The organism is Cupriavidus pauculus, from assembly GCF_002858765.1.
Classification (GTDB): domain Bacteria; phylum Pseudomonadota; class Gammaproteobacteria; order Burkholderiales; family Burkholderiaceae; genus Cupriavidus; species Cupriavidus pauculus_B.
Genome location: NZ_PJRP01000018.1, coordinates 18,513 through 76,183, shown reverse-complemented (window position 1 = coordinate 76,183; position 57,671 = coordinate 18,513). Strand labels below are relative to the sequence as shown.

The 57,671-nt window shown below is 65.1% G+C and carries 44 protein-coding genes and 1 tRNA gene (1 of these 45 only partly in view); 22 read left to right on the top strand and 23 right to left on the bottom strand.

The genetic code is table 11. The features are described 5' to 3' along the window. The 8 genes from lpdA to ugpB all read right to left on the bottom strand — a co-directional run. Positions 1-1,010: the 5' portion of a dihydrolipoyl dehydrogenase gene (lpdA, locus tag CYJ10_RS27640; RefSeq protein WP_101684633.1), read on the bottom strand. It extends 415 nt beyond the left edge of the window; only the first 1,010 of its 1,425 coding nucleotides appear in the window; it begins with the start codon at positions 1,008-1,010; its stop codon lies off the left edge, out of view. Between the two features lie 149 nt (positions 1,011-1,159). Further along, entirely contained in the window at positions 1,160-2,419 is a 1,260-nt protein-coding gene (gene odhB / locus CYJ10_RS27635; protein WP_101684632.1) for a 2-oxoglutarate dehydrogenase complex dihydrolipoyllysine-residue succinyltransferase, read from the bottom strand. Between the two features lie 96 nt (positions 2,420-2,515). Beyond that, a complete protein-coding gene (locus tag CYJ10_RS27630) occupies positions 2,516-5,368 on the bottom strand; it encodes a 2-oxoglutarate dehydrogenase E1 component (protein WP_101684631.1) in 2,853 nt (950 codons plus the stop codon). A gap of 287 nt (positions 5,369-5,655) precedes the next feature. Then, positions 5,656-6,423, bottom strand: a complete 768-nt coding sequence (gene ugpQ, locus CYJ10_RS27625) for a glycerophosphodiester phosphodiesterase (protein ID WP_257993566.1) — start codon at positions 6,421-6,423, stop codon at positions 5,656-5,658. Then, complete coding sequence (locus CYJ10_RS27620; protein WP_101684630.1) at positions 6,420-7,538, bottom strand: sn-glycerol-3-phosphate import ATP-binding protein UgpC; 1,119 nt, start codon at positions 7,536-7,538, stop codon at positions 6,420-6,422. The genes ugpQ and CYJ10_RS27620 overlap by 4 nt, the downstream gene beginning before the upstream one ends. Positions 7,539-7,547: 9 nt before the next feature. Further along, positions 7,548-8,396, bottom strand: coding sequence for a sn-glycerol-3-phosphate ABC transporter permease UgpE (gene ugpE / locus CYJ10_RS27615; RefSeq protein ID WP_101684629.1), 849 nt, complete (start codon positions 8,394-8,396; stop codon positions 7,548-7,550). Between the two features lie 14 nt (positions 8,397-8,410). After that, complete coding sequence (gene ugpA / locus CYJ10_RS27610; protein ID WP_101684628.1) at positions 8,411-9,292, bottom strand: sn-glycerol-3-phosphate ABC transporter permease UgpA; 882 nt, start codon at positions 9,290-9,292, stop codon at positions 8,411-8,413. Positions 9,293-9,404: 112 nt separating this feature from the next. Further along, a complete protein-coding gene (ugpB, locus tag CYJ10_RS27605; protein ID WP_101684627.1) occupies positions 9,405-10,715 on the bottom strand; it encodes a sn-glycerol-3-phosphate ABC transporter substrate-binding protein UgpB in 1,311 nt (436 codons plus the stop codon). A 205-nt stretch (positions 10,716-10,920) separates the two neighbouring features. On the opposite strand from ugpB, the gene CYJ10_RS27600 reads away from it, so the two are divergent. The 3 genes from CYJ10_RS27600 to CYJ10_RS27590 all read left to right on the top strand — a co-directional run bounded on the left by CYJ10_RS27600 (position 10,921) and on the right by CYJ10_RS27590 (position 13,931). Then, the gene (locus CYJ10_RS27600; RefSeq protein ID WP_101684626.1) at positions 10,921-11,727 is read left to right on the top strand and encodes an HAD-IIB family hydrolase; all 807 of its coding nucleotides are present in this window, start codon (positions 10,921-10,923) and stop codon (positions 11,725-11,727) included. A 124-nt stretch (positions 11,728-11,851) separates the two neighbouring features. Further along, positions 11,852-13,552, top strand: coding sequence for a M30 family zinc metallopeptidase (locus CYJ10_RS27595; RefSeq protein ID WP_101684625.1), 1,701 nt, complete (start codon positions 11,852-11,854; stop codon positions 13,550-13,552). Positions 13,553-13,598: 46 nt separating this feature from the next. Continuing rightward, positions 13,599-13,931: a hypothetical protein gene (locus CYJ10_RS27590; protein WP_257993565.1), complete on the top strand. Its 333-nt coding sequence runs from the start codon at positions 13,599-13,601 to the stop codon at positions 13,929-13,931. 73 nt (positions 13,932-14,004) lie between these two features. On the opposite strand, the gene ntrC is transcribed toward CYJ10_RS27590, so the two are convergent. The 4 genes from ntrC to CYJ10_RS27570 form a co-directional block, all read right to left on the bottom strand. Next, positions 14,005-15,567 (bottom strand): nitrogen regulation protein NR(I), encoded by a 1,563-nt coding sequence (gene ntrC / locus CYJ10_RS27585; protein WP_101684623.1) that lies wholly within the window; start codon positions 15,565-15,567, stop codon positions 14,005-14,007. A gap of 88 nt (positions 15,568-15,655) precedes the next feature. Beyond that, complete coding sequence (gene glnL / locus CYJ10_RS27580) at positions 15,656-16,828, bottom strand: nitrogen regulation protein NR(II) (RefSeq protein WP_101684622.1); 1,173 nt, start codon at positions 16,826-16,828, stop codon at positions 15,656-15,658. Positions 16,829-16,833: 5 nt separating this feature from the next. Then, on the bottom strand, positions 16,834-17,409 hold the full coding sequence (locus tag CYJ10_RS27575; protein WP_374703317.1) for a DUF4124 domain-containing protein: 576 nt from the start codon (positions 17,407-17,409) through the stop codon (positions 16,834-16,836). A 130-nt stretch (positions 17,410-17,539) separates the two neighbouring features. Further along, positions 17,540-18,955 (bottom strand): 3-hydroxylaminophenol mutase, encoded by a 1,416-nt coding sequence (locus tag CYJ10_RS27570; RefSeq protein WP_101684621.1) that lies wholly within the window; start codon positions 18,953-18,955, stop codon positions 17,540-17,542. 531 nt (positions 18,956-19,486) lie between these two features. On the opposite strand from CYJ10_RS27570, the gene CYJ10_RS27565 reads away from it, so the two are divergent. After that, positions 19,487-19,951, top strand: coding sequence for a rhodanese-like domain-containing protein (locus CYJ10_RS27565; protein ID WP_101684620.1), 465 nt, complete (start codon positions 19,487-19,489; stop codon positions 19,949-19,951). A 96-nt stretch (positions 19,952-20,047) separates the two neighbouring features. Here CYJ10_RS27565 and CYJ10_RS27560 read toward each other — a convergent pair whose 3' ends face one another. The 6 genes from CYJ10_RS27560 to hrpA form a co-directional block, all read right to left on the bottom strand. Continuing rightward, a complete protein-coding gene (locus CYJ10_RS27560; protein WP_101684619.1) occupies positions 20,048-20,848 on the bottom strand; it encodes a competence/damage-inducible protein A in 801 nt (266 codons plus the stop codon). Between the two features lie 36 nt (positions 20,849-20,884). Further along, on the bottom strand, positions 20,885-21,757 hold the full coding sequence (locus CYJ10_RS27555) for an EI24 domain-containing protein (RefSeq protein ID WP_101684618.1): 873 nt from the start codon (positions 21,755-21,757) through the stop codon (positions 20,885-20,887). A 69-nt stretch (positions 21,758-21,826) separates the two neighbouring features. After that, positions 21,827-22,822, bottom strand: coding sequence for a sterol desaturase family protein (locus CYJ10_RS27550; RefSeq protein WP_101684617.1), 996 nt, complete (start codon positions 22,820-22,822; stop codon positions 21,827-21,829). Further along, entirely contained in the window at positions 22,822-23,679 is an 858-nt protein-coding gene (locus CYJ10_RS27545) for a polysaccharide deacetylase family protein (RefSeq protein ID WP_101684616.1), read from the bottom strand. Before CYJ10_RS27545 ends, CYJ10_RS27550 begins: the two co-directional genes overlap by 1 nt. A 21-nt stretch (positions 23,680-23,700) precedes the next feature. After that, entirely contained in the window at positions 23,701-24,687 is a 987-nt protein-coding gene (locus CYJ10_RS27540) for a YVTN family beta-propeller repeat protein (RefSeq protein ID WP_066733734.1), read from the bottom strand. A gap of 151 nt (positions 24,688-24,838) precedes the next feature. Next, complete coding sequence (gene hrpA / locus CYJ10_RS27535; protein WP_101684615.1) at positions 24,839-29,152, bottom strand: ATP-dependent RNA helicase HrpA; 4,314 nt, start codon at positions 29,150-29,152, stop codon at positions 24,839-24,841. A 104-nt stretch (positions 29,153-29,256) separates the two neighbouring features. On the opposite strand from hrpA, the gene argA reads away from it, so the two are divergent. From argA to CYJ10_RS27475, 12 genes are all read left to right on the top strand, one after another. Beyond that, positions 29,257-30,636 carry an amino-acid N-acetyltransferase gene (argA, locus tag CYJ10_RS27530; RefSeq protein WP_374703316.1) on the top strand — a complete coding sequence of 460 codons (1,380 nt, stop codon included), beginning with the start codon at positions 29,257-29,259 and terminating at the stop codon, positions 30,634-30,636. 109 nt (positions 30,637-30,745) lie between these two features. After that, positions 30,746-31,021 (top strand): oxidative damage protection protein, encoded by a 276-nt coding sequence (locus CYJ10_RS27525; RefSeq protein ID WP_066733742.1) that lies wholly within the window; start codon positions 30,746-30,748, stop codon positions 31,019-31,021. 220 nt (positions 31,022-31,241) lie between these two features. Further along, a complete protein-coding gene (locus tag CYJ10_RS27520) occupies positions 31,242-33,860 on the top strand; it encodes a hypothetical protein (RefSeq protein ID WP_101684613.1) in 2,619 nt (872 codons plus the stop codon). Between the two features lie 292 nt (positions 33,861-34,152). Next, positions 34,153-35,463: an MFS transporter gene (locus CYJ10_RS27515; RefSeq protein WP_101684612.1), complete on the top strand. Its 1,311-nt coding sequence runs from the start codon at positions 34,153-34,155 to the stop codon at positions 35,461-35,463. 36 nt (positions 35,464-35,499) lie between these two features. Further along, positions 35,500-36,885, top strand: coding sequence for a NarK family nitrate/nitrite MFS transporter (locus tag CYJ10_RS27510; RefSeq protein WP_101684611.1), 1,386 nt, complete (start codon positions 35,500-35,502; stop codon positions 36,883-36,885). Positions 36,886-36,925: 40 nt separating this feature from the next. Then, entirely contained in the window at positions 36,926-40,687 is a 3,762-nt protein-coding gene (locus CYJ10_RS27505) for a nitrate reductase subunit alpha (RefSeq protein WP_101684610.1), read from the top strand. Continuing rightward, positions 40,684-42,234 carry a nitrate reductase subunit beta gene (narH, locus tag CYJ10_RS27500; protein WP_101684609.1) on the top strand — a complete coding sequence of 517 codons (1,551 nt, stop codon included), beginning with the start codon at positions 40,684-40,686 and terminating at the stop codon, positions 42,232-42,234. Before CYJ10_RS27505 ends, narH begins: the two co-directional genes overlap by 4 nt. An 18-nt stretch (positions 42,235-42,252) precedes the next feature. Continuing rightward, on the top strand, positions 42,253-42,939 hold the full coding sequence (gene narJ, locus CYJ10_RS27495) for a nitrate reductase molybdenum cofactor assembly chaperone (RefSeq protein WP_101684608.1): 687 nt from the start codon (positions 42,253-42,255) through the stop codon (positions 42,937-42,939). A 15-nt stretch (positions 42,940-42,954) separates the two neighbouring features. Next, the gene (gene narI, locus CYJ10_RS27490; RefSeq protein ID WP_101684607.1) at positions 42,955-43,638 is read left to right on the top strand and encodes a respiratory nitrate reductase subunit gamma; all 684 of its coding nucleotides are present in this window, start codon (positions 42,955-42,957) and stop codon (positions 43,636-43,638) included. Positions 43,639-43,647: 9 nt separating this feature from the next. Continuing rightward, entirely contained in the window at positions 43,648-44,361 is a 714-nt protein-coding gene (locus CYJ10_RS27485) for a carbonic anhydrase (RefSeq protein WP_101684606.1), read from the top strand. A 10-nt stretch (positions 44,362-44,371) separates the two neighbouring features. After that, complete coding sequence (locus CYJ10_RS27480) at positions 44,372-44,758, top strand: putative zinc-binding protein (RefSeq protein WP_101684605.1); 387 nt, start codon at positions 44,372-44,374, stop codon at positions 44,756-44,758. Continuing rightward, positions 44,755-45,939, top strand: a complete 1,185-nt coding sequence (locus tag CYJ10_RS27475; RefSeq protein WP_101684604.1) for an NAD(P)H-dependent flavin oxidoreductase — start codon at positions 44,755-44,757, stop codon at positions 45,937-45,939. Before CYJ10_RS27480 ends, CYJ10_RS27475 begins: the two co-directional genes overlap by 4 nt. A gap of 36 nt (positions 45,940-45,975) precedes the next feature. Here the strand turns inward: CYJ10_RS27475 and CYJ10_RS27470 are convergent, their stop codons facing one another. After that, entirely contained in the window at positions 45,976-47,301 is a 1,326-nt protein-coding gene (locus tag CYJ10_RS27470) for a hypothetical protein (protein WP_101684685.1), read from the bottom strand. A 206-nt stretch (positions 47,302-47,507) separates the two neighbouring features. On the opposite strand from CYJ10_RS27470, the gene CYJ10_RS27465 reads away from it, so the two are divergent. After that, a complete protein-coding gene (locus tag CYJ10_RS27465; protein WP_101684603.1) occupies positions 47,508-49,610 on the top strand; it encodes a type IV pili methyl-accepting chemotaxis transducer N-terminal domain-containing protein in 2,103 nt (700 codons plus the stop codon). Between the two features lie 12 nt (positions 49,611-49,622). Then, on the top strand, positions 49,623-50,288 hold the full coding sequence (locus CYJ10_RS27460) for a response regulator (protein ID WP_101684602.1): 666 nt from the start codon (positions 49,623-49,625) through the stop codon (positions 50,286-50,288). Between the two features lie 30 nt (positions 50,289-50,318). Here CYJ10_RS27460 and rpiA read toward each other — a convergent pair whose 3' ends face one another. Beyond that, positions 50,319-51,005, bottom strand: coding sequence for a ribose-5-phosphate isomerase RpiA (rpiA, locus tag CYJ10_RS27455; protein WP_101684684.1), 687 nt, complete (start codon positions 51,003-51,005; stop codon positions 50,319-50,321). Positions 51,006-51,189: 184 nt separating this feature from the next. Here rpiA and tal point away from each other — a divergent pair, with 184 nt between their 5' ends. After that, the gene (gene tal / locus CYJ10_RS27450; protein ID WP_101684601.1) at positions 51,190-52,146 is read left to right on the top strand and encodes a transaldolase; all 957 of its coding nucleotides are present in this window, start codon (positions 51,190-51,192) and stop codon (positions 52,144-52,146) included. Between the two features lie 121 nt (positions 52,147-52,267). Here tal and CYJ10_RS27445 read toward each other — a convergent pair whose 3' ends face one another. The 3 genes from CYJ10_RS27445 to rnr are packed head-to-tail and all read right to left on the bottom strand — an operon-like array spanning position 52,268 to position 56,418. Then, a complete protein-coding gene (locus CYJ10_RS27445; RefSeq protein WP_101684600.1) occupies positions 52,268-53,011 on the bottom strand; it encodes an SIR2 family NAD-dependent protein deacylase in 744 nt (247 codons plus the stop codon). 2 nt (positions 53,012-53,013) lie between these two features. Further along, positions 53,014-53,751: a 23S rRNA (guanosine(2251)-2'-O)-methyltransferase RlmB gene (gene rlmB / locus CYJ10_RS27440; protein WP_101684683.1), complete on the bottom strand. Its 738-nt coding sequence runs from the start codon at positions 53,749-53,751 to the stop codon at positions 53,014-53,016. A gap of 45 nt (positions 53,752-53,796) precedes the next feature. Further along, positions 53,797-56,418 (bottom strand): ribonuclease R, encoded by a 2,622-nt coding sequence (rnr, locus tag CYJ10_RS27435; protein ID WP_101684599.1) that lies wholly within the window; start codon positions 56,416-56,418, stop codon positions 53,797-53,799. Positions 56,419-56,487: 69 nt separating this feature from the next. On the opposite strand from rnr, the gene CYJ10_RS27430 reads away from it, so the two are divergent. The 3 genes from CYJ10_RS27430 to CYJ10_RS27420 all read left to right on the top strand — a co-directional run. Continuing rightward, a tRNA-Leu gene (locus CYJ10_RS27430) sits at positions 56,488-56,574 on the top strand. Between the two features lie 285 nt (positions 56,575-56,859). Beyond that, a complete protein-coding gene (locus CYJ10_RS27425) occupies positions 56,860-57,294 on the top strand; it encodes an Rrf2 family transcriptional regulator (RefSeq protein ID WP_101684598.1) in 435 nt (144 codons plus the stop codon). A 63-nt stretch (positions 57,295-57,357) separates the two neighbouring features. Next, on the top strand, positions 57,358-57,671 hold a 314-nt coding region (locus CYJ10_RS27420; protein ID WP_146002136.1), incomplete at its 3' end, for an NAD(P)-dependent oxidoreductase.

Here is a 57,671-nt window from a genome sequence, read left to right as displayed (position 1 = left end):
ACGCCCTCGTCTTCCGCCTTGTGCGCCAGCATCGGGCCACGCACCACGTCGCCGATTGCCCAGATGCCAGGCACCTTGGTCTGGCAGTGGTCGTCGACTTCGATGAAACCGCGCTGATCCACGCCCAGGCCAACCGCTTCCAGGCCCAGGTTGTCGGTGTTCGGCACGCGGCCAACCGACACGATCAGGCGATCGACTTCCAGCGTCTGGTCCTTGCCGTCCTTGTCGGTGTAGGCAACGGTGACGTTGTCCTTGCCGGTCTTGACTTCGTTGACCTTGACGCTCAGGTTGAACTTCAGACCCTGCTTGGTCAGCAGCTTCTGGGCTTCCTTGGCCACGCCTTCGTCGGCGGCGCCCAGGAATGCGGGCAGCGCTTCGAGCACGGTCACGTCGGCACCCAGGCGGCGCCACACCGAACCGAGCTCCAGGCCGATCACGCCGGCGCCGATCACGCCCAGCTTCTTCGGCACCGTCTCAAACTTCAGCGCGCCTTCGTTGTCGCTGATCAGCTTGTTGTCGACGGTGATGCCGGGCAGGTGACGGGCCTTCGAGCCCGTGGCGATGATGACCTGCTTGGCGGTCAGCGTTTCGCCGTTCACTTCGACCTGGAAACCTTCGGCAGCCTTGCCGGCGAACTTGCCGTAGCCCTTGAACAGGGTCACCTTGTTCTTGCGGAACAGGAACTCGATGCCCTTGGTCATCTTGCCGACGATGTCGTCCTTGCGCTTGAGCATCTTGGCCACATCGACCTTGACGTCGCCCACGGTGATGCCGTGGTCAGCCAGGTGGTGCGAGGCGTTCTCGAACTCTTCCGAGGAAGCCAGCAGCGCCTTGGACGGGATGCAGCCCACGTTCAGGCAGGTGCCGCCCAGGCGGGCTTCGCCCTTGGGATCGTCATAGGCGTTGCCTTCGAGGCAGGCCACGTTCAGGCCCAGCTGGGCAGCACGAATGGCGGCGATGTAGCCGCCGGGGCCGGCGCCGATCACCAGCACGTCGAATTGTTTGCTCATGGGAAATATCTCTTTGGCACGTCATGCCCGCGCCAATATGGCAGGCATCCGGCGGCATCGTGCGGACGATGCGCTCGCCGGGTCCCCGCACCGGGGTGCGGGGACGACGACAAACGAAAGACGGAGTGTCTGTCTGGGGACAGGACCGATTACAGGTCCAGCAGCAGGCGGGCCGGATCTTCCAGCGCTTCCTTCATGGCCACCAGACCCAGCACGGCTTCGCGGCCGTCGATGATACGGTGGTCATAGGACATGGCCAGGTAGTTCATCGGACGGATCACGATCTGACCGTCTTCCACCACGGCGCGGTCCTTGGTGGCGTGAACGCCCAGGATGGCCGATTGCGGCGGGTTGATAATCGGCGTCGACAGCATCGAACCAAACGTACCGCCGTTCGAGATCGAGAACGTACCGCCGGTCAGGTCGTCCAGCGACAGCTTGCCGTCACGGGCCTTGGCACCGAATTCGGCAATCTTCTTCTCGATGTCGGCCAGGCTCATCTGGTCGGCGTTGCGCAGGATCGGCACCACCAGGCCACGCGGCGAACCAACGGCGATACCGATGTCGAAGTAGCCGTGGTAGACGATGTCGTTGCCGTCGACCGAAGCGTTGATGATCGGGTACTTCTTCAGCGCGTGGACGGCGGCCTTCACGAAGAACGACATGAAGCCCAGCTTCACGCCGTGTTCCTTCTCGAAGCGATCCTTGTACTTGTTACGCAGATCCATGACCGGCTTCATGTTCACTTCGTTGAACGTGGTCAGGATGGCGTTGGTCGATTGCGACTGCACCAGGCGCTCGGCGATACGGGCGCGCAGGCGGCTCATCGGCACGCGCTCTTCCGGGCGGTCGCCCAGCGCGGCGAAGTCGACCTGGGCCGACACTTGCGGCAGGGCCGGCTTGGCAGCGGCCGGAGCCGGAGCAGCCTTGGCGGCCGGTGCCGGGGCCGAACCAGCGGCCAGCACGTCGCCCTTGGTGATACGGCCGTCCTTGCCGGTGCCAGCCACTTGCGAGGCCGACAGGCCGCCTTCGGCCATCAGCTTGGCAGCCGACGGCATGGCGATGGCGCCAGCAGCAGCGGGCGCGGCAGCCGGGGCAGCGGCCGGAGCCGGTGCGGCGGCAGCGGGAGCCGGGGCGGCGGCGGCCGGAGCGGCGGCGCCAGCGGTGGCTTCCGTGTCGATCTTGGCGATGATCTCGTCAGCAACAACGGTGTCGCCGTCGTTCTTGACGATCTGCGACAGCACGCCAGCCGACGGGGCCGGCACTTCCAGCACAACCTTGTCCGTTTCGATTTCGATCAGGATTTCGTCCTGAGCAACGGCTTCGCCCGGCTTCTTCTTCCAGTTCAGCATGGTCGCTTCGGCGACCGATTCAGACAGTTGCGGAACCTTGACGTCAACAATAGCCATGGTTTGTTAAATCCTCGATGTATGCGTGTGTGTTTCGTTTCAGGCAGGTAGCCCCGCGGTGCGCATTCCTGTGCGCCACTGCGGGGTACCAACGAATTACTTGGTCAGAACAAAGCCCTTGAGCTTGGAGAACGCGGCTTCCAGCAGCGCCTTCTGTTGCTCGTTGTGCTTTGCGTAGTAGCCCACCGCCGGCGAAGCCGAGGCGGGACGACCGGCATAACCGAGCTTCTGGCCTTCCGTCATGTTTTCCATGATGTAGTGCTGGACGAAGAACCAGGCACCCTGGTTCTGCGGTTCGTCCTGGCACCACATGATTTCGGTCGCGCCCGGATACTTCTTGAGTTCGGCGGCCACGGCCTTGTGCGGGAACGGATACAGCTGTTCCAGACGGATGATTGCGGTGTCGGTCGCCTCGCGTTCCTTGCGGGTGTTGACCAGGTCGTAGTAGACCTTGCCCGAGCACATGATCACGCGCTTGACCTTGCTGGCGTTCAGTTCCTCGTGATCCGGGATCACGGTCTCGAAATGGCCCTTGGCCAGATCGGACAGCGGCGACACGGCGTCCTTGCTGCGCAGCAGCGACTTCGGCGTCATGATCACCAGCGGCTTGCGGAACAGACGGATCATCTGGCGACGCAGCAGGTGGAAGATCTGGGCCGGCGTGGTCGGCTGAACCACTTGCATGTTGTGGTCCGCGCAGAGCTGCAGGAAACGCTCGATACGGGCCGAGCTGTGTTCCGGACCCTGGCCTTCGTAGCCGTGCGGCAGCATCATCGTCAGACCCGAGGCGCGGCCCCACTTCACTTCACCCGACGAGATGAACTGGTCGATCACCACCTGGGCGCCGTTGACGAAGTCGCCGAACTGGGCTTCCCAGATCACCAGCGCATTCGGTTCGGCGGTCGAGTAGCCGTATTCAAAGCCGAGCACGGCTTCTTCGGACAGCACCGAGTCGATCACCATGAACGGCGCCTGGTTGTCCGACACGTTCTGCAGCGGCACGTACGAGCCAGCATCCCAGCGCTCGCGGCCCTGGTCGTGCAGCACTGCGTGGCGGTGCGTGAAGGTACCGCGGCCGGCATCCTGGCCGGTGATACGCACCGGGTAGCCCGAAGCCACCAGCGAGGCGAAGGCCAGGTGTTCACCCATGCCCCAGTCCAGCATCTGCTCGCCCTTGCCCATGTTGGAACGGTCCTTGACGACCTTTTCCACCAGCGGGTGCAGCTTGAGCTGTTCCGGGATCGTGGTGATGCGCTCGGCCAGACGCTTCAGTTCCGTCATGGGAACGGCGGTGTCGGCGGCATCGGTCCACTTGCGATTCAGGAACGGCATCCAGTCCACGGCGAACTTGTTCTTGAAGTTCGACAGGACCGGGTCAACCGTGTGCTTGCCGGCGTCCATGGCGGCGCGGTAGCCCTTGACCAGCTCGTCGCCGAATTCGGCGCCGGTCAGGTTCTGCGCCACCAGCTTGTCGGCGTACAGCTTGCGCGTACCGGCGTGCTGGCCAATCTTCTTGTACATCAGCGGCTGCGTCATGGCAGGGGTGTCCTGCTCGTTGTGACCCAGCTTGCGGAAGCAGATGATGTCGACCACGACGTCCTTGTTGAATTCCATGCGGAAATCAACGGCCAGCTGCATGGCGTACACCACGGCTTCGGGATCGTCGCCGTTCACGTGCAGCACCGGCGCCTCGATCATCTTGACCACGTCCGTGCAATACAGCGTCGAACGCGCGTCGCGCGGGTCCGAAGTCGTGAAGCCGATCTGGTTGTTGATGACGATGTGCATCGTGCCGCCCGTGCCGTAGCCGCGGGTCTGCGCGAGGTTCAGCGTTTCCATCACCACGCCCTGGCCGGCAAAGGCGGCGTCGCCGTGCACCTGCACCGGCAGCACTTCCTTGTGGCCAGCGTCGCCACGGCGTTCCTGGCGCGCCTTCGACGAGCCTTCGACCACCGGGTTGACGATTTCCAGGTGCGACGGGTTGAACGCGAGCGACAGGTGAACCGGGCCACCTTCGGTCGAGACATCGCTCGAGAAGCCCTTGTGGTACTTCACGTCACCGGCCGGCAGGTCGTCAACGTGCTTGCCTTCGAATTCGGCGAACAGGTCGGCCGGCATCTTGCCCAGCGTGTTGACCAGCACGTTCAGACGGCCACGGTGGGCCATGCCGATCACGATTTCCTGCACGCCCTTGCTACCGGAGTGCTGGATCAGTTCGTCCATCGCGGCGATGAAGCTTTCGCCGCCTTCCAGCGAGAAGCGCTTCTGGCCGACATACTTGGTATGGAGGAAGCGCTCCAGGCCTTCGGCCGCGGTCAGGCGATCGAGGATGTGCTTCTTCTTCTCCAGCGTGAACACGGGCTTGGAACGCGTGGTTTCCAGGCGCTCCTGCCACCAGCGCTTTTGCGCCTGGTCGCTCACGTACATGAACTCGGCGCCGATGGTGCCGCAGTACGTCTCACGGAGGTTGTTGAGCAGCTCGCGCAGGCTCATCGACTCCTTGCCGAAATACGTGTTGCTGGCATTGAAGACGATGTCGAGGTCGGCCTCGGAAAAACCGTAGAACGCCGGATCCAGGTCAGGCAGGGGCGGACGCTCCTGGCGCTTGAGCGGATCGAGGTCGGCCCAGTGCGAGCCGATGTTGCGGTAGGCGGCGATCAGCTGCGTGGCAGCGACGCGCTTGCGACCCATATCGGAATCGGCCGAGGCAACAATGGTCTTGATGGGGCCCTGCTTGGCGCGCTCGGCGAACGAGGCGACGATCGGTGCGTGGGGGATATCGCGGGCGTTGGAACCATCCACAGCCGGGACATTCTGCATCGCGTCGAAATACGCGCGCCAGTTGTCGGGAACCGAGCTGGGATTCTGGAGATAGGCCTCGTACAGCTCTTCCACATAGGGGGCGTTGCCGCCGAAGAGGTACGAATTGCTTTGATACTGCTGCATCATGGGGCGCTCACTATTCTCCGGGAATGCCGGAGTTAAGCGGGTTCATCAACCTTCCGCGACACGGCCTGACCGGTTAGCGGATTGCAAACAACTCTTGGGGGTCCTGCGGTTACCACCTTGAACGAAACGGCACCCGGGGGTGCCGTCTGTCTCGGTCTCGCCGCCAGACCCGAAAGGGCAAGTTGTGCGGGAAGGACCTAAGTCTTCACTCGCGGAGCATAGCACGTTATCCCCCAAACAGTGGGGACTTTTCGTGATGCAAAATCGAGACAGTTTGTCCAGGGACCTTACGGCTGCGGCGCGATCTGGTCGACCGCATCGGTAATCAGACCATCCAGCCCCCAGGACAGCAGATCCTGCGCCCGGGACGGGTCATTGACCGTGTAGCACAGCACCTTGAAACCGGCCGCATGGGCGGCGGCGATGACGTCGGCGTCGAGCTCGCGATGATTCGAGTCCAGCGCCACGCAGTCCAGGCGTCGCAGCCGATCAAGCCAGTCGGCCGGCAGCTTGTCCAGCAGCAACGCGCGTGGCAGGCCCGACGCCGCCAGACGCGCAGCTTCGAGCGCGACTTCGGAAAACGACGACAGCAGCGGCGGCACCGCCGCGCCCTTCCATAACGAAAGCGCATCAAGCGCCACCGCAGCGCCAGTGCGGTATTCATCACCCGGCACCGGCTTGATCTCGATATTCACCAGGTAGCCGTTAGCTTGCGTATAGCGGGCGATGGCCGCCAGCGTCGGCACCGGCTCGCCGGCGAAGGCCGGGCTGTGCCAGCTGCCGGCGTCCAGTGCTGCGATCTCGCCGAGCGTCAGCGCGTCGACACGCCCATGGCCGGACGTCGTACGGTCCAGCGTTGCGTCGTGCATCAGCACGGGCTTGCCATCGCCGGACAGCTTCACGTCGAACTCGAACATCCGGTAGCCGAACGACGCGCCATGGCGAAAGGCCGCCAGCGTGTTCTCGGGCGCCAGCTTGCCGGCGCCACGGTGCGCGATATGGCGCGGATACGGCCAGTCGCCGTTCATGGCTGGCGTGATCGCGGTCGTGCTCATGCCAGCGCCTCGATCCGCTTGCCGTCCTGCATGTCGAAGAAATGCAGGTGGTCGGCCGATGCCGTGATCGGCAGCTTGTCGCCGGCGCGCACGGGCATATGGCTGTCCAGCCGCACCACGATCGACTGGCCGCCCAGCGTGCCGTAGGCGAACGAATCGGCGCCCAGCGCCTCCACCACGCGCACGTCGACCTCGGCAATCGCCTCGTGGGTGGCGCACGGCTCGATATGCTCGGGGCGCAGCCCCATCAGCGCCTGCTCCGGCAGGTGCAGGCCCATCGGCAGGTGGCCCAGCGTGGCCGTCCCGGTATGGCCTTCCTTCTGCACCACGCGCATCTGCGCCTCGCCGCCGTTGGTGCCCTGCCCCGCGCCGTTGCGCGCCACCGGCACCAGGTTCATCGGCGGCGAGCCGATAAAGCTGGCCACGAACGTGCTGGCCGGGCGCGAATACACTTCCAGCGGCGTGCCGATCTGCTCGATGCGGCCGCCGTTGAGCACCATCATGCGGTCGGCCAGCGTCATGGCTTCAACCTGGTCGTGGGTCACGTACAGGCTGGTGGTCTTCAGGCGACGATGCAGGTCCTTCAACTCCAGCCGCATCTGCACGCGCAGCTTGGCATCGAGGTTCGACAGCGGTTCATCGAACAGGAACACCGCCGGCTCGCGCACGATGGCGCGGCCCATGGCCACACGCTGGCGCTGGCCGCCCGACAGCGCGCGCGGCTTGCGTTCCAGCAGCGGCGCCAGTTCCAGAATGCCGGCCGCGTGCTTGACGCGCTGCTCGATCTCGGCCTTCGCCATACCGCGGATCTTGAGCCCGTACGCCATGTTGTCGTAGACGCTCATGTGCGGATACAGCGCATAGTTCTGGAACACCATCGCGATGTCGCGCTCGGCCGGTTCCAGGTCGTTCACGACCTTGTTGCCGATATGCACCTCGCCACCGGTGATCGTTTCCAGCCCCGCCACCATGCGCAGCAGCGTGGATTTGCCGCAGCCGGACGGCCCGACGATCACGATGAACTCGCCGTCGGCGATTTCCATATCGATGCCATGCACCACCTGGGTGCCGCCGGCGTAAGTCTTCTGTACGTTGCGAAGAGACAGCTTTGCCATGGTCTGACCTTATTTTTCCGTTTCCACCAGGCCCTTGACGAACCAGCGTTGCATCAACACGACCACCACGGCCGGCGGAATCATCGCCAGCATCACCGTGGCCATCACCAGGTTCCAGTCGGTGGCCGCATCGCCCGAGCGGGAGATCATCTGCGTCACGCCCACCACCACGGGCGTCATCGATTTCTGCGTGGTGATCAGCAGCGGCCACAGGTACTGGTTCCACCCGTAGATGAACTGGATCACGAACAGCGCCGCGATGCTGGTGCGCGACAGCGGCAGCACCACATCCCAGAAGAAGCGCAGCGGGCCGGCGCCGTCGATGCGCGCCGCCTCGGCCAGTTCGTCCGGAATGGTCAGGAAGAACTGGCGGAACAGGAACGTGGCCGTGGCCGACGCGATGATCGGAATCGTCAGCCCGAAGTAGCTGTCCAGCAGGCCCAGGTCCGACACCACCTTGTAGGTCGGCAGGATGCGCACTTCCACCGGCAGCATCAGCGTGATGAAGATCATCCAGAAGAAGACCTTGCGCAGCGGAAAGCGGAAATAGACCACCGCGAAGGCCGAGATGATCGAGATCGCAATCTTGCCCAGCGCGATGCCCAGCGCCATGATCAGGCTGTTCTTCATCATCGTGGACACCGGCGACGCCGATTCGCCCACGCCCTGGAACAGTACCGTGCGATAGTTTTCGATCAGGTGACTGCCCGGGATCAGCGTCATGGGGGCATCCAGCACCTGCTCGGCCGTCAGCGTCGACGCCACGAAAGTCAGGTACACCGGAAATGCCACCACGACGATGCCCAGGATCAGCACCAGGTGGGTAATGAAGTCCAGTACAGGACGACGCTCTATCATTGCCTATCCTCCTGTCAGTACTGGACCTTGCGTTCCACGAAGCGGAACTGCACCACGGTCAGCGCGATCACGATCACCATCAGCACCACCGACTGCGCGGCCGAACCGCCAATATCCATGCCCCGGAAGCCATCGTGGAACACCTTGTAGACGAGCGTGTTCGTGGAATTGAACGGGCCGCCGTGCGTGACCGCGTCGATAATCGCGAACGTGTCGAAAAACGCGTAGACCACGTTGATCACCAGCAGGAAGAACGTGGTCGGCGACAGCAGCGGGAACACGATCGACCAGAAGCGCTTCCACGGCCCGGCGCCGTCGATGGCCGCCGCTTCGATCAGCGACTTGGGAATGCTCTGCAGCCCGGCCAGGAAGAACAGGAAGTTGTAGCTGACCTGCTTCCAGGCGGCGGCCAGCACCACCAGCGCCAGCGCCTGGTTGCTGTCGAGCAGGTAGTTCCAGTCAACGCCGACCTTGCGTAGCGCGTACGACACCACGCCCAGCGTCGGGTTGAACATGAACATCCAGAGCACGCCCGCCACGGCCGGCGCCACGGCATACGGCCAGATCAGCAGCGTCTTGTAGCCGGTGGCGGCACGCACCACGCGGTCGGCAAAGTACGCCAGCAGCAGCGCCACCGACAGGCCCACCACCGTCACGCCGATGGCAAAGACCGCCGTCACCTGGAACGATTCGATGTAGTTCGGATCGTTCCAGAGTGTGACAAAGTTCTCGGCGCCAACGAAATCGAGATTGATGCCGAAGGCATCCTGCTGCAGCATCGACTGCCACAGCGCCTGCCCCGCGGGCAGGAAGAAGAAGACCACCGTGATGACGATCTGCGGAAACACCAGCAGATACGGCAGCCACGGCGACCGGAATACGACGCGTTTTTCCATGAGATGGATTCCGCCCTGAGACTGAACGACTGAACAAACGGCAAGCGGGCGACGGTTGTGCCGCCGCCCGCTCAGGTCCTGCACCGGCCAGGGATGATCCCGGCCTGTTGGCTTATTCCTTGGCGGTCTTCTGGAAGCGTTCCAGCTGTTCGTTACCGCGCGCCACGGCCGCGTCCAGCGCTGCCTTCGGCTCCTTCTTGCCGGCCCACACGGATTCCAGCTCCTCGTCGATGATCGTGCGGATCTGCACCAGGTTGCCCAGGCGCACGCCGCGCGACTTGTCGGTGGTCTTCACGATCATCTGTTCCACCGACACATCGGCGCCCGGATTCTTGTCGTAATAACCCGATTTCTTGGTCAGCTCATAGGCGGCCATCGTCACCGGCAGGTAGCCGGTGGCCTGGTGCCAGTCCGACTGGATCTCGGGCTGCGACAGGAACGTGAAGAACTTGGCCACGCCCTTGTATTCTTCGGCCTTCTTGCCGCCCATCACCCACAGCGACGCGCCGCCGATGATCGTGTTCTGCGGCGCACCCTGCACGTCCGCGTAGTACGGCAGCTGCGATACGCCGAACTGGAACTTGGCGTTTTTACGAATGTTGGCCAGCGAAGCCGACGAGCCCGTGAACATCGCGCACTCGCCGTTATAGAACTTGGCCTGCGACTCCGACTTGCGGCCGCCGTAGCTGAAATAGCCCTTCTTGACCATTTCCTGCAGGTTCGTGATGTGCTTCACATGCAGCGGGCTGTTGAACACCAGGCGCGCGTCGGTACCGCCAAAGCCGTTGTTCTTGCTGGCGAACAGCGTGTTGTGCCACGCCGAGAAGCTTTCCAGGTGGACCCAGCTCTGCCAGTCGGTGGTGTACCCGCAGCTGGTGCCGGCCGCCTTGAGCTTGGCCGAATACTGCATGACCTCGGGCCAGGTCTTCGGCGGCGCCGACAGGCCGGCCTTCTTGAAGGCGTCCTTGTTGTAATAGAAGACGGTGGTCGAGCTGTTGAACGGGAACGACAGCATCTCGCCCTTCGACGAGGTGTAATAGCCCGCCACGGCCGGGATATAGGCCTTCTGGTCGAACTTCTCGCCCGCTTCCTTCATGACGACGGACACCGGCTTGATGGCGCCCTTGGCGCTCATCATGGTGGCAGTACCCACCTCGAACACCTGCAGGATGGCCGGGGAGCCGCCCGCGCGGAACGCCGCGATGCCGGCGGCCATCGTCTCGTCGTAGTTGCCCTTGTTCACGGGCACGATCTTGTAGTCGGACTGGCTGGCGTTGAACTTGTTGGCGATCTCGTTCACCTTATCGTTCAGCGCGCCCTGCATGGCGTGCCACCACTGGATTTCTACGGCTGCGTGGGCCGTGCCGGCCAAGGCCAGGCTGGCCACGGCGGCGAATTTCAACGCAAAGCGCGGGAAGGACATGGGCATTTCTCCTGAGGCCATTCGGTGCGACAGTTTTTTTGAAAAAGCGACCGACTGTATGCATTTTTTGTGACAGGCATGTTACGCCGCTCCGTTGTCATCGAACACCGGGCAAACCCGCCCTTGCGCAAGAGAATGTTGCAGCATATTGACGACCGGCAATTGCAGCGCCAGGCGGCGTTCGCCACGGCTACAATGCCCCGCCATGACCGTACCGACTTCCTTTTCTGCCCTGCCCGACAGCGCGCTGCGCCGTGTCCGCGGCATCCTGACCGATATCGATGGCACGCTGACCACCGACGGCCGCCTGCCCGCCGCCACTTACGTCGCGCTCGACCGGCTCAAACGCGCGGGACTGCACGTGATCCCTGTGACGGGACGCTGCATCGCATGGGCGGAAATCTTGACGCGTCTCTGGCCCGTCGACGCCATCATCGGCGAAAACGGCGCGTTCTATTCGCATCTCGTCGACAACAAGCTCATCACCCGCTTCCTGGACGATGCCGCCACGCGTGAAGCAAACCTTTTCCGCATTCATGCGTTGGGGCAGGAAATCCTGCGCGAAGTACCGGGCTGCGCGCTGGCTTCGGACCAGGCATGGCACGCCGCCGACCTGGCGATCGACCATGCCGAAGACGTGGCGCCGTTGCCCCAGACCGCCGTCGACCGCATCGTGGCAATCATGCGCGGCGCCGGCATGACGGCCACCGTCAGTTCGATCCACGTCAATGGCTGGTTCGGCCATCACGACAAGCTGTCGATGAGCCGGCTCTGTGTAGAGGAATTGCTCGGGGACGATATCGACGCCCAGCGCGACGAGTGGCTGTTCATTGGCGATTCGGCCAATGACGTGGCGATGTTCGGCCACTTCCCGCTGTCGGTAGGCGTGGCGAACGTGCGCGACATTCTGGACAAACTACCAGTGAAGCCCGCCTACATCACCGACGCGGCCGGTGGAGAAGGATTTGCGGAAATGGCGGAAAGGGTCTTAAAGCTGAAACAGTTGGCATGATGGCCATCAACTGATCTCGATTTCCCCTCGCGTGGGCGGCGAATCCGCCACCCACGCCGGTATAAGCACGGCTGCGCCGCAATGGCGCCCAGCGTCAATGACCGACATTTGAGGGGGAATCTTCATGACGTACACGTCGCGCATCTTTTCGCATCCGAAGTTCGCAGCGGCAGCGGTACTGGCCGTCACCACGCTAAGCGCCTGTGGCGGCGGCGATGGCGAGCAGTCCGTCGCTCCAACAACGGTCGCAGCACCTGCTCCCACGCCCGAAACATCGCCGCCCGCGCCCGCACTGCCAGAGCCACCCACCACTGTGTCGCCGGCCTGCAACGATTGCGGCGCCGTCAACGCAAACACCTACACCGGGAACGGCGTGGGCGTGTGGCAAGCCATCAACGCCTCCACGACATCCGCCGAGGTACCGATCCGCATCGAGGGTCTGAACGGGCAGGACGTGACGCTGGTCTTTACCAACCAGACCGCCACCCCGAGGATCATGCCGACGATCTCGCTGACGACGCCCCGGGCGACCACCACCACAGCGGCAAACGCGCTGCGCTGGAACGATGATGGTACGCAGGCCGTCAAGCAGGAGATTTCGGACTTCAATCGCGAGGGCTGGGTGGCGCTTGCCGGAAGGCGCGGCGACATGCCGAACTACGCGGCAAGGCAAAATCAGGGCCTTTCGGCTGTGAACACCACCAGAACCTGGTACCACGCCGACAATTCCGAGCGTTCGGCCACGCTAGTGCTGCAGCGCGCAACCACCGACGGCACCGCCGTCAATTTCTGGGTGGAGGATTCGGAAAACGCATCCGACAGGGTGAGCACTGAGATTGTGGCGCTCCTTGCAGACAGCTTCACGCCAGCCGGACGACTCTACGACATGGTCACTGCCGTCGGTGGCCCGCTATGGGGGCCGCATGAGTATTCAAATCTGATTCCTGCTACGGGACAGCCTCTTGACATCGTGATCCTGAATTTCAACAACGATGGGCGACCGTTGGGCTTGCTCGGGTACTTCTATGGACGAAACGCCTTAAGCCGGAATCCGGAGACCAACCCCTACAGCAACGAATCGGTTTCGCTGTACCTGGATGCCGAGTCGCTCTATCTTGGCGGCCCCGAAGGCCAGAGGGAAATGATTTCAACGATGGCCCATGAAGCGATGCACCTGCAGAGCTTCTACCGTCGAGGCGTGGTCAAGGGCCCCTCGTACTTGTTCGGTCAGTGGCTGGAGGAAGCCTCGGCCATGATGATGGAAAACTTCGTCGGCCATTCCATCGACCCGAACTACAACGCCATCCGTGACGTGCGCTTTCCTGACTACATTGGCTACGGGGCCGGCTCCTATAACTGCAGCCTGATCGCATTCAAAACCGCGTCCGAGTCTTGCGACAGCTATGCGGTCTCCGGATCGCTCGGCGGCTTCCTGACGCGGCAGTTCGGACTCGATTTCTACAAGAACCTGCTGAACGATTTCAGCAGCACCGACTCGATCGAGGTTCTCGATTCCGCCATCCGCGCAAGCGCGCCAACATCCGGTTTCGGAGAACAATTGCGCCGCTTTGCGGCGACGGCCGGGTCGCTGATGACCGCCCCAAGCCCCGATGGATTTGGCTTTCCGGCGCGAACGGAAGGCGGCTTCACATTGCCGCTGATCAACCCACAGGCACATCTGCCGACCCGCACACTGATCCAATCCGTTGCCGTCGCACTTGAAGCCTACGGGAGCCTTCCGGTGGTGCGTACTGCCGTCAGTGGGACGTACGACGAGACGGTGAGTGTTCCGGCTGGCACCACGTTGTCCGTCGTGATTCAATAAGGGACCTATCGGGGCGCGCGGGCGCCCCGCTCTTGTGGAGCCGATGGTGAAAGCACGCTTCGCCGCAACCCTTGCCACACGCCTTGCCACACTCTTTGCCGCGCTGGGCATCACGGCATGCGCCACGGACCCGGCCGTCGAGCCGCCGCAGACGCTGGTCGGAGAGATCCAGATCCGGGGCAATGACCCGTTCCCGACGATCATGCTGGAAACGGACGAATTGGACTTTTGGGAACTGCGCGGCATGACAATCCCTCAGGCCCGCACGCTGGCCGGCAAACGGGTATCGGCACGCGGCAAGATCCTGGTCGCGCCCGGACCCGACGTATGGCTTCCCGCGTTCCGCGTGGACAAGGTGCCCGAGCCGGTCAGTCCATAACCGCGTTCCACATCGAAAAAGGGAGGCCTGACAAGGCCTCCCTTCTTGCTTACGCTGGAACTGCGGCCGGACTTCAGTCGAAACCGAGTTCCTGGAGCTTCCGCGTAATCGTATTTCGGCCAATTCCGAGTCGGGTGGCCGCTTCCACACGGCGTCCGCGCGTGACACCGAGCGCGGCTTCCAGCACGGCCTTCTCGAACCGGCGCGTCAGGGCATCCATGACTTCCGGCTGGCCTGACTCCAGCATCGACTTCGCCTCGCCGGCCAGCAGGCTTTCCCAGCTCTGCGTGACAGCCGGTGCGGCGTAAGCCGGCGCCATCGTCGACGACGTCGCCACCATCGGCGGACGCGTTGCCACCAGGGTGTCGCCATCGCCGCCCGGGGCGCCCATGCTGTAATCGGACGATTCCAGCGCTTCGTAGTCACCGGCAGGACGCATCTCGGCCGCCAGCGGACGCGACGCCGACGGGCTTTCGCCATGCCCCGCATCGATCATCTCGCGGGGCAGATCCTTGACCTCGATGGTCTGCGCCGGCGCCATCACGGTCAGCCAGTTGCACAGGTTTTCAAGCTGGCGCACGTTGCCCGGGAACGGCAGCGTGCTGACATAGGTCAACGCCTCGTCCGACATGCGCTTGGGCTCGACGCCCAGTTCCTTGGCGCTCTTCTGCAGGAAGTGGCGCGCCAGCAGCGTGATGTCCTCGGGCCGCTCGCGCAGCGGCGGCAGCCGCAGCCGGATGACGTTCAGCCGGTGAAACAAGTCCTCGCGGAACAGCCCTTCCTTGACCCGCGTTTCCAGGTTCTGGTGGGTGGCGGCGATGACCCGCACGTTGGCGCGCAGCGGATTGTGCCCGCCCACGCGATAGAAATTGCCGTCCGACAGCACGCGCAGCAGCCGCGTCTGCAGATCGAATGGCATATCGCCGATTTCATCAAGGAACAGCGTACCGCCTTCGGCCTGCTCGAAGCGGCCGCGGCGCATGGTCTGCGCGCCCGTGAACGCGCCGCGCTCATGGCCGAACAGTTCCGATTCCAGCAGGTCTTTCGGAATCGCCGCCGTGTTCAGCGCGATGAACGGGCCGTTGGCGCGCGGGCTGTGCTTGTGCAAGGCACGCGCCACCAGTTCCTTGCCGGTACCGGACTCGCCGGTAATCATCACGGTCACGTTCGATTGCGACAGCCGGCCGATGGCGCGGAACACGTCCTGCATGGCCGGCGCCTGGCCCAGGATCTCGGGCGCATCGACTAGCCGATCGTCCATTTCCTCCTCGCGCAGGCTTTCCTCCAGCGCGCGGCGGATCAGTTCGACAGCCTTGTCGACATCGAACGGCTTGGCCAGGTACTCGAACGCACCGCCCTGGAAGGCGGCCACGGCGCTGTCCAGGTCCGAGTACGCGGTCATCACGATGACCGGCAGCCCGGGGTGCCGCGCCTTGATCGCCTGCAGCAGGTCCAGCCCCGACCCGCCAGGCATGCGGATATCGGAAATCAGGACTTGCGGCTCGTCCTCTTCCAACGCCGCGAGCACGTCGCGCACATTGGTAAAACTGCGGGAGAGCAGGCTTTCACGGGCAAGGGCCTTTTCCAGGACCCAGCGGATTGATTGATCGTCGTCGACTATCCAGATCGGCTTCATGTGCGTCGCTTGTCTGCTCGGTGTCATGTGGTCTCCCGTACGGCCCACTGGATCGCCGCGCCGGACGCGTCAATATATCGATCGACGGTCAGTGCAGTGGCAGCAGGATACGGAAGTCGGTACAGCCCGGCCGGCTCTCGCATTCGATCAAGCCCTCGTGCTGCTGCACGAAGGTTTGAGCGAGTGTGAGACCGAGACCGCTACCGCCATCCCTTCCCGACACCAGCGGATAGAAGATGCGTTCGCGAATGTCCTCGGGGATGCCCGGGCCGTTATCTATCACATGCAAGTCCAATGCCAGCTTGTACAAACGCTTGGCAATCGTGACCTGGCGGGCCACCCGGGTCCGCAACACGATCTGCGCATCGCCCCGCGCGATGCGCTCGTGCAGCGCCTGCGCCGCGTTGTGGACGATGTTCAGCACGGCCTGGATCAGCTGCTCCATGTCGCCGCGCAGTTCCGGCAGGCTGGCATCGTAATCCCGCACGATATCGAGCCCGTTCGGGAATTCGGCCAGTACCACCGAGCGCACGCGCTCCAGCACCTCGTGGATATTGAGTTCGGAGACGATGTGCGGATGGCGGTGAGGCTCCAGCAGGCGGTCCACCAGCGTCTGCAGGCGGTCCGACTCCTTGATGATGACCTGCGTGTACTCGCGCAGCGCACGCTCGGGCAGCTCGAATTCCAGCAACTGCGCTGCCCCGCGGATGCCGCCCAGTGGGTTCTTGATCTCGTGCGCCAGGTTGCGGATCAGCTCCTTGTTGGCTGACGTCAGGTCGATCAGGCGCTCCTCGCGGTCGCTGCGCACCTTCTGCTCGTTCAGCAGAACCTCGACCAGGGCGGTGCTCGAAAAGCCTTCGATGCCGCCCACCACCACATGGGCGTGCAGCGGCTCCTGCAGGGGCGGCCGCAGCACCAGGTCCTGCCGGCGCACATCCACCTGCCGGGCCATGACCGATTCGATCATCGTGTCGAGCTCTTCCGACGCCCCGAACAGGTCGGGCAGCGTCAGTTCCACCATGGCCTTGCGCGACATGGCGAAACTGGCCTCGGCAGCCGGATTGGCGTAGACCACCTTCAGCCCGGGCTGGCGCACCAGCAGCACGGGGTTAGCCACCACATCGAGGCCGGGATGCAATGCGAAATCGCCCAATGGCAGGATATCGGCATCGCGCGCTTCCAGGGCATCCGGGTCGGCAGCGTCCGGCTTGCGGTCCGCTCCGGTGACCTTGCGCGAAACTCCGCGAATCAGGCGACGCATCGGTTTCAATCCTTCAAATTCGACAATTCCCGCCGAAGCGATGACACATTGGCTTCACTGCGAGTCACGTCATCGCGCAGCCTTGCCGTGCGATCCAGATACTTTTGATAATTACGTTCGCCGCCCTGGCGCTCGGGTTCGCCGTTGTTGTACTCGGCGCGCAGCCCGGCCAGCCTGGCTTCCTCGGATTGCAGTTCCTGCTCCAGCACCGCGCGGCGCTCGCCGTCGCGGGTCTTCTGCGTCGCGCTGTCCACGCGCGGGAACGCCGCCGGCGACGCTACCGCCGGCTTGCCACCCGAACTGACCCCGCCGCCACTGCGCGAGCCAGGCACCGTCGTCACGTCGGGCAGGTTGAGCTTCTTGCAGTCCTTGCCGCCGGCCGTGCCATTGCGGTACTCGGGCACCCCATTGGGGCCCTTGCACATGTACACGTCCGATGACTGCGCCGCGGCCGGCGCGGCCCAGACGGCCAGCGCCACGGCGGCCATCGTCACCAGAATGGGGAAACCCACACGCATTTGGTGCGGCAGCGCGCTGCCGGCCATGCTGAAAATCTTGTTCGGAATGGCGTTCATGAACATCGACATGAAGGTTGGGAAAAGAGCCCCATTCTAGCGAGCAACGTCGCCGCAAAACAAAAAGGGACAGCCGAAGCCGCCCCTTCCTGGTGCAACTGTTGCCCGGTCACAACCTGGCAACCCACTATTCGCTTTACAGCGAGTAGTACATGTCGAACTCGATCGGGTGAGTCGTCATGCGGAAACGCGTGACTTCTTCCATCTTCAGTTCGATGTAGGCATCGATCATCGAGTTCGAGAACACACCGCCGCGCGTCAGGAACTCGCGGTCGTTGTCCAGGTACTCCAGCGACTGGTCGAGGCTCGAGCAGACGGTCGGGATCTTTGCGTCTTCTTCCGGCGGCAGGTCGTACAGGTTCTTGTCCGCAGCTTCGCCCGGGTGGATCTTGTTCATCACGCCGTCCAGGCCGGCCATCAGCAGCGCCGAGAAGCCCAGGTACGGGTTCATCAGCGGATCCGGGAAACGCGTTTCGATACGGCGACCCTTCGGGTTCGCAACGTACGGAATACGGATCGAGGCCGAACGGTTGCGGGCCGAGTAGGCCAGCTTCACCGGGGCTTCAAAGCCCGGCACCAGGCGCTTGTACGAGTTCGTGCCCGGGTTGGTGATGGCGTTCAGGGCGCGGGCGTGCTTGATGATGCCGCCGATGTAGTACAGCGCGAATTCCGACAGGCCGGCGTAGCCGTTGCCTGCGAACAGGTTCTGGCCATCCTTCCACACGGACTGGTGAACGTGCATGCCCGAACCGTTGTCGCCCACGACCGGCTTCGGCATGAACGTGGCGGTCTTGCCATAGGTGTGCGCCACGTTCTGGATCACGTACTTCTGCAGCTGCGTCCAGTCGGCGCGTTGCACCAGCGTGCTGAAGCGCGTGCCGATTTCGTTCTGGCCCTGGCCAGCCACTTCGTGGTGGTGCACTTCAACGGGGATGCCCAGCGATTCCAGAATCAGGCACATTTCCGAACGCATGTCCTGGAACGTGTCGATCGGGGCAACCGGGAAGTAGCCGCCCTTCTTGCCCGGACGGTGACCGCTGTTGCCGTGCTCGAATTCCTTGCCCGACGACCACGGTGCTTCTTCCGAATGGATCTTCACCGAGCAGCCCTGCATGTCGATGTTCCAGGTCACGCCGTCGAAAATGAAGAACTCGGGTTCCGGACCGAAGAAGGCGGTGTCGCCCAGGCCGGTGCTCTTCAGGTAGGCTTCGGCGCGCTTGGCGATCGAGCGCGGGTCGCGGTCGTAGCCCTTGCCATCCGACGGTTCGATCACGTCGCAGGTCAGGACCAGGGTCGGTTCTTCATAGAACGGGTCGATGTAGGCGGTACCCGAATCCGGCATCAGCAGCATGTCCGAGGCTTCGATACCCTTCCAGCCCGCGATGGACGAACCGTCAAAGGCGTGGCCGCTCTCGAACTTGTCCTCGTCGAAGTGCGACGTCGGCACCGACACGTGCTGTTCCTTGCCCTTGGTATCCGTGAAGCGGAAATCGACGAACTTGACGTCGTTTTCCTTCACGAGCTTCATCACATCTGCAACGCTCTGCGCCATGCCTATCTCCTGGAAATTCGAGGCTGTGTCTGAGAAAGCCATTGTTGGTGCGACCTCCGGACCTGCCGATCTGGCCGCCCCAAAAGGGACGAGGGATGTTAGCAGAAAGCGTGCCAACGCCTGTCCCCAGCGGGGCGCCAATCGCACAGACTTCCCGAAAAACGTGCATCTGCCTGTCAGACCGCACCGCGACGGGGGGTGCAGATTGCATGCAATCCTGGCTGCCGGCCTGAGCCCGCCACGCTTTACCGCCGCGGATCGCCAGACTCGACACTCATGAAACACCATTCTGGTGCATCATTCAAGTTGCAGCACCGTTTGAGTGCCAAACAAGGGAAAACGCACCAGTTCGGCACCAAAACAGCGCATCGGGATTGCCACCATTTTTCGGGCCGCTCGCAACGGCCGGGCGCTAGAATAGCGCCGATTCGGGCTGACTCCCAGTAAAGATTGGGCTTTCTTGCCATCGCACTGCCAAGCTGCCCGATCGCGCCCGTTTTGACCGCTTTCTTATTGACTCCGTCACACAGAATGACTACCCGAGACACCCTCCTCCAGGCCGCCCAGGCACGCCAGCAACAGGGCCAGTTTGCCTATTACGGCGCCCTTTCCCCGCAGGAAGCCTACGCGCTGCTGCAGGCCGACCCGAAGGCCGTGCTGGTCGACGTGCGCACGCAGGCCGAACTGGACTGGGTGGGCGGCGTGGCGCTGCCCGACGAACAGTTCGCGCATGTCGAATGGTCGACCTACCCGGGCGGCACCCAGAACCCGAATTTCGTGGCCGAGCTGAAGGCTCGCGTGCCGCAGGACGCCCCGGTGCTGTTCCTGTGCCGCAGCGCCGCGCGATCCAAGCATGCGGCGCGCGTGGCTACCGAGGCCGGTTACACGCTGGCCATGGACGTGCTGGAAGGCTTCGAGGGTGCGCGCGACGACGATCACCACCGCAAGACCGTGGAAGGCTGGTGCTTCCGCGGCTTGCCGTGGCACGGCGCCTGAGTTCGATACCTCGGTACGGCCGCTGAGTACGGCCCGCAAACAAAAAAGCGCATCACCACCGTGATGCGCTTTTTTTTTGCCCTGCGTCGCCCCGCCCTACTGCTCGACGATCTCGAATCCCATCGCGCGGACGCCTTCGAGCAGCATCGCGTAGGCTGGCGCCACCAGGTCGGCCGCCCCCTTCACGCCCAGGTCGATATGGCGGCGCGCCAGGCGGTCGCCACGGGTGACATCGCCCACCGACGGCAGGCTGAAGACGCGGATGCCCGGGAACGTGGCTTCCACCTGCTCCATCAGCGGCGTCAGCGTCGACTCCGGCGCCTCGAAGACGTAGAACGCCCGCGACTGCTCCGCGTCCAGATGGAACAGGTGCGTGTAGTCGTGGTCGAGCACCCACTCCATCATCGGCCACGCCATCACCGGGAAACCGGGCATGAAATGGTGATCGGCCACCGAAAAGCCCGGAATCCGGTTGTAGCTGTTCGGAATGATGCGTGCGCCCACCGGAAACTCGCCCATCTTGAACCGGTGCTGGTTCTCGGGCGTATTCAGATCGGCCTTGACCGGATCGCCGTTGGCCGTTTCTGCGATGCGCAGCGCGATCTGCTCGCGCGCATCCGGGTGCAGTGCCAGTTCCACACCCAGCGCCGCCGCCGCGCACTGGCGCGTATGGTCGTCTGGCGTGGCGCCGATGCCGCCCGTGCAGAACACCACATCCGACCCCGCGAACGTACGCTGCAACGTGGCGGTAATACGGCCGCGTTCGTCGCCCACGTACTCGGCCCAGTCCAGCGCCAGTCCGCGCTCGCCCAGCAGTTCGATGGCGCGGCGCATGTGCTTGTCCTCGCGCCGTCCGGAAAGGATCTCGTCGCCGATGACAATCAAACCGAAACCCATGATGCCCCTCTTGGTTGAAGACTCAGGATGGAAGACTCACGACTGCCCGATCTGGCGCACGTCCGACGGCGCCAGGTCGATTACGTCGCCCGGCGGCGGCGGCGGTGCCGCAGCGGCCCGTTCGGCACGCAGGTCTGCCAGCGCCCGCAGGCAGAAATGGCCGAACCACAGCGCCGAAAAGATGAAGATCAGCACATAGAGCCATAGCGTGCCGGCCAGCACGACCGGAAACAGGAAGATGATGACAGCCGACCACACCCACAGCAAGGTGGGCGCGGAGCCCAGCAGGCCCACCACCACGCCGATGGTCAGCAGCGGGATGCGGTGGCGCTTCATGAGCGTCTTGCGCTCCTCGGCCGTGGCGTGCTCGGACAGCGCGTCGTACGTCATCACGCGGTAGGTCAGCCAGCCCCAGAGCACCGGCGGAATCAGCGCGAAAAACGGCGGAATCAGCCATAGCGGCAGCGTGACCACCACCAGCAGCAGGAAGACCACGGTATTGCCAAGCGCCTGGAACACGCTGCCGGCGATGCTGCCGCCGTGGGCCTTCTGCAGGTCCGGGTAGGCGCGCTCCAGGTGTTTCACCACGGCCGGCACCGAGAACAGGCTGATGAAGATCAGCATCGAAGCGATGACCAGCGGAATCACCAGCGTCAGCACGAACAGCGGCGCCACCACGCTGCGCAGCGACTGCAGGCCCAGCCAGTCGAGCACGGCATAGATCCAGCTCGTGAACACCGAGCCTTCCAGCAGCGTACGGGCGGTGCCCATGATCGGGTCCCAGCCCCACCAGATCAGGCCGCCCCACAGGGCCGTGGCCAGGACGAACGGGATGACGGTCAGCATCAGCATGCGCGGATGCAACTGGCTGACCACAGCGCGCCCAAACGCGCGAAGAATATCGTTCATGCAGCGATCTGCGAAAAAGAGTGTTCAGAAAAGCCACCAGAGCCTAGCACAGCCCAGGGGGCGTTCCCATCACCCCAGACGCAAAAGCCGCTTGATGCCCAGCCATTGCTGGGACAGGAAGCCGCCACCATAGTTGCGCCCGCGCCCCGTGGGCGGCGGCAGCTGGTCGCGGATGCCGGTGGGATAGTAGACGTTGGTGAAGACGGCCGTGCGGAACAGCATGTCCCACCACGGGAAGATCACGCCGTAGTTGCAGCCGCCCAGCCGCACCGGCTTGCCATCGCTGCCCGCGCGCTCGTGGCCCAGCCCGACGGCATGGTGCGTGCGATGAAAGCGCGGCGAGACCAGCAATCGCTCGCCCAGCCAGCCGAAGTGCAGCTTCAGGTTGGCGTGCTGCAGACTCTGCAGCAGTTGCGACAGCGCCACCAGCAGCACGTACTGCGACGGCTCCACGCCCACCGCCAGCGCGGCTGTGGCGAATACGGCGTCGCGCAGGATGTCGTCCAGCAGATGGTTGCGGTTGTCGCTCCACAACGTCATCTGCTGCTGGCTGTGATGCACCGCGTGCAGGCTCCACCACCAGCGGTAGGTATGCGACAGCCGGTGATACCAGTAGTCGAGCAGGTCGAACAGCAGCAGGTAGACGAAGAAGCTGACCAGCGGCACCGACGTCACGGCCGGCCACCAGTCTTCCACATTGATCCGCTGCCAGCCCAGCAGGCGCAGGTGGCCTTCCAGGCCGTCCATCAGCGGCGCCAGCAGGAAGAACATGGCCAGCCGGAACAGGCCCAGGCGGTGGATCACCGTATAGAACATGTCGGTCCGGATGGCGCGGCGATCGGTCACCGCCTCCACCGGACGCAGCTTTTCGAGCGGCCCCAGGATCAGGACCATTACGGCGATCTGCACCACGCCCACCAGCAGCCATTCGGTGCCGGTGAAGGCGTCCTCTGCATAGCCGCCATAGCCGAGGTTGTAGACCACGGGCAGGATCATGTCCTGGAAGACCGTGGCCTCGATCTGGCCGACCCAGAGATTGAGCCAGTTAGTGAAGGCGTCCCACATTACCGTTTCGACCCGGAAATTGGTTGCGCACCGGCGTCCACCGCGCCGTGCTGCGCGATCCAATTCTTGTATAGCGGATGTTCGCGCAAGGTGGCAAAACAGAATCCCTTCTGTTCCAGCCCCGTCAGCAGCGGATCGAGAACGGCGGGCGCCCACGGGTCCTTGCGCGACCAGATGCCCAGGTGGGCCATCGTAATATCGCCATCGCGCAGGTCACGCAGTGCCTTGTCCAGCAGCGCCTGGTTCGGGAATTTCTCCGACGACAGCTCGTCGCCCAGGAATCCGGCCGGGGCCCAGCCCACATGCTTGAAGCCACACTGCTCGGCCCAGGCCAGGGTCTGGGGCGCGGTCCGGCCACCCGGCGCGCGCCACAGCGGCACCATCGGCTGGCCCGTCATCGACTGGAGCGCCTGCGCACTGCGGCGCAGTTCGGTGCAGAACGACGCCTCGTCCATGACCACATCGCGGCCGCCCTGCGCGCCAAACTGCGGGCGCATCGTGACCTTGCCGCCACGCACGCCGCGCAGATACACGTGGTCGAACGTATGGGTGCCGAAGGCATGGCCGTCGGCGGCCAGCGATTTCCAGTACGGCGCCCACGTCGGATCCAGCGAATTGTCCTTGTTGACAGTCGGTTCGCTGGCCAGGAAGAACGTGGCGCGGATATGGTGGCGGCGCAGGGTGCGGGCGATCAGCTCCGCCTGGCTCATGCTGCCGGTGTCGAAAGTCAGGTACAGCGTGCCGGCGCGGCAAGCGCCAGCCGCCTGGCCCGCCCCGGCGGCCAGCGCCACGCCGGCCACGGAGGCCGCCACCGGTGCCAGCACCAGCGCGGCAATGCGCGAAATCATGCGGCGCATGTTGTCCTCAGCCTGGTTGTATCAATACAGCGGCGCGCGCGTCTTGAAATAGATGCCGTGCGGCGACTTGCCCACGCGGATCGTCTTCACCATCTTGCGGCTGGCCACGTCGATCAGGCCCACCGAGCGCGCCCAGCGGAACGTCACCCACAGCGTCTTGCCGTCGGCGGTCAGTTCCATGTCGTCGGGGCCGGGCAGCAGGCCCGTGATGTCGCCCACCTTCGACAGCGTCTGCTGGTCGATGATGCTGATCGACCCCTGTACGCGATTGGTCAGGAACAGGTGACGCTTGTCACCCACGGCGCGGAAGTTGTGCGCGCCCTTGCCGGTCTGGATCTGCTTGACCACGGTGCGCGTGCGCCAGTCGATCACGGCCACGTAGTCGGCACCCGTCATGCCCACCAGCAGGTACTTCTGGTCCGGCGTGACCCAGACGCCAGCCGGCGCCGAGCCCGCTTCCATGACCCACATCACGTTGAGCGTGGTCAGGTCGATGGCGGCGATCTGGTTGGAATCCTGCAGCGTGATAAAGGCGATCTTGCTGTCGGCCGTGAAGGCGATGTGGCTGGGCGTCTTGGCCAGCGGAAACTGCTTGGCGATCTTGAGCTGATGGCCGTCCCAGCGGTAGACGTCCACGCGGTCCAGCCGGTTGCCGGTGGCGATGAACCACTTCTGGTCGGGCGAGAAGCCCACCTGGTACGGATCGTCGATGCCCGGCACGCGCTGCTGCACCTTGCCGGTTACCGGGTCCAGGAAGACCAGGTCGTTGCCGACGGCATTGGCCACGATCAGCGACTTCTCGTCGGGCGTGGCAATCAGGTGGTGCGGCTCCTTGCCGATCGGGAACGTCTCCAGAACCTTCTGGGTGTCCTTGTCGATCAACGTGACGCTGGCGTCACCGGAGTTCAGGATCGTCACCACCTCCGCCCGGACGGGCGCGGAGACCATTGCCAAGGCCAGGGCGCCGACCGATACCACCCCAGCCACAACACGACGCAATGCAAGCATAAGACCGCCATTTCTACACGAATCGCGCATTCTAACGTTTCGCCCGACGGTTGCGATGACGAGCAGAACGGAATCTTAAGCGCAACTTACATTTGGATACATGTGAGCGGCACTTTCCATCGCTACCGTCCGCAATGCCGGGCTTTTCCGGTCAGCGCTGGATCGACTCCCAGACCTTCTGCAGCCGCTTGACCGAGATCGGCTGAGGCGTGCGCAACTCCTGCGCGAACAGCGCCACGCGCAGTTCTTCCAGCATCCATCGGAATTCGTCCAGCCGCGCGTCGGCGGCGCCCCTGCCCTGGCTGCGCAACTGCTTCTCGGCCCGCTGCCATTGCTGCACCAGCGGCGACATTTCCTGAATGCGCTGGCTGTCGCGGCCCGGATCGCCCTTGAGCTTGTCCACCCGCATCGCCATGCCCTTCAGGTAGCGGGGATAGTGGGTCAGCTGCGTGTATGGCGTATCGATCACAAACGACTTGTTCATCAGCCGTGCGAGTTGGGCCTCCATGTCCTGGAAGGCCGAACCGAACGGCTTGGCCTGCAGCAGCTTGCGGGGCAGCGACGCAAATTCGGCCAGGATCGTGCCCACCAGCCGCGCGATTTCCTGGGCCAGCAGCGACAGCCGCGCCCGGCCTTCCTCCTTGCGCGCATTGAATTCGGCCTCGTTGCGCGGCAGCGGCGCCTGCAGGCAGGCGCGCTCCAGCGCCATCAGCACGATCTGGTTACGCAACTCCTCCTGCGTGCCCAGCGCCATGTACTGCATGGCCATCTGCTGCAGGTTCGGGATGTTCTTCTCGATGAACTTGACCTGCTCGCGCAACTGCAGCGCGAACAGCCGGCGCAGGCCTGCATGGTGGATGCGCGCCGCTTCCTGGGGGTCGTCGAATACCTCCACGTCGCAATGGTCGCCGCGATCCACCAGCGCCGGGTAGCCAAACAGCGTCTGGTTGCCCTTGCGGATTTCCAGCAGCTCGGGCAATTCGCCGAACGACCACGATGTCAGGTTCTCGTACTGCCCGGCTTCGGCGGCCGGCACATCGCGCGCCGCGATGTTCTGGAACGATTGCTGCGCCTGGCCACCCAGTTCGCCACGCAATTGCGCCAAATTGCGGCCCATGTCCAGCTGGCGACCGTGCTCGTCGATCACCTTGAAGTTCATCGAATGGTGCGCCGGCAGCGTTTCCAGCTTGAAGTCGGCGCGCCGGATCATGGTGCCGGTCTGTTCGCGCACGTCCGCGATCAGCACATCGAGCAGGTCGCCCTCGCCAAACGGCTGGCGGTCAACAAACCCGGCCGCGTAATCGGGCAGCGGCACGCAATGGCGGCGCAGCTTCTGCGGCAGCGACTTCAGCAGCAGGTGCACCTTTTCCTTGATCATGCCCGGCACCAGCCAGTCGGCGCGCTCGGGCCTGACCTGGTTCAGCGCATACAGCGGCACGGTCAGCGTCACGCCGTCGCGGTGGCTGCCCGGCTCGAAGTGGTACGACAATCCCATATCGACGCCGGCCACCGGCAGGATCTTCGGAAACAGGTCGGTCGTGATGCCGGCCGCCTCGTGCCGCATCAGTTCGTCGCGGTTCAGGTACAGCAGCTTGCGGTCCTGGGCCGATTCGGCCTGGTACCACTTCTCGAAAGCCACCTGGTTGTGGATGTCCGCCGGGATGGCCTTGTCGTAGAACGCATAGATCAGCACATCGTCCACCAGCACGTCCTGCCGGCGCGACTTGTGCTCCAGGTTCTCGATCTCGCGCACCAGCCGCTGGTTGTGGGCGAAGAACGGCAGCCGCGTGTCGAATTCGCCCTCCACCAGCGCGCTGCGGATAAACAGCTCGCGCGCCTCGGCCGGGTTCATCGGCCCGAAATCCACGCGCCGGTGCTGATAGACCGGCAGGCCATACAGCGTGCCGCGCTCCAGCGCCAGCACCTGGCCGGCCTTCTTTTCCCAGTGCGGCTCGCTCCAGCTCACCTTGAGCAGGTGCCGGCCCACCTGCTCCACCCACTCGGGCTCCACCCGGGCCAGCGTGCGCGCATACAGCCGGCTGGTTTCCACCAGTTCGGCGGCGATGATCCAGCGGCCCACCTTGCGAGCGATCAGCGATCCCGGCCACAGGTGGAACTTGATGCCCCGCGCGCCCAGGTACTCGCGCCCCTTGCCGTCGGCCTCGTCGAGCTTCAGGCCCACGTTGCCCAGCAGGCCCGTCAGCAGCGCCTTATGAAGCTGCTCGAAGGTCGGCTCGGACTCGTTCAGGCGCCAGCCCTGCTCGCTGACCGTGGTGTGCAGCTGCGAATGCACATCGCGCCATTCGCGCAGGCGCACATGGGACAGGAAGTTGCTGCGGCACTGGTCCTGCAACTGGCGGTTGGTCTTCTTGTGCGCGACGGCTTCCTCGAACCATTTCCACAGCTTGACCCACCCCAGGAACTCGGACTTCTCGTCCATGAACTTGCGATGGGCCTGGTCGGCGGCTTCCTGCGCCTCCTGCGGACGCTCGCGCGGGTCCTGCACCGACAGCGCACTGGCGATGATCAGCACTTCCTTCAGGCAGTGGTGGTCGCGGGCGGCCAGGATCATCCGGGCCACACGCGGATCAAGTGGCAGTTTCGCCAGTTGGCGGCCGGTCCCGGTCAGCTGGTTGTCCTCGTCGAACGCGCCCAGTTCCTGCAGCAGCTGGTAGCCATCGGCCACGGCCCGGCCCAGCGGCGGTTCGATGAACGGGAAGGCCTCGATATCGGTCAGGCGCAGCGCCTTCATCCGCAGGATGACCGCCGCCAGCGACGAGCGCAGGATTTCCGGGTCGGTAAAGCGCGGCCGACCCTGGAAGTCGCTTTCCTCGTACAGCCGGATGCAGACGCCGTCGGCTACCCGGCCGCAACGGCCGGCACGCTGATTGGCGGCCGCCTGCGAGATCGACTCGATCTGCAGCTGCTCCACCTTGTTGCGGTACGAATAGCGCTTCACGCGCGCCAGGCCGGTATCCACCACGTAGCGGATGCCCGGCACCGTGAGCGACGTTTCGGCCACGTTGGTGGCCAGCACGATGCGGCGGGCGTTGGACGGCCGGAACACGCGCTCCTGCTCCTGCACGGACAGCCGCGCGAACAGCGGCAGGATCTCGGTATGCGGCGGATGATGCTTGCGCAGCGCCTCGGCGGCCTCGCGGATCTCGCGCTCGCCGGGCAGGAAGACCAGCACGTCGCCCGAGCCCAGCCGGCACAGTTCGTCCACGGCATCGACGATACCGTCGTACAGGTCGCGTTCCTTCGCCTTTTCCGAGCGCGGCGCGGCCGTCTGGCCCGGCGCCGGCTTGTCTTCCTGGATCGGGCGGTAGCGCACTTCCACCGGATACAGGCGGCCGCTGACCTCGATCACCGGCGCCGGCTTGCCATCGCGCGCGAAATGCTCGGCAAAGCGCTTTGCGTCGATGGTGGCCGACGTGATGATGACCTTCAGATCCGGCCGCCTGGGCAGGATCTCGCGCAGGTAGCCAATCAGGAAGTCGATATTGAGGCTGCGTTCGTGCGCCTCGTCGATGATGATCGTGTCGTACGCGCGCAGCAGCGGATCATTCTGGGTCTCGGCCAGCAGGATACCGTCGGTCATCAGCTTGACCGACGCGCCCGCCGACATGGCGTCGTTGAAACGCACCTGGTAGCCCACGTGCTCGCCCACCGGCGTGCCCAGTTCCTGCGCGATGCGCTTGGCCGTGGACGTGGCGGCAATCCGGCGCGGCTGCGTGTGGCCAATCAGGCCGCCGCCGGGCTTGCCCTCGCGGGCCGGGCCACGCCCGACCGACAGCGCGATCTTGGGCAGTTGCGTGGTCTTGCCCGAGCCGGTTTCGCCGGACACGATCACTACCTGGTTGGCCAGCAGCGCCTGCGCGATCTCGTCGCGGCGGGCCGATACCGGCAGGGCCTCGGGGAACGTGATTTCGGGCAGCGGATTGGCCAGCCGCACCGGCTGGGGCGGACGCGGCGGGCGCTGGGCGCCTTCCGGGCGAGACGGACGCGGGGCACCCTCTGGGCGCGGCGCACGGTCGCCACCTTCCGGCCGGGCGGGACGCTGGCTACCTTCAGGATGCGGCGGACGCTGGCCACCCTCAGGGCGCGTCGGACGCGGCTGGCCTTCCGGTCGCGGCGGACGCTGACCGCCTTCCGGCCGGGGCGCGGGTTGACCGCCCTCGGGGCGCGGCGGGCGCTGGCCACCCTCAGGGCGCGGCGGACGCGGCTGGCCCTCCGGTCGCGGTGGACGCTGACCGCCATCCGGCCGGGGCGCGGACTTCCCATCCTCGGGGCGCCGCGAGCGCGGCGCACCCTCCGGGCGCGGCTGCTGCGGCTGCGGGCGCGCCTGTTTTGGCGGGCGCGCACCGCCGCCTGCGTCACGCGGAGCGGGGTTCTGGCTGGCCTGGGAGGAGGTAGCTTCGGCGGGGTTGGCCGGGGCGGGCTTGGCGGGGCGTTGTGCTGACATTGGCCGGGATTATAATCCGCCGCATGAACGCCAGAACCGACTCCCCGCAGCAGGACCCCGATCCTGCCGACTCGCCCTCGCCCGCCGATCCGTCGACCGTCCCGATGACCACTGCCGAGCCCGCCACGCCTATCCCGTCGGCCACAGCCGGCGCCGATCTGGCCGAGACCAGCGGCCCCGACCAGCAGCAGTTCGTCGACTGGCTGCGCGCCGTCGCCCCGTATATCCACACGTTCCGCGGCAAGACCTTCGTGATCGCCTTCAGCGGCGAACTGGTCAAGGCCGGCGTGCTCAACGCACTGGTCAACGACGTGGCGCTGCTGCACGCCATGGGCATGCACGTGGTGCTGGTCTTCGGCTCGCGCCCGCAGGTGGAAGAGCAACTGGGCCTGCGCAACGTGCAGTCCCAGTTTGCCGATGGCGTGCGGATTACCGACAACGCCGCGCTCGAATGCGCCAAGGAAGCGGCCGGCGAACTGCGCCTGGACATCGAGGCGGCCTTCAGCCAGGGCCTGCCCAATACCCCGATGGCCGGCGCCCAGCTTTCGGTGGTGTCGGGCAACTTCATCACGGCGCGGCCGGTCGGTATCGTCAATGGCGTGGATTACCAGCACACGGGGCTGGTGCGCAAGATGGACGACGAGTCGATGCGCATGTCGCTGTCGCACGGCAAGGTCGTGCTGCTGTCGCCGCTGGGCTTCTCGCCCACCGGACAGGCGTTCAACCTGTCAATGGAAGACGTGGCCAGCGCCACGGCCAGCGCGCTCAAGGCCGACAAGCTGATCTTCATCACCGAGGTGCCGGGCGTGCCCGACGCCGTGGGCAAGCTGATGAAGGAAATGTCGCTGCGCACCGCCGTGGAGCGGCTGCAGAACCACCACCTGCCGCCCGACGTGGCCTATTACCTGGAACACCTGGTCAAGGCGCTCAAGGGCGGTGTGCCCCGTGCCCACCTGATCCCGTTCGCCATGGACGGCTCGGTGCTGCTGGAACTGTTCCTGCACGATGGCGTGGGCACGATGGTGTCCGATTCCGACCTGGAAAGCCTGCGCGAGGCCACGCTCGACGACGTGGGCGGCATCCTGCAGCTGATCGCGCCGCTGGAGGCCGACGGCACGCTCGTGCCACGCGGACGTCACCTGATCGAGCGCGACATCGACAAGTTCTCGGTGATCGAGCACGACAACGTGCTGTTCGGCTGCGCCGCGCTGTATGCCTTCCCGCGCGAAAACATGGGCGAGATGGCCTGCCTGACCGTGTCGGCCGAGGCCCAGGGCACCGGCGACGGCGAGCGCCTGCTCAAGCGGATCGAACGCCGCGCCCGCACGCTGGGACTGGATCGCCTGTTCGTGCTCACCACGCGCACCGAGCACTGGTTCCTGAAGCGAGGTTTCGTGCACGCCACCGTGGACGACCTGCCGGAAGACAAGCGCAAGCTCTACAACTGGCAGCGCAAGTCGATGGTGCTGATGAAGAAGCTGTAACCCCGCAACATCCGCAAAGACAACAGCCGCCGCAGGGGCATGGGCCACCTGCCCCGCCCTGCCAGCCCAGCTTGGCTACAATAGCGGCCACACGAAAAAGGAGTCCCTCATGGCCCGCATGGTCCATTGCGTCAAACTGAACAAGGAAGCCGAAGGCCTCGACTTCCCGCCGCTGCCGGGCGACCTCGGCAAGAAGATCTGGCAGAGCGTGTCGAAGGAAGCCTGGGCTGGCTGGCTCAAGCATCAGACCATGCTGATCAACGAGAACCGCCTGAACATGGCCGACGTCCGTGCGCGCCAGTACCTGCTCAAGCAGACCGAGAAGTATTTCTTCGGCGAAGGCGCCGACCAGGCCGCCGGCTACGTGCCGCCGCCTTCGGCGTAAGCCTGCGGGGCCCGCGCACGCGCCGGGCCCGAGCCTCCGCCACCCCCGCCTCTCCCTGATCGTCAGCACCAGGGGACACATTGCCGCACGCCGCGCCGGACCCATCGGGACCGGACGTGCCGTGCGGCAAATCCATTCTCAGCCCGATACCTTGCCTTCTATTCTGCGCTGACGCCGGCGCATGGCGCGCGGCGTTCACAACCGTGCGGAGGCAGCAGTCATGGCAATCCTTTTCGATATCAAGGTGGAAAGCGGGGCATCGCAGTGGTATGGCGTGATCACGATCGCGAACATCCGCCATGCCAATGGTTCGGCAGTCGGCATCGATCATTTCCTGGGCCTCAAATTCCGGTCCCCGGCCGCCGTGCAACCCGCCGACTTCAATATCCAGCTCTGGCGCTGGCAGGCCACGACGACCCACACCGAAAACGCCAGGATCGACAGCACGACCTGGGACGTCGAGGCCACGATCGACTTCGAGGCGCCCTACACGTTCGCCGCCGAGGACACGATCAAGATCGGCATCAACGGTGATCTGACCGGCCCCGAAGCGGCTGCCTGTCTGGCGTCTTTCGCCCTGGAAGCCGACGCGCTGCCCGACACCCGTGGCACCGTGTTTGTCCAGGCAGGATCCCCGCCAGACGCCGAACTGTACTCTGCGGCACAGACCATCACGTTCACCCAGGGGTCGCAGGTCCACGTCGAAACGGTGGCACCCGGCGCCACCACGCCGGTGGCGCTGCCCACTGGCACCTACACGGTCAGCGTCGACCCCCTGGCCAATGCCGCCTACACGGTGGCGGCCGACGCCGCGGTGCACCCCGCCACGGTCACGCTCACGCCGGGCAGCACCAGCGCGGTGGTGGTGAGCTATTCGGATGCCCAGTACTACGCACGCCTCAATGTGGCGATCGAGCGCATCCAGCCACTGCTTGACGAGGAACTCGACGTCAGCGTGGTCGTGCGCAACACGGGCGACCTGCTGGCGGAATTTCTGCTGCCGCCGGGCGGCATCATGCCGCTGGGCGGACTGCCGCGCGCGGGCGTCGTCGACATCAGCGTGGCGCCATACGCGCTGAACAACGTCCGGTACACGTTTCCCGCCAAGTATCGCGACCTCGACGCCACCGTACAGAACGTGCTGTTCTCGTCCGGCGACATGCAAGCCACGGCTGTCGACACCGGCGGCTTCGTCGCGCTGCCGGTGGAAATCGCGTCGGACGTCAGCGTCAGCGTCCCGCTGGAAGTGCGGCTGGTGGCAGGCAACATGATCTATCGGCAGGAAATCCGCATCGAGGCGGGCACGCACACGTACGAGCTGGCCGTGCCCGTGCAGCCCCAAACCTATACGGTCGAGGTGGCGGACTTCCTGCTCGACGGTCAGGTCTACCACGTGCAGGCCCCCGACGACCTGCGCGTGGCGCCCAGCGGCGCGTCACGGCTGCTGATCGCGGTGGCCCAGGGCGCGAACCTGAACGTGCGGGGCTTTCCTGACTTCCTGAGCTTCGGGGGCTGCGCCGACCTGACACCGGGCAACGCTGCCGACTTCGTGGCAGCGCGGGCGTCGTCGGTGTTCAAGTACGCGGGGTTCGATGGCGCCGGCGATGCCAATACCTACCTGACCGCCGACAACCAGACCACCGCCACCGTGCTGCTGGCGCGCGATGTCGAGCAGCAGATCGGTGGCGGCCACCAGGTGCTGCCGGTGCTGGTTTCCTATACCTGCAACCTGTCGCTGGGCGACACGCCGACGCAACTGGCGAACAAGCAGGGGCTGGCCCACAGCCTGGCCAACCTGATCCTCTCGCTGAACCTGGCAAAGGACCACACCGACGCCAGCCATCCCGTGCCCGCCGGCTATGTCATCAACCCCGATTTCCTCGGGGCCTGCCAGCAAGGCGGATTCGGTCCGGGGTACGCCATGCCGGTACGCGAGCCGCTGCGGATGGCGCTCGACCACTGGAATGTCCAGGCCGCGATTCCCGAAGACATCGAGGAGAACATCCGCGGCTACATCGCCGCCGTCAACTGGCTGATCCGCACCGTGGCGCCGGCGGTCACCTTCGGCTGGCAGGTCAACCTGTGGGGGGTCGGGGCGTCGGAATGGATCTATGCGTCCGGGGACGAGCCGGTCCAGAACGCGCGGGCAACGGCCGAATTCATCCGTGCCATGCGCGTCCACGAGGGCCCCAACGCGCCCGACTTCCTGGCCGTGGACCGCTATGAGGCCGACGACTTCACCATCCGCAGCTATGCCAATGGCTATTGCTACTGGACCCACGAGTGGGGGCGCTTCTTCGACTTCTGCGCCGAGCTGAGCCGCGACCTCAGGTTTCCGATCATGCCCTGGCAGATTCCGGCCAGCCACGCGCCGCTGGTGTCCGACCCCGTCAACGACGACTTCGACACGCAGAACTGGGGCACAGGCGGCACCTACATCTTTGGCGATTCGGCGATTGGGTCGGATTATCACAACATCAATCCCAAGATCGTCGCGCTGAAATTCCCCGCTGCGTTCCACTGGGCCATGGGCGCCACCGCTGAAGACATGTTCAAGCGCTCGGAACCCTTCGATGTGAGCGGGCCGGCCTACGCCGACTTTCCGTATCGCGGCATCTTCACGCTGCTGCTGGGCGGCGGCGCCACGACGGGCATCATCGCCAGCGTGGGCGACGACACGTCGTTCGTGCGCGACAAGCTCAACGCCTATATGAGTGCGCCGATTCCGTTCACGGAAAGCCTGTACGCCGAGCGTCAGCCCGCCACCATGGTACGCAGGCCGCGACGCCGCGTGGCAGCCTGGTGCGGCAGCCGTGGCGCGGCCAGGCTCGTTCGCTAGCGGTCCCACGCCATGACAAAGCGGGTGCTTCGGCACCCGCTTCTGCTTTATGCACTCGATTTGATCAAGGTCATGATGATGTCGCGGCAAGCCTATTTGCCGCCACACCGGCCATCGGCGCCATACCCGCCGCAACCGTTGCCCAGCGCGGCTTTGCGGCGGGCATATGCCGAAAGAACTAGTACGCTCGGCATAGCCTCGCCCTCTCCCGGCTAACCGGCCGGCGAATGTTCCGCGTAGACCCGCAGGCCTACTCTGGCATCACTCTCCAAAGTGACTCCGGAACCCGGCCATGGCAACCGCCACCCCTTCCTCCCAAACCCCAGAAACCGTGCCGCCTGGCGCCTGGACCACCCTCTGGTCCAGCACGTTCGCGTTCACCATCTGCTTTGCCGTCTGGATGATGTTCGCGGTGCTCGGCATCCCGCTCAAGAACGAACTCGGCCTCAACGACACGGAATTCGGCCTGCTGGCCGCCACGCCCGTGCTCAGCGGCTCGCTGATCCGCGTGCCGCTGGGCATCTGGACCGACCGCTACGGCGGCCGCATGGTGTTCTTCGTGCTGATGCTGCTGACGGTCATCCCGATCTGGCTGATTTCCTATGTCCATACGCTGTGGCAACTGCTGGTGCTGGGGCTGTTCGTGGGGCTGGCCGGCGGATCGTTCTCGGTGGGCACCCCGTACGTGGCACGCTGGTTCCCGCGCTCGCGCCAGGGGCTGGCGATGGGCATCTTCGGGGCCGGTAACTCGGGCGCCGCGCTGACCAAGTTCGTGGCCCCGGCGCTGATCCTGGCCGCCGGCACCTGGGAAATCGTGCCCCGGGTCTACTCGGTGGCGATGCTGGTCACCGCCATCGTCTTCCTCCTGTTCTCGCGCAGCAACCCGGCGCACCGCGCGACGTCGGCCACGAGCTTCCGGGCCCAGCTGGCCGTGATGCGCGACCCGCGCGTGTGGCGCTACTCGCAGTATTACTCGGTGGTGTTCGGCGGCTACGTGGGCCTGTCGCTGTGGATGACCAAGTACTACATCGGCGAGTACGGCTTCGACATCAAGACCGCCGCCTTCCTGGCTGCCTGCTTCTCGCTGCCCGGCGGCGTGCTGCGCGCGATCGGCGGCTGGATCTCGGACCGCTACGGCGCCCATCGCACCACGTGGTGGGTGATGTGGGTCAGCTGGGTGGGCTTCTTCCTGCTGAGCTACCCGAAGACCGACTTCGTGATCCACACGGTCAGCGGCCCGCAGAGCTTCCATATCGCCCTGACGCCCACCGTGTTCACGATCCTGATGTTCGTGGTCGGTATCGCCTTCGCCATCGGCAAGGCCTCGGTCTTCAAGTTCATCTCCAACGACTTCACGCACAACATCGGCGCGGTGTCCGGCGTGGTGGGCCTGGCTGGCGGCCTGGGCGGCTTCATCCTGCCGATCCTGTTCGGCGCGCTGGCCGACCTGACCGGCATCCGCAGCAGCTGCTTCATGTTGATGTACGGCACGGTCTGCGTGAGCCTGGTCTGGATGCACTACAGCCATCGCGCGGAGCAGTTGCGCGCCCGGCCCCGGCCCGAGGCGTCCGCCGTCCTGGACAAGTCCGCGCAGGCTGCCTGACCCCGCTTTTTCACCGATTTCCTTCTCTCGCACATCATGACCAGTACCGTACTGACCCGCTGGGAGCCCGAGAACGCCACGTTCTGGCGCGACCGGGGCGAACGCATCGCCTACCGCAACCTCTGGATCTCGATTCCGGCCCTGATGCTGGCCTTCGTGGTCTGGATGCTCTGGAGCGTGGTGGCCGTCAACCTTGACCGTGCCGGCTTCCAGTTCACCAAGAACCAGCTGTTCTGGCTGACGGCGCTGCCGGCCCTGTCCGGCGCCACGCTGCGCATCTTCTATTCGTTCCTGGTGCCGGTGTTCGGCGGCCGCCGCTTCACGGCCATCTCCACCGCGCTGCTGCTGATTCCGGCGCTGGGCATGGGCTTCGCGCTGCGCGACCCGTCCACCAGCTACCCGACGCTGCTGGTCCTGGCCCTGCTGTGCGGCCTGGGCGGCGCCAACTTCAGTTCGTCGATGGCCAATATCAGCTTCTTCTTCCCGAAGGCGAAGAAGGGCCTGGCCACCGGCCTCAATGCCGGCATCGGCAACCTCGGCGTGTCCGTGGTGCAGTTCGTCACGCCGCTGGTGGTGTCGGTCGCCGTGTTCGGCGCGCTGGGCGGCGACGCGCAGAGCTACCAGGCCAACGGCGCCGCGCAAAGCCTCTGGCTGCAGAACGCCGGCTTCATCTGGGTGCCGTTCATCGTGGTGGCTTCGGTGGCCGCGTGGTTTGGCATGAACGACATTGCCGATGCGCGCGCGTCGTTCGCGGAGCAGGCCGTGATCTTCCAGCGCAAGCACAACTGGCTGATGTGCTGGCTCTACATCGGCACGTTCGGCTCGTTCATCGGCTTCTCGGCCGGCCTGGCGCTGCTGACCAAGTCGCAGTTCCCCGGCATCAACCCCACGGCCTATGCCTTCCTGGGGCCGCTGGTCGGCGCCCTGACCCGCCCCGTTGGCGGCTGGATCTCGGACAAGCTCGGCGGTGCCCGCGTCACGCTCTGGACCTTCATCGGCATGATCGCCGCCGTCTTCGCCGTGCTGTCCGCCCTGCCCCATGACGGGCAGGCCGGCAACTTCCAGGCGTTCCTGGCCGCGTTCATCGTGCTGTTCGCCCTGACCGGCGTCGGCAACGGCTCCACGTTCCGCATGATCCCGGTGATCTTCCTGACCGAGCGCCAGCGCGACGCCGCCGGCAAGGGCGAGCCCGCGCAGAGGCAGGCCCTGCAGGACGCCGGCAAGGAATCGGCCGCCGTGCTGGGCTTCTCTGGCGCGATCGGTGCCTATGGCGGTTTCTTTATTCCCAAGAGCTTCGGCACGTCGCTCGAAATGACTGGCTCGCCCGACGCCGCGCTCTACTGCTTCATCGTCTTCTATCTGAGTTGTGTACTCGTGACCTGGTGGTACTACGCACGCCGTAACGCCCCCATGCCCTGCTGAGGCGGGCATCACCCACAAAAGCAAGCGGAGAACATAAGAAATGTCTCATTTTCTGGATCGACTGAAGTTCCTGTCGCGCGTGAAGTCCACGTACGCGGACGGGCATGGTGCGGTGGTCAACGAAGACCGCACATGGGAAAACAGCTATCGCAGCCGTTGGCAGCACGACAAGATCGTGCGATCGACGCACGGCGTGAACTGCACGGGCTCGTGCTCGTGGAAGGTGTACGTCAAGAATGGCCTGATCACCTGGGAAACGCAGCAGACCGACTACCCGCGCACCCGCCCCGACCTGCCCAACCACGAGCCGCGAGGCTGCCCGCGCGGCGCGTCCTATAGCTGGTATGTGTACTCGGCGCAGCGCGTGAAGTATCCGATGATTCGCGGCCGCCTGATGGAGATGTGGCGCGAGGCCCGCAAGACCATGGACCCCATCGCCGCCTGGGCATCGATCAGCCAGGACCCGGTAAAGGCCGCGCGCTACAAGAGCGTGCGCGGCCAGGGCGGCTTCGTGCGGGCGGACTGGGATACGGCTGCGGAGATGATCGCGGCCGCCAACGCCTACACGGTCAAGGAATACGGTCCCGATCGTGTCGTCGGATTTTCGCCAATTCCGGCCATGTCGATGGTGTCGTACGCGGCCGGTGCGCGCTACCTGAGCCTGATCGGCGGTGCCTGCCTGTCGTTCTATGACTGGTACTGCGATCTGCCGCCCGCCAGCCCGCAGATCTGGGGCGAGCAGACCGACGTGCCCGAGTCGGCCGACTGGTACAACAGCACCTACCTGATGGTCTGGGGCTCGAACGTGCCGCAGACGCGTACCCCTGACGCGCACTTCTATACAGAGGTTCGCTACAAGGGCACCAAGACCGTGGCCGTGTCATCGGATTTCGGCGAAATGGTGAAGTTCGGCGACATCTGGCTGGCCCCGAAGCAAGGCACCGATGCCGCGCTGGCGATGGCCATGGGCCACGTGGTGCTGAAGGAATTCCACACCACCGGCAAGTCATCGTATTTCCGCGATTATGTGAAGCAGTACACCGACATGCCGATGCTGGTGCTGCTGCGCGACCAGGACGGCACGCTGGTGCCCGACCACTTCCTGCGTGCCTCCCATCTGGACGGCAACCTGGACCAGGCCAACCATCCGGAATGGAAGACGCTGGTCATCGACCAGGCCACCGGCGAGATCGTGGCGCCGAACGGCTCCATCGGCTTCCGCTGGGGCGAGGCCGCCCATGACGACGGCGCCAAGGTGGGCCGCTGGAACCTGGAAATGAAGGATGGCGGCAGCGGCCGGGACATCGACCCGCGCCTGTCGCTGATCGGCCATGAAGATGAAGTGGCCGAAGTGGGCTTCCCCTACTTCGGCGGCGAGCACGACGCGCTACTGCGCCGCCGCGTGCCGGTGCGCCGGCTGACGCTGGCCGACGGCACCGTGGTGCGCGTGGCCACCGTCTACGACCTGCAGCTGGCCAACTACGGCGTCGACCAGGGCCTGGGCGGCTCCAACGTGGCTGCCTCGTTCGACGACGACGTGCCTTACACGCCGGCCTGGCAGGAAAAGCACACCTCCGTGCCGCGCCATCTCGTGATCCAGGTGGCACGCGAGTTCGCCGACAACGCCGATCGCACGCACGGCAAGAGCATGGTGATCGTCGGCGCGGCGCTGAACCACTGGTACCACAACGACATGATCTACCGCGGCATCATCAACCTGCTGATGATGTGCGGCTGCGTGGGCCAAAGCGGTGGCGGCTGGGCCCACTATGTCGGCCAGGAAAAGCTGCGTCCGCAATTCGGCTGGGCGCCGCTGGCCTTTGGTTCCGACTGGTCGCGCCCGCCGCGCCACATGAACGGCACGTCGTTCTTCTACAACCACACGAGCCAGTGGCGCCACGAAAAGCTCGGCGTCGACGAAATCCTGGCGCCGACGGCCGACCACAGCCGCTACGACAACCTGTCGCTGCTGGACCTGAACGCCAAGTCCGAGCGCATGGGCTGGCTGCCGTCGGCGCCGCAGCTTGGGCGCAACCCGCTGGACGTGGTGGCCGACGCCCGCGCGGCCGGCAAGGACCCCGTCGCGCACACCGTCGAACAGCTCAAGTCCGGCGCGCTGCAGTTCGCCTGCGACGACCCAGACAATCCGGCCAACTTCCCGCGCAACATGTTCGTCTGGCGCTCGAACATCCTGGGTAGCTCGGGCAAGGGCCACGAGTATTTCCTCAAGTACCTGCTCGGCACGCAGAACGCCGTGTTCGGCGACGAGAACGACGCCATCAAGCCGAGCGAAGTGAAGGTGCGCCCGGCCGCCGAGGGCAAGCTCGACCTGCTGACCGTACTCGACTTCCGCATGAGCACCACGTGCCTGTACGGCGACATCGTGCTGCCCACGGCTACCTGGTACGAAAAGGACGACCTGAACACGTCGGACATGCACCCGTTCATCCACCCGCTGTCCGAAGCCGTGCAGCCGCTGTGGGAAAGCAAGACCGACTGGGAAATCTACAAGGCCATCGCGAAGAAGTTCACCGAGATTGCCGGCCCGTACCTGGGCACGCGCGAGGATCTTGTCTGCACGCCGCTGCTGCACGACACCCCGGGCGAACTCGGCCAGCCGTTCGAGCCAAAGGACTGGAAGCATGGCGAGTGCGACCTGATCCCGGGCAAGACCGCGCCGTCGATGACGGTGGTGGAACGCAACTACGCCGACATCTACAAGAAGTTCACGTCGATCGGACCGCTGCTGGACAAGATGGGCAACGGTGGCAAGGGCATCAACTGGGATACGAAGCACGAAGTCCGCGAAATCGGCCACCTGACCAAGACCGTGACCGAGCCGGGCGTCAGCTACGGCCGTCCGCGGCTGGAAACGGCCATCGACGCTGCCGAGATGATTCTGACCTTTGCCCCGGAAACCAACGGCCACGTGGCCGTCAAGGCCTGGGACGCGCTGTCGAAGATCACCGGACGCGACCATACGCACCTGGCCGTGGGCCGCGAGCACGACAAGATCCGCTTCCGCGACGTGCAGGCCCAGCCGCGCAAGATCATCTCTGCGCCCACGTGGTCCGGTCTGGAATCCGAGGAAGTCAGCTACAACGCCGGCTACACCAACGTCCACGAACTGATTCCATGGCGCACGCTGACCGGCCGCCAGCAGTTCTACCAGGACCATCGCTGGATGCTGGATTTCGGCGAAGGCGCGTGCGTCTACAAGCCGGCCATCGACACCAAGACCGTGAGCCCGATGCTGGGCCGCAAGCCGAACGGCAACCCGGAACTGGTGCTGAACTGGATCACGCCGCACCAGAAGTGGGGCATCCACTCCACCTATTCGGACAACCTGCGCATGCTCACGCTGTCGCGCGGCGGCCCGCACGTCTGGATCTCGGAAGCCGAGGCCAAGGCCAACGGCATCCGCGACAACGACTGGGTGGAGGTGTTCAACGTCAACGGCACGCTGACCGCCCGGGTGGTGGTGTCGCAGCGCGTGCCCCAGGGCATGTGCCTGATGTATCACGCACAGGAAAAAATCGTCAATGTGCCAGGCGCGGAAACCAGCGGCATGCGCGGCGGCATCCATAACTCGGTCACGCGCACCGTGACCAAACCCACGCACATGATCGGCGGCTATGCGCAGCTGGCCTATGGCTTCAACTACTACGGCACGGTTGGCAGCAATCGCGACGAATTCGTGATCCTTCGCAAGATGAACAAGGTGGACTGGCTGGAAGGTCCGCGCAAAGAAGATCCCTCCCCCCAAAACAAGGCAGAAAAGACTGAAGGAGCATGGCAATGAAGATCCGCGCTCAAGTGGCCATGGTGCTGAACCTCGACAAGTGCATCGGCTGCCATACCTGCTCCGTGACCTGCAAGAACGTCTGGACCAGCCGCGAAGGCGTTGAATACGCCTGGTTCAACAACGTCGAGACCAAGCCCGGCATCGGCTTTCCGAAGGAATGGGAAAACCAGGACAAGTGGAACGGCGGCTGGAAGCGGAATGCCGACGGCAGCCTGACCCCGCGCCAGGGTGGCCGCGGCAAGATCCTGTCGAACATGTTCGCCAACCCGAACCTGCCGCAGATCGACGAATACTACGAGCCGTTCACCTACGACTACGAGCACCTGCAGAAGGCCCCGCTGGTGGAGACCCCGCCGACGGCGCGCCCCGTCTCGGCCATTACCGGCAAGAAGATGGAGAAGATCGAATGGGGCCCGAACTGGGAGGACGACCTGGGCGGCGAGTTCGATTCGCGCAGCCGCGACAAGCTGTTCGACGAGATCCAGAAGGACATGTACTCGACCTTCGAGAACACGTTCATGATGTACCTGCCCCGCCTGTGCGAGCACTGCCTGAACCCGACCTGCGTGGCATCGTGCCCGTCGGGCTCGGTCTACAAGCGCGAGGAAGACGGCATCGTGCTGGTGGACCAGGACAAGTGCCGCGGCTGGCGTATGTGCATCTCGGGCTGCCCGTACAAGAAGATCTACTTCAACTGGCAAAGCGGCAAGGCCGAGAAGTGCGTGTTCTGCTATCCGCGCATCGAGGCCGGCCAGCCGACGGTCTGCTCCGAAACCTGCGTGGGCCGCATCCGCTATCTGGGCGTGATGCTGTACGACGCCGACCGCATCGAACAGGCTGCCTCGGTGGCCGATGAGCGGGACCTGTACCAGTCGCAGCTCGACATCTTCCTGGACCCGAACGATCCGGCCGTGCAGGCCGAAGCGCTGCGCCAGGGCATTGCCCAGAGCTGGATCGACGCCGCGCGCAAGTCGCCGGTCTACAAGATGGCCGTCGAATGGAAGGTGGCCTTCCCGCTGCATCCGGAATACCGCACGCTGCCGATGGTCTGGTACATCCCGCCGCTCTCCCCGATCCAGTCGGCTGCCGAAGCCGGCTTCATGGGCATGAACGGCGTGATCCCCGACGTCAAGAGCCTGCGCATCCCCGTGAAGTACCTGGCCAACCTGCTGACCGCCGGCGACGTCATCCCGGTGCTTGGCGCGCTGGAAAAGATGCTGGCCATGCGCGCCTACAAGCGCGGCCAGAACGTGGATGGCATCGAGGACCTGGCCGTGCTCGAACAGGTAGGCCTGACGCCTGCCCAGGTCGAGGACATGTACCAGACCATGGCCATCGCCAACTACGAGGACCGCTTCGTCGTGCCGTCGTCGCACAAGGAAATGTCCGAGGACAGCTTCGACGAGAAAGGCAGCTGCGGCTTCAGCTTCGGCAACGGCTGCTCGGGCGGTACATCGGAAGGCACGCTGTTCGGCCGCAAGAAGCCGCAGCCCGAAGTGGCCTACGCCGACCTGCCGCGCTCGCGCAAGGCGCTGGCCACCTGACCGTATCCGGAGAACGCTATGACAATCCATCAAGTGCTGAGCGCCATGCTCAGCTATCCGGACCAGGCGCTGGTCGACGGCATGGCCGACATTGACGCGGCGTTGGCCGAATGGCCGCAGGCGCGCGACATGCTGGCGCCGCTGACCGAAGTGCTGCGCCGCGAGCCGCTGATCCGGCTGCAGGAAAACTACGTGGCCACGTTCGACCGCAACCCGGCCCAGTCGCTGCACCTGTTCGAGCATGTGCACGGCGAAAGCCGCGATCGCGGCCAGGCGATGGTGGACCTGCTGGAGGAATACCGGCGCGACGGCTTCGACCTGACCACCGCCGAGCTGCCCGACTATGTGCCGCTGTTCCTCGAATACCTGGGCGCCCTGGTCATGGACGGCAAGGAAGCGCGCGCCGAGGCACTGCTGGGCGATGCCATCCACGTGATGGCCGCCATCGGTGACCGCCTGGCCCGCAGCGAAAGCCCGTATGCCGCTGCGTTCCTGACGTTGCGCACGCTGACGGACGTCCAGCCGCAGCCGCAGGAAGAGCCGCCCGTGCGCGACATGGATGAAGCGCTGGAGACCTTCGGCCCCGGCGCGGACGGCGTGGAGCCACTGCTGACCCGCAAACCCGACGTCGAGACGGTGCACTTCTACAAACGCGACGCCGCGGCCGCCGCGCGCGGCATGCCGTCAGCCATCAACCCCTGCTAACCGAGGACCCTCACCATGAACCTGGTCCACCAATTCCTGTTCGGGATCTACCCGTATATCGCCGCCGCCGTCTTCTTGTTCGGCAGCCTGGCGCGCTTCGAGCGCGAGCAGTACACGTGGAAGTCCGACAGTTCGCAAGTGCTGTACCGCGGCAACCTGCGCATGGGCAACATCCTGTTCCATGTGGGCATCCTCGGCCTGTTCTTCGGCCACATGGCCGGCCTGCTCACGCCGGTGGCGGTATGGGATGCGCTGGGCGTCTCGCACAGCTTCAAGCAGGCCGTGGCCATGACCGCCGGCGGCGTCATGGGCACCATGTGCCTGGCCGGGCTGCTGATCCTGCTGCACCGCCGCCTGACGAACGCCCGCGTGTCCGCCGTCACCCGTACGGGTGACAAGGTGCTGCTGCTGTGGCTGCTGGTCACGCTGGTGCTGGGGCTGTCGACGATCTTCGCGTCGGCCAGCCACATGGACGGCCACATGATGGTCCAGCTGATGACCTGGGCGCAGCACATCGTCACGCTGCGCGGCGATGCCGCAAGCTACGTGGCCGATGCACCGCTGGTCTTCAAGGCGCATCTGTTCATGGGCATCTCGCTGTTCGCCATCTTCCCGTTCACCCGCCTGGTGCACGTGTGGAGCGGCTTTGCATCGGTGGGCTATCTGGGACGCGCGTGGCAGCTGGTGCGTAGCCGGTAAGGAGTCGCCATGCATACGATCGAGCGCCTGCTGAAAGGGTTCGAGCGTTTCCAGCAGCACTACTTCGAGGATGCACCGGCGCTGTTCGATGCCCTGCGCGTCGGCCAGCATCCTCAGACATTGCTGATTGGATGCAGCGATTCCCGCGTGGACCCCGGACTGCTGCTCGGCAGCGATCCGGGCGATCTCTTCACTGTCAGAAATGTCGCAAATCTGGTACCGCCTTGTAGCGAAATGGAGACTGGAAGGCTCCATGGCGTATCGGCGGCCATCCAATTTGCGGTAGAGCAACTCCGCGTAGCAAGAATTATTGTCATGGGTCATAGCGGATGCGGAGGAATTCGCGCATTGTTGGCGCGGCCCGAGGCTGAGGGCGACACGGCACCGGCGCGGGCCGGCCAGGATTTCATTGGTCCATGGGTGCGCATTGCGGCACCCGCCCGCCAACTGGTGGAGCAGACCATGCCAGGCGCTAGCGCCGAGCAACGTCAGCATGCCTGTGAACAGGCATCGATCCTGGTGTCGCTGCGCAACCTCGAGTCGTTCCCGTTCGTGCGCGCAGCGTGCGAGCGCGGCGAACTGACATTGCATGGCTGGTATTTCGATATTGCCGCCGGCGCGCTACTCGCTTACTCGGACCGCGCCGACAGCTTCCTGCCACTGGTTTGCCCGCTCCCCGACGCCCCCGTATGCGACGTCCGCAATACCGTCACCACCGTTTGACCCTGATGCAATGAGTCTGTCGCCCTCTTCGCCCTCTTCTGTCCTGCCACTGGTGTACGCCTGCTCCGGCTGCTCCAGTGTCGCCCAGCTCGCCAACCAGTTCGCCGTGCGCCTGGACCGCAGTGGCCGGGCGGAGATGTCCTGCATCAGCGGCGTTGGCGGCGGCGTGCCGGCGCTGACACGTGTGGCGCGGTCCGGGCGGCCGATCCTGGCGCTCGACGGCTGTCCGCTGGCCTGCGTCAAGGCATGCCTGGCGTCGGCGGGCGTCACCCCGACCCGTCACCTGGTCCTGAACCGGTTGGGGGCGACCAAGCGCCAGCACGGCGCATGCACCGACGATGAAGAGGCGGCCACCTGGGCCGTCGTTGAGCAAACACTATCCGGAATGGACTCATGACAGAACACTGGCTGAAACTCGCTGGACGGCGACTGCTGCCGCTCGTCCAGGGCGGCATGGGCATCGGCATCTCCGCCCATCGCCTGGCTGGCACCGTGGCCGCCAACAATGGTGTCGGCACGATTGCCAGCATCGACCTGCGCCATCATCACGAAGACCTGATGGCACAAACACGCGGGACGCGGGACAAGGAAAAAATCGAGGCGGCAAACCGCGTGGCACTCGATCGCGAAATCCGGGCCGCGCGGACGCTGTCGGCAGGCCGCGGCCTGATCGCGGTGAACGTCATGAAGGCCGTGGGCTCCCACGCCCAGCTGGTGCGGCAGGCTTGCGAAAGCGGCGCCGATGCCATCGTCATGGGTGCCGGCCTGCCGCTCGACCTGCCCGAACTGGCCGCCGACCATCCGAAGGTCGCCCTGATACCGATCCTGTCCGAAACGCGCGGCATTGGCCTGGTCCTCCGCCGCTGGATGAAGAAGGGCCGCCTGCCCGACGCCATCGTGATCGAGCATCCCGCGCACGCCGGCGGCCATCTGGGCGCCGGCACCATCGAGGATCTTGGCAACGAGCGTTTCTCGTTCGCCCGCGTGCTGACCGAATGTCGCGAACTGTTCCAGACGCTGGGCCTGGCCTGGGACAGCATCCCGCTGATCCTGGCTGGCGGCATCAATACGCACGAGAAGGTGCGCCACTGGCTGGGTGAAGGCGCGTCGGCCGTGCAACTCGGCACCGCATTCGCCGTGACCGAGGAATGCGATGCCCATCCGGATTTCAAGCAGGTACTGGTCACGGCCACCCCGGAAACCTTGCGCGAATTCACCAGCGTGGCCGGGCTTCCGGCGCGTGCTGTGCTGACGCCCTGGCTCTCGCGCTATCTGTCGAGCGAAAGCCGGCTGCAACGCCGCGCCAAGCCGCGAGACTGCCTGGAGGGCTTCGACTGCCTGCAGGCCTGCGGGCTGCGTGACGGCGTGGCCAAGATCGGCCAGTTCTGCATCGACCTGAAGCTTGCGCAAGCCGTGCGCGGCGATGTGGAGCGCGGGCTGTTCTTCCGTGGCAAGGGCAAGCTGCCGTTTGGCGAGGCGATCCGGCCCGTGGCCGAACTGATGCACTATCTGCTGACCGGCGAGAAGCCCGCTGCGCTGGCACCAGCGCCGGCGCGGGCCATCGTTGCCGCGGTTTGAAGGCGAAGCGTCCGCTTTCCCCCTTCCCCTCTCTTTTCAATCTCGCGGTACGCGGGGCGGCAAGCCGCCCTGCTTGCGCATGCGGAACATGCAGCGCAATGCCGTCAGCAACTGATAGCCCAGCCACGCATTCGAGGCCGCAAATAGCAGACCGCCCACGCGCGCGAGCCACACCGGCGCCAGCGGAAGCGCCAGCAGCGTCACGAATGCTGCCATCAGCAACAAGGCCTGCTGGCGCTGGCGGACTGGCGAAATAATGTCCTGCATCACAGGCACCCGCGCACGCGGCTGCAGCAGGCGACGCAGATGCAACCACACCAGAAATGGCACGATCTTGCCGAGCATCGCCGTGACCGGCAGGACACCGCCGCCAACCAGCGCCAGCACGCCAATCCACCAGGGCAGCGCCATCGGCGTATTGGCAGGCTGGAACAGCTGGATGGCTGTCAGGATCGCCGCCGCCACCATACTGGCAATGGCCGCAGTCCAGAGCAGCCAGTGGGGATCATGGCGACGGCGCGCGCGCAGCACGGCGGCCAGCATCCATCCGCCCAGCAGCACGACGAAGCCGAGCCACGGCAACAGCGCGAACGATGAAAAAGCGTGATGCGGAAAGGCGACCGCGACAACGCTGAACGCGAGCAGCAGGAGCCAGTGCGCGATCGGCAGGCAGCGCTGCAAGGCATCGGGTAGCTGTCGAGCCTGCCAGAACATCGGCAGCACGGTGGTCGACACCCCTGTGACCAGGGCGCAAAGCCAGCCGCCGAGGCCCCACGCCACATGCAGCGACAGCAGCGTAGGCAGCGTCGTGGGGAGCCAAGGGGGCAGCGGCAGCGTCCACCCTCCGCCGAGCATGCCGGCCAGTCCGATGCCTGCGGCAATGGTTGCCAGCAAGGGCGCCCCGATCCGGGCCAGCGTGCGCGTGGTGGCGTCGACGCGGGCCACGCGGCGTCCGGCCACCAGCAGAAGGACCGCAACCAGCAGCGGAAACAGGCCAAGCATCGCCGCCCAGCGAAAGCCAGTGGCGTGCGCGCCTACGAAGCCAGTTGCCAGCGCTACGGCAGTGCCCGCGCCCACCAACGCCACGAACGGCGCCACCCACCGCACCTGGGGCACCGGCACCCGCGCGATCACCGGCATCATCTGAAAGAGTGCGCCCAGCATCACTGGCAACAGCATGGCAAGTGCCAGCACGTGCACCGATGCCAGCGCCAGCGGCGCAAAGCGGTGCGGCAGGCCATCGGGGGGCCCGCAGGCCAGCAGCAATCCGGCAGCAGCGCCAAGCCATGGGGCGGGCATCAGACAGCCGAACACCACGGCCGGTCGTGGTGCCCGGGCATAGTCGAGGTTTGCCGCTTTCACTGGCGTGATTCCAATTTTCCGTCGGATGAATACCGAAAACGGCACATTGTCCGCCTCGGGCCGGCGGTCGTTCAAGCCCGTTCGCGTCCGCGCCACAATCAAACCACAGATTGCACGTTCCTTGATCTGGCGCAGAAATCACATGCCCCATCACGCCGAAAATCAGGACCAAGGTTGCGCCCGCCCCCTTGTGCCAGCCCGATCCCATGCTAGGCCCCACGAATCCAACACCCCTAGACAACACCACGGAAGCCTCTGCTTCTGCCGCCGCCGCGCCGCATCCGTTGCCAGAGACCGGCCACGTCCCGGACACGGTCCGGCTGACGCCGCCGCGCTACCGGCTGTCCACGCGCATCATCCTGCTGTCGCTGGTGTCGTTGCTGGCCGTGCTGACGATGATCGCCGGCACGCTCTACCTGTCGTGGAAGCTCGAAGGCGCGGGCGCGGCGATCAATGATGCCGGCAGCCTGCGCATGCGCGCCAATCGCGTCGCCATCGAGCTATCGCTGTCGGCATCCGGCAAACCCAATACCCTGGCCGAGCAAATCACCACGCTCGACAATACGCTGGCGCAACTGCGCAAGGGCAATCCGGCGCGGCCGTTGTTCCTGCCTGACGAACCCGCCATCCACGCCCAACTCGACGCCGTGCTGGCCGACTGGTCGCAGCAGCTCAAGCCGCTGGCGCTGACCGGCAATTCCAGCCAGTACGTCCGGGCGCTGCCGGGATTTGTCGATCGGGCCGACCGGCTGGTCCGTCAAATCGAGAACAACAGCGCACGCAAGACCGACATGCTGCGCCTGTCGCAGGTAGGCCTGGCTGTCATGGCCTGCGTGGGCACCGTGGCCGTCATCTACCTGCTCTACCTCTGGATCATCCTGCCTGTCCTGCGCCTGCAGGACGGCCTGCGCCGCATGGCGGCACGCGAATTCTCGCTGCGCCTGCCGGTGGAAACCCGCGACGAGTTCGGCACGCTGACGTCGGGCTTCAACCGGATGGCCGCCGAACTGCAGGATCTCTACCATGACCTGGCCGCGCGGGTGACCAGCAAGACGGCTGAACTGGCGCGCCAGAATCGCGACCTCGAGGCGCTGTATGACATGGCCGCCTTTCTGAACCAGGCCGGCGATTCCGAAAGCCTGGCGCACGGCTTTCTGGAGCGCGTGATGCAGCAGTTCGGCGCCGATGGCGGGTCCGTGCGCGTGTACGACGCCCGCCAGGGCAAGCTTCACCGGGTGGCATCGGTCGGCCTGTCGATGACGCTGGCCGACAACGATCACTGCGCGGATATCGATGCCTGCCACTGCGGGCACGCCACGCAGGCGGGCATCGTCACGGTGGCCGACCTGCGCCGGGCCATGTCCCCGGCGCTTGCCCCGATGCCGCCTGCCGTGCCATCGCCATGCCGGCGCGAAGGCTTTCTGTCGATGGCCGCGTTCCGGCTGGACACGCTGCGCGGGCAGGTCGGCACTGTGACGCTGCACTTCCGGGTGGCGCGCGAATTGCCGCCATCGGACCGGCAATTGCTCGAGACGATGGCGCAGCATCTGGCCACCGCGCTGGATCACATTCGCCTGTCGGCCAGTGCGCGCCAGCTTGCCGTGGTGGAGGAACGCAACCTCGTGGCGCAAGGGCTGCACGACAGCATTGCGCAGGGGCTGAACTTCCTGAATCTGCAGGTGCAGTTGCTGGAGGATGCCGTGGACCGGCATGCCGATGGCGAGGTCCAGGAGATCATCCCACTGCTGCGCCATGGCGTGGAAGAGAGCTACCAGGACGTGCGCGAGTTGCTGCACAACTTCCGGTCGCGGCTGACCACCGGCGACCTGCGCCCCGCCGTGGAAGAAACCGTGGCGCGCTTCCGGCGCCAATGCCGCACCGAGGCCTCGCTGACCATCGATGACAAGGGCCTGCCGCTGCAGCCCGAAGACCAGTTGCAGGTGCTGTTCATCCTGCAGGAAGCCTTGTCGAACGTGCGCAAGCACGCCATGGCCGAGCACGTGGCGATCTCGATCCGGCACGACCGGCTGTTCCGGCTTGTGGTGCAGGACGATGGCGACGGCTTCGACGCGGGCCGCCTGAACGAGCACGACGCCAGCCATATCGGCCTGCACATCATGCGCGAGCGCGCCGCCCGGCTTGGCGCGCAGCTTGCAATCGACGCCCGTCCGGGCCTTGGGGTGCGGATCGAACTGACGCTGCCACGCGGCGATCAGGCTCCCGATGCCGGCCCGGAAGCATCGACCGTCTCGACACCCCCGGTAACGCACGTTACACCGGCTACTGCACCGGTCACCGCACCGGCCTGAGGAACCCGCACCATGACCATCCGCATCCTGTTGATCGACGACCACACGCTGTTCCGCTCGGGCATTCGCGCCCTGCTGCAGCGGCAACCGGATTTCGAGATCGTCGACGAAGCCGCCGACGGTGTGGAGGGTATCAAGCGGGCCAAGCAGCATCGGCCCGACGTGATCCTGCTGGATCTGAACATGCCGGGGCTGTCCGGACTCGAAGCCCTGCATCTGCTGGTGGAAGACCTGCCCGACAGCGCCGTGGTCGTGCTGACCGTATCGGAAGAGGCGGAAGAACTGGCCACGGCGCTACGCAGCGGCGCGCGCGGCTATCTGCTCAAGAACATCGAGACCGAAGCCCTGACCAGCGCCATCCGGCGCGCAGCGGCCGGCGAACCCGTGATATCGGAAGGCATGACCGCGAAGCTGGTGCAGCAGTTTCGCGCGCCGAACGCCCAGCCCGGCGCGGCACGCGGCCATGAGGGTAGCCAGCGGAGCGCCCCGCTAACCGTCCGCGAGCGCGACATCGTGCAGGGGCTGGTGCGCGGCGAAAGCAACAAGGAAATCGCCCGCGAACTGGGCGTGGCCGAAAGCACCGTGAAGATTCACGTGCAGAACATCCTGAAGAAGCTCAACCTGGCCAGCCGCGTGCAGGTGGCGGTCTACGCCGTCGAGCATGGGCTCGCGGGCTGACCGCCGGCCTGACCGCCCGGCCTGCAGCGCTCAGTAGTCGGTGCGCTGGACGCCCTGCTCGGTGCCGAGCAGCAGCACGTTGGCGCCACGCAGCGCGAACAGGCCCACCGTCACCACGCCGGGCAGATGGTTGATGCGCTGCTCAAGGGCCTTCGGGTCTTCGATCTTCAGGCCGACCACATCGAGAATCACATTGCCGTTGTCGGTCTTGTAGATGCCGCCTTCCTTGGTCATGCGCAGACGCGGTTGGCCGCCGAGCGCAGCCAACTGGCGGGCTACCGCGGCGCGTGCCATCGGAATCACCTCGACCGGCAGCGGGAACGTGCCCATGACCGGCACCAGCTTGCTGCCATCGGCGATGCAGACGAAGCGCTCGGCTACCGACGCCACGATCTTCTCGCGCGTCAGTGCGCCGCCGCCACCCTTGATCATCGCGCCCGAAGCGTCGATCTCGTCGGCACCGTCGACATAGACGGGGATGGTGTCGACATCGTTGAGATCCAGCACGGTGAAGCCATGCTGCTGCAGACGGCGCGTGGACGCTTCCGAGCTGGAAACGGCGCCGCTGAAGCGCTCCTTGAACGCCGCAACGGCGTCGATGAAGAGATTGGCGGTCGAGCCCGTGCCCACGCCGAGAACGGCACCTTCGGGCACTTCCTGCTTCACATAGTCCGCGGCAGCTTGCGCGACCTGCGCCTTGAGTTCATCCTGAGTCATGACAACAGCCAGAATTGCGTTGGGAAAGGGCGTAGTGTAGCGGATCGCGGCACGCGCCCGGCGATTGCCGCCCCGCGCCGCGGCATCTGCCGGCCACATCGCCTTGCCCCCTCACGCCGCGCCGTTACAATGACCCATTCCCGGCGAACCACCGCCCCAGACTTCTTCCAGACGGAACCAGATCATGAACGCGCTCGAACAACTGAAGCAGTTCACCACGGTAGTGGCCGATACCGGCGACTTCCAGCTGATGAAGCAGTACACGCCGCAGGACGCGACCACCAACCCGTCGCTGATCCTCAAGGCCGTGCAGAAGCCCGAGTACCGGCCGCTGCTGGAGCAGGCCACGCGCGACCATCACGGCAGCGCGGGCGTCGACGCGGTCATGGACCAGCTGCTGATCGCGTTCGGCTGCGAGATCCTGGCTATCGTGCCGGGCCGGGTATCCACGGAAGTTGACGCGCGCCTGTCGTTCGACACGCAGGCCACCGTCGACAAGGCGCGTCATCTGATTGGCCTGTACGAGCAGCGTGGCGTGGCCCGCGAGCGCGTCCTGATCAAGATCGCCTCGACATGGGAAGGTATCCAGGCTGCCGCCGTCCTGCAGCGCGAGGGCATCCGCTGCAACATGACGCTGCTGTTCTCGCTGGTACAGGCCGTGGCCTGCGCCGAAGCTGGCGCGCAGCTGATCTCGCCGTTCGTCGGGCGCATTCTGGACTGGTTCAAGAAGCAGGCGGGCGACAAGTGGGATGCAGACGCCAACGCAGGCGACAACGATCCCGGCGTGCGCTCGGTGCGCCAGATCTACGACTACTACAAGAAATTCGGTTACGACACCGAGGTGATGGGTGCCAGCTTCCGCGGCACTGGCCAGATCCTGGCGCTGGCGGGCTCAGACCTGCTGACCATCAGCCCGGAACTGCTGGAGCAATTGGCAGGCGGCCAGGCCACGGTGGAGCGCAAGCTGTCGGTGGAGCAGGCCCAGGCCGGCAACATCGCGCGCATCGCCGCCGACGAGGCCGCGTTCCGTTGGCAACTGAACGAGGATGCGATGGCCACCGAGAAGCTTTCGGAAGGCATCCGCCTGTTCGCGGCGGACGCCGTGAAGCTCGAAAAGCTCGTGGCGGAACTGGCCGGCTGAGCCTGGCGGCCGCCTGCCCGAGGCTCACGCCCTGACACACCTGTCTCGCTTCAATCGGCGGGACAGGCGGGACAGCAGCCCGAGGAGCACAAAGGGTGGGCGGGAGAAAACCGTCAGGCGCTCAGGCCGTGCCTTGGGGCCACAGCATTGGCAGGCACTGCCCTGCCGCCGCGGACAGCACCAGGTCCGCCGTAGCATCCAGGGCCGACGGCTCTGGATTGACCAGCAGCACGCGGGCGCCGTGTTCCTTCGCCAGGCCCGGCAATGCGGCCGCCGGATAAACCAGCCCGGACGTGCCCACGACCAGACAGAGGTCGCAGTTCTGCGCCGCGTGATCGGCGCGATAGCGCGCCACGCGCGGCAAATCCTCGCCAAACCACACCACGCCGGGGCGCATCATCGCCCCGCACAGCGCGCAATGCGGTGGCTCGCCCGGCACGGCGGGCACCGTGTCGCAGCGGCCGCAGCCATCCAGCCACTTATTGGCGAACAGGTTGCCGTGCAATTCCACCACGTGCTCGCTGCCGGCCTGCTGATGCAGACCGTCGATATTCTGCGTCACCAGCGTCAGTGATTTCTGGCTGGCCAGCGCCGCCAGCGCATAGTGGGCGGGATTCGGCCTGGCCGCCGACACCAGTTCGCGCCGGTGCTCGTACCACTGCCACACCAGCGTCGGCTGGCGCCGAAATGCTTCCTCGGTCGCCAACTCCTCGGGATCGAAGCGCGCCCAGAGTCCGGTCAGGGCATCGCGGAAGGTCGGCACGCCGGATTCCGCCGAGATGCCCGCGCCGGTCAGCACGAAGATGTTCTGCGCGGCGTCGACCCACTGGCGTGCCTGCTCCAGCGCGGCGGCATCGACGATCATGCTCAGCCCCGGCGCTGGCGCACCGCCTCGTACAGGCACACGCCGCTGGCCACGGAAACGTTAAGGCTTTCCACGCCGCCCGCCATCGGAATGCCCACCAGTTCGTCGCAGGTCTCACGCGTCAGGCGGCGCATACCCTCGCCTTCGGCCCCCATCACGATGGCCGTCGGACCCTTCAGGTCCATGTCGTAGAGCGACTTGTCGGTGCCGTCAGCCGTGCCGATCACCCAGATGCCGCGCTCCTGCAGTTCGCGCAGCGTGCGCGCCAGGTTGGTCACGGTGATATAGGGAACGGTTTCGGCGGCGCCACTGGCCACCTTCGCCACAGTGGTATTGAGTCCGACACTGCGGTCCTTCGGCGCGATGACCGCATGGGCACCGGCACCGTCGGCCACGCGCAGGCAAGCGCCGAGGTTGTGCGGATCGGTGACGCCGTCCAGCACCAGCAGCAGCGGCGTGCCTTCGATGCTGTCCAGCAGTTCGTCGAGATTGAGGGCAAGCGAGACATCTTCGGCACGCGCCACCACACCCTGGTGGCGGTCGGTGCCGGCCATACCGCGCAGGCGGTCGGCATCCACCGGATGCAGCGTCACGCCAAGGCTTTCGGCCAGCCGGACGAAGTCCAGCATGCGGCGGTCCTTGCGGTTCGCTTCGATATAGATGTCGGAAACGCTCTGCGCATTCTGACGCAGGCGTGCGTTGACGGCGTGAAAGCCGATCAGGAGTTTGTGTTTGGCCATGGCGCGCATTGTACCCGCCATGGCCTCACGACAATGCCGATTTGCTTACCGCTTGCGCGCGGTACGGCTCGTTTTGCCGGCCGGCTTGGGCGCCCGCTTGGCAGCGGATTTCTTGGCCGTTTGCAGGTGCGGAGGCTTGGGCTTGGCCGCCCGCTTGGCCTGCTTGCCCGCCGGCGTCTTGCGGCCCGCATGCGACGCATGACCGACATTCGCTTCACGCGGCTTGACGGGCGTGATCACGGCCTCGAAGACCGGTTGCTCTTCGATCACACGGTCAAGCGTTTCGTCGAACGATTCCTCCGGCTTCGAGGTGCCGCCGAGCAGGGCTGCCAGTTGCCGGCCCTTCTTGCGCGCCGGCACGGCGTGGGCGGCCGGCACGCGCGGTTGCTCGGGTGCCCCGGCACGGCCACGCAGCGTCTTGGCCGACGGCTCCTGCACCAGGCGGAAGTCGATCTTGCGGGCATCCAGGTCCACGCGCGAGACCTGCACCCGCACGCGATCGGTCAGCCGGTAGCGGATGCCGGTGCGCTCGCCACGCAGTTCGTTGCGTGCCTCGTCATACTGGAAGTAGTCGCTGCCCAGCTCGGTGACATGGACCAGCCCTTCCACGTAGAGCTCGTCGAGCTGCACGAAGATGCCGAACGACGTGACCGCGCTGATCGTCCCGGCGAAGTCGCTGCCGAGCTTGTCGCGCATGAAGTAGCACTTCAGCCAGGCCTCGACGTCGCGCGACGCTTCGTCCGCACGGCGTTCATTGGCCGAGCAGTGCAGGCCCAGTTCATCCCAGACGCCCTCGTCGCGCTTGGCGCGGGCTGCGGCGTTCGCGGCCCGCTTCTCGGCGTCGGCGGCCTGCATGCGGCGCGCCTTGGGCGAGATCTGCGTGTTGAGTTCGGTACCCGGGATAAAGACCGGCCGGTACTTGGTATGCGCCAGGATGGCCTTGATCGAGCGGTGCACGAGCAAGTCCGGGTAGCGCCGGATCGGGCTCGTGAAGTGCGCGTAGGCCTCGTAGGCCAAGCCAAAATGGCCGATGTTGTCGGGGCTGTACACGGCCTGCTGCATCGAGCGCAGCAGCATCGTCTGCAGCATCGGCGCATCGGGGCGCGACTTGATCTTGTCCATCACCTCGGCGTAATCCAACGCCTGCGGCTTGTCGCCGCCGCCCAGCGACAGGCCGGCCGTCTTCAGGAATTCGCGCAGGTTCTTGAGCTTTTCCTCGCTCGGACCCGCGTGAATCCGGTACAGCGCCGGATGCTTGAAGCGTTCGAGGAAGTCGGCTGCGCAGACATTGGCCGTCAGCATGCATTCCTCGATCAGCCGGTGCGCGTCGTTGCGGGTGCGCGGCAGGATCTGTTCGATCTTGCCCTGCGCATTGCAGACGATGTACGTCTCGGTCGTGTCGAAGTCGATCGCACCCCGCTCGCGGCGCGCCTTCAGCAGGACCTGGAACAGTTCGTACAGGTTCTGCAGGTGCGGCACCAGCTCGGCGCGCTTGTGCGCCTCGGGGCCCTTGGTGTTCGACAGGACAGCCCAGACCTCGTTATAGGTCAGCCGCGCCGCCGAGTGCATCACGGCCGGATAGAACTGGTAGCCCTTGAGCTCGCCCTTGGCCGTGATCACGGCATCGCAGACCATGCACAGGCGGTCGACGTTCGGATTCAGCGAGCAGAGGCCGTTCGACAGCTTTTCCGGCAGCATCGGGATCACCCGGCGCGGGAAGTACACCGAGGTGGCCCGGTCAAGCGCATCGGCGTCGAGCGGCGTACCGGGCCGCACGTAGTGCGACACGTCGGCGATGGCCACGATCAGGCGCCAGCCCTTGGCGCGGCCGATCTTGACCGGCTCGCAGTAGACGGCGTCGTCGAAGTCGCGTGCATCCTCGCCATCGATCGTCACCAGCGGCACGTCGCGCAGGTCGATGCGGTGGTCCAGGTCGGCCTGGCGCACTTCGTCAGGCAGCGCCTGCGCTTCCTTGGCGGCAGCCGCGGAGAACTCGTGCGGCACGCCGTACTTGCGCACGGCGATCTCGATTTCCATGCCAGGATCGTCGATGTCGCCCAGCACTTCGACCACGCGGCCCACGGGCTGCACGTAGCGATCCGGCCATTCCACCAGTTCGACGCTGACCACCTGCCCCACGCGCGCCTTGCCTTGCGACTTGGGCGGGATCAGGATGTCCTGGCCGATGCGCTTGTCTTCCGGCGCCACCACCAGCACGCCGTTTTCGGACAGCAGGCGGCCAATGACAAAGCGGTTGGCGCGCTCGACGATCTCGACGATCTGCCCTTCCGGGCGCCCGCGGCGGTCGTAGCCCACCACGCGCACCTGGGCACGGTCGTTGTGCATCGCCTTCTGCAGTTCGCGCTCGGGCAGGAAGATGTCGTCTTCGCCATCGTCGCGAATCAGGAAGCCAAAGCCATCGCGATGGCCCTGTACGCGGCCGACGACGAAGTTTGGTTGATGGGCCAGTTCGTAGCGGCCCTTGCGATTCAGTTCGATCTGGCCGTCGCGTTCCATCGCGGCGAGGCGTTTCTGAAAACCGTCATGCTCCTTGCGCGTGACGGCCAGGGCCTTGGCGATGTCGCCGGCCGACAGGGGCGACCCCGAAGTTCTCAGTACGCCGAGGATTTCTTCCCGGCTAGGGATCGGATAGTTGTTCTGATTCAATTTTTCTCGAAACTATTTGACAAACGTTTGACGGTCGCTATAATGGCCGCTTCGGTTGTTTCGACACCTGCCCAGGTGGCGGAATTGGTAGACGCACTAGGTTCAGGTCCTAGCGGTGGCAACACTGTGGAGGTTCGAGTCCTCTCCTGGGCACCAAGATTCAGCAAGGAACCCGCAACGTGAGTTGCGGGTTTTTTGTTTTGTGCTGCTGAATCCTTCAAATTCTCTCCCTCTTGCCTTGTTGCCTTGTCCGTGGCCCTTTTCTGACTTTGAGCCGTGGATGAGTGTATCAGTTTCAGTGCCGATTCCGGCATTATCTCGCCATCTTCGCAATATCCATCGCGAAAAATACAGCAGCCTATCCATTCAACTCGGTTGTTAACGCGGTTGTTGACGGCTGACCAATCTGTAACTATGATAGTTTCACATTGAGATTTCCGCATGAGCACCAGCAGCCGGTTTGCCGTCGCCGTCCACATTCTTACCCTGCTTGCGCAGGCTGAGGGGCCGGTGCCGTCGTCGATGATTGCCGGCAGCGTGGGCACCAACCCTGCGCTGATCCGCCGCATGATCGGCACGCTGACCGAAGCCGGCTTCGTGACGACGACGATGGGCAGCACCGGTGGCGCGATGCTGGCGCGGTCCGCGTCGGACATCACGCTGCTTGACGTCTTTCGTGCCACCGAGACCACGGCGCTGATCACGCTGCACCAGAGCGCGCCGAATCCGGCATGCATGGTGGGGCGCGAGATCACCGGTGCCCTGCAGACCGTGGCAGATCGCGCGCAGGCCGCTATGGATGCATCGCTCGCGGAAATCACGATTGCCAGCATGCTCCACGAGGTTGAGCATGCCGCCCGGCGCCGCAAGCGCTGATTTTTTTATCTCGATATGTAACCACCATGGTTTCATATCGCTCTTAGTCGAAAGGAATCCATCATGAAGATCGCCATCATTGGCGCCACGGGCAACGTGGGCAGCCGCCTGACCGATGAAGCCCTGCGCCGTGGCCACACCGTGACCGCCCTCGCCCGCCAGGCGTCGAAGCTGCCCGCCCGGGAAGGCGTGACGGCACGCGATGTGGACGTAGCGGAGACGTCTGCCCTGGCCCACGCACTGCGCGGCAGCGATGTGGTGATCAGCACCGTGCGCTTCCTGCAGACCAGCGCAGCGCAGATCGTGGCGGCGGTCAAAGCCGCCGGCGTCGAGCGCCTGCTGGTAGTGGGCGGCGCAGGCAGCCTTTACGTGGCACC

Coding starts and splice junctions, on each gene's coding strand:
- odhB (WP_101684632.1), bottom strand. CDS start 2,419: ATGGCTATTGTTGACGTCAAGGTTCCGCAACTGTCTGAATCGGTCGCC.
- CYJ10_RS27630 (WP_101684631.1), bottom strand. CDS start 5,368: ATGATGCAGCAGTATCAAAGCAATTCGTACCTCTTCGGCGGCAACGCC.
- ugpQ (WP_257993566.1), bottom strand. CDS start 6,423: ATGAGCACGACCGCGATCACGCCAGCCATGAACGGCGACTGGCCGTAT.
- CYJ10_RS27620 (WP_101684630.1), bottom strand. CDS start 7,538: ATGGCAAAGCTGTCTCTTCGCAACGTACAGAAGACTTACGCCGGCGGC.
- ugpE (WP_101684629.1), bottom strand. CDS start 8,396: ATGATAGAGCGTCGTCCTGTACTGGACTTCATTACCCACCTGGTGCTG.
- ugpA (WP_101684628.1), bottom strand. CDS start 9,292: ATGGAAAAACGCGTCGTATTCCGGTCGCCGTGGCTGCCGTATCTGCTG.
- ugpB (WP_101684627.1), bottom strand. CDS start 10,715: ATGTCCTTCCCGCGCTTTGCGTTGAAATTCGCCGCCGTGGCCAGCCTG.
- CYJ10_RS27600 (WP_101684626.1), top strand. CDS start 10,921: ATGACCGTACCGACTTCCTTTTCTGCCCTGCCCGACAGCGCGCTGCGC.
- CYJ10_RS27595 (WP_101684625.1), top strand. CDS start 11,852: ATGACGTACACGTCGCGCATCTTTTCGCATCCGAAGTTCGCAGCGGCA.
- ntrC (WP_101684623.1), bottom strand. CDS start 15,567: ATGAAGCCGATCTGGATAGTCGACGACGATCAATCAATCCGCTGGGTC.
- glnL (WP_101684622.1), bottom strand. CDS start 16,828: ATGCGTCGCCTGATTCGCGGAGTTTCGCGCAAGGTCACCGGAGCGGAC.
- CYJ10_RS27575 (WP_374703317.1), bottom strand. CDS start 17,409: ATGTTCATGAACGCCATTCCGAACAAGATTTTCAGCATGGCCGGCAGC.
- CYJ10_RS27570 (WP_101684621.1), bottom strand. CDS start 18,955: ATGGCGCAGAGCGTTGCAGATGTGATGAAGCTCGTGAAGGAAAACGAC.
- CYJ10_RS27565 (WP_101684620.1), top strand. CDS start 19,487: ATGACTACCCGAGACACCCTCCTCCAGGCCGCCCAGGCACGCCAGCAA.
- CYJ10_RS27560 (WP_101684619.1), bottom strand. CDS start 20,848: ATGGGTTTCGGTTTGATTGTCATCGGCGACGAGATCCTTTCCGGACGG.
- CYJ10_RS27555 (WP_101684618.1), bottom strand. CDS start 21,757: ATGAACGATATTCTTCGCGCGTTTGGGCGCGCTGTGGTCAGCCAGTTG.
- CYJ10_RS27550 (WP_101684617.1), bottom strand. CDS start 22,822: ATGTGGGACGCCTTCACTAACTGGCTCAATCTCTGGGTCGGCCAGATC.
- CYJ10_RS27545 (WP_101684616.1), bottom strand. CDS start 23,679: ATGCGCCGCATGATTTCGCGCATTGCCGCGCTGGTGCTGGCACCGGTG.
- CYJ10_RS27540 (WP_066733734.1), bottom strand. CDS start 24,687: ATGCTTGCATTGCGTCGTGTTGTGGCTGGGGTGGTATCGGTCGGCGCC.
- hrpA (WP_101684615.1), bottom strand. CDS start 29,152: ATGTCAGCACAACGCCCCGCCAAGCCCGCCCCGGCCAACCCCGCCGAA.
- argA (WP_374703316.1), top strand. CDS start 29,257: ATGACCACTGCCGAGCCCGCCACGCCTATCCCGTCGGCCACAGCCGGC.
- CYJ10_RS27525 (WP_066733742.1), top strand. CDS start 30,746: ATGGCCCGCATGGTCCATTGCGTCAAACTGAACAAGGAAGCCGAAGGC.
- CYJ10_RS27520 (WP_101684613.1), top strand. CDS start 31,242: ATGGCAATCCTTTTCGATATCAAGGTGGAAAGCGGGGCATCGCAGTGG.
- CYJ10_RS27515 (WP_101684612.1), top strand. CDS start 34,153: ATGGCAACCGCCACCCCTTCCTCCCAAACCCCAGAAACCGTGCCGCCT.
- CYJ10_RS27510 (WP_101684611.1), top strand. CDS start 35,500: ATGACCAGTACCGTACTGACCCGCTGGGAGCCCGAGAACGCCACGTTC.
- CYJ10_RS27505 (WP_101684610.1), top strand. CDS start 36,926: ATGTCTCATTTTCTGGATCGACTGAAGTTCCTGTCGCGCGTGAAGTCC.
- narH (WP_101684609.1), top strand. CDS start 40,684: ATGAAGATCCGCGCTCAAGTGGCCATGGTGCTGAACCTCGACAAGTGC.
- narJ (WP_101684608.1), top strand. CDS start 42,253: ATGACAATCCATCAAGTGCTGAGCGCCATGCTCAGCTATCCGGACCAG.
- narI (WP_101684607.1), top strand. CDS start 42,955: ATGAACCTGGTCCACCAATTCCTGTTCGGGATCTACCCGTATATCGCC.
- CYJ10_RS27485 (WP_101684606.1), top strand. CDS start 43,648: ATGCATACGATCGAGCGCCTGCTGAAAGGGTTCGAGCGTTTCCAGCAG.
- CYJ10_RS27480 (WP_101684605.1), top strand. CDS start 44,372: ATGAGTCTGTCGCCCTCTTCGCCCTCTTCTGTCCTGCCACTGGTGTAC.
- CYJ10_RS27475 (WP_101684604.1), top strand. CDS start 44,755: ATGACAGAACACTGGCTGAAACTCGCTGGACGGCGACTGCTGCCGCTC.
- CYJ10_RS27465 (WP_101684603.1), top strand. CDS start 47,508: ATGCTAGGCCCCACGAATCCAACACCCCTAGACAACACCACGGAAGCC.
- CYJ10_RS27460 (WP_101684602.1), top strand. CDS start 49,623: ATGACCATCCGCATCCTGTTGATCGACGACCACACGCTGTTCCGCTCG.
- rpiA (WP_101684684.1), bottom strand. CDS start 51,005: ATGACTCAGGATGAACTCAAGGCGCAGGTCGCGCAAGCTGCCGCGGAC.
- tal (WP_101684601.1), top strand. CDS start 51,190: ATGAACGCGCTCGAACAACTGAAGCAGTTCACCACGGTAGTGGCCGAT.
- CYJ10_RS27445 (WP_101684600.1), bottom strand. CDS start 53,011: ATGATCGTCGATGCCGCCGCGCTGGAGCAGGCACGCCAGTGGGTCGAC.
- rlmB (WP_101684683.1), bottom strand. CDS start 53,751: ATGGCCAAACACAAACTCCTGATCGGCTTTCACGCCGTCAACGCACGC.
- CYJ10_RS27425 (WP_101684598.1), top strand. CDS start 56,860: ATGAGCACCAGCAGCCGGTTTGCCGTCGCCGTCCACATTCTTACCCTG.